A 54,409-nucleotide genomic window follows, 5' to 3' on the forward strand; every position below is an offset into this window, starting at 1 on the left:
TCCGTCCATCGGCTGCGAACCCTGTACCCGCGCCATCCGCCCGGGCGAAGACCTGCGCGCGGGGCGCTGGTGGTGGGAGTCGTCGGATTCCAAGGAATGCGGCCTGCACGCAGGCAACCGGGTCATCGGCATCGTCGCGGCTCCCCGCGACTGACGCCGCCACCCATCAGAAATCCGTTTTAGGGGAATATTCATGTCCGCAGTGATCCAACGCAGCCACCTGGACTGGCTGGAATCGGAAGCCATCTTCATCCTGCGCGAGGTGGCCGCCGAAAGCGAGAAGCCCGTGCTGCTGTTTTCGGGCGGCAAGGACTCGGTGGTGCTGTTGCGCCTGGCCGAAAAGGCCTTCCGCCCGGGACGCTTTCCGTTCCCGCTGATGCACATCGACACCGGCCACAACTTCGACGAGGTCATTGCCTTTCGCGACGCCCGCGCCGCCGAGCTGGGCGAGACCCTGATCGTGCGCAGCGTGGAAGACTCGATCAAGCGCGGCAGCGTGGTGCTGCGGCGCGAGACCGATTCGCGCAACGCGGCGCAGGCCGTGACGCTGCTGGAGGCGATCGAGGAATTCGGCTTCGACGCCTGCATCGGCGGCGCCCGCCGCGACGAGGAAAAGGCGCGCGCCAAGGAACGCATCTTCTCGTTCCGCGACGAGTTCGGCCAGTGGGACCCCAAGGCCCAGCGCCCCGAACTGTGGAACCTGTTCAACACCAAGGTGCACCGCGGCGAGAACATGCGGGTGTTTCCGATCTCCAACTGGACCGAGCTGGACGTCTGGCAGTACATCCAGCGCGAACGGCTGGCGCTGCCGTCGATCTACTTCAGCCACCAGCGCGAGGTGGTGCGGCGCAAGGGCCTGTTGGTGCCGGTGACGCGCCTGACGCCGCCGCAGGACGGCGATACGGTCGAGCGCCTGTCGGTGCGTTTCCGCACGGTGGGCGACATTTCCTGCACCTGCCCGGTGGCCTCGGAGGCCGCCGATACCGCCGCCATCATCGCCGAGACCGCGGTGACCGACATCACCGAGCGCGGCGCCACGCGCATGGATGACCAGACTTCCGAGGCCTCGATGGAGCGCCGCAAGAAGGAAGGCTATTTCTGATTGCATGAGCGGCCGGCGCCAGCCCGGCCCACAGGGGACGCATATGAACGCAGTAAACGATTCTTTTCTTTCCGGCGCCGACACGGGCGTGCTGCGCCTGATCACCGCGGGTTCGGTCGACGACGGCAAATCGACGCTGATCGGCCGCCTGCTGTATGACAGCAAGGGCGTGTTCGCCGACCAGCTCGACGCCATCTCGCGCGCCAAGTACAAGCGCGTGGCCGAGGGCGCCATCGATTTCTCGCTGCTGACCGACGGCCTGGAAGCCGAGCGTGAGCAGGGCATCACGATCGACGTGGCCTACCGCTATTTCTCGACGCCGGCGCGCAAGTTCATCATCGCCGACGCGCCCGGCCACGAGCAGTACACCCGCAACATGGTCACCGGCGCGTCCACCGCCGACGTGGCGGTGATCCTGATCGACGCCACGCGCGCGGCCGACGGCAAGCTGCTGCCGCAGACCAAGCGCCACAGCACCATCGCCCGCCTGCTCGGCATCCGCCACATCGTGGTGGCGGTCAACAAGATGGACCTGGTGGACTGGGACCCCGCCGTGTTCGAGCGCATCCGCGACGCCTACGCCGACCTGGCGGGCAAGCTCGGCATCGCGCACTTCGACGCGCTGCCGTTGTCGGCGCTGAACGGTGACAACGTGGTGACGCTGTCGGACAAGACGCCCTGGTACACGGGCCAGCCGCTGCTGACGCTGCTGGAATCGCTCGATCTGGCGGCCGATGGCCGCGCCGGGCCGCTGCGCTTTCCGGTGCAATGGGTGTCGCGCCACGACGGCAGCCTCAAGGATGATTTCCGCGGCTACGCGGGCCGCATTGCCAGCGGCGTGCTGCGTCCGGGTGACGAGATCGCGGTGCAGCCTTCGGGCGTGACCGCGCGCGTGCAGGAGGTGCGGCTGTTCGATCGCGCGCTGGATGAAGCGGTGGCGGGCGATTCGGTCACGCTGGTGCTCGACCGCGATGTCGACGTGTCGCGCGGCGACGTGATCGTGCATGCGTCGGCGCCGGCGCAGGTGGCGCGCGAGTTCGAGGCCGAGCTGTGCTGGCTCGACGCGCAGGCGCTCAACCCTGCGCGCAAGTATCTGCTCAAGCATGGCACGCGCCTGACGTCGGCGAAGATCCGCGCGGTGCTCACGCATCGCGACATCCACGAATTGCAGGAAGTGGAGAACACCGAAGGCACGCTGCGCATGAACGACATCGGCCGCGTCACGTTCACCACGCGCGAGTCGTTGGCGATCGATCGATATGCGGATGTGCCCGCCACCGGCGCATTCATCCTGATCGACGAAGCCACGCATCAGACCGCGGCGGCGGGCATGCTGCGGTAAACCGCAAGCCGGGGCGGAAACGCCTCGGCCGAGCTTGTCTCTGCGGTGTTGTTTTTATTCCAAACCTAATGCTGGCGCGGGTTTCCGGGCGATATCGCAAGATGAAATCGAATTCTCCGGACGCCGTCTTCGTCTTGCGGTAAAGTGGGGCTGTCTTACGGAAAGGCTTTTGGTGCTTGTCAAAACCACTGTGTTTTTGTACAGTAGTTTTCATGGCACGCACCGATCATTCTTTTCCCGCCGGTTCTGGGTCCCCGGCTGCCGCCCCCGCCGCCTTGCGCGGTCGGGGTGCGGTTACTAATGTTCGGCATCGCTTCCAGAAAGATGACCGCGTGCAGGTCGACGATGGCTGGTCCGCTTCGGGCCTCCCGGCAGATTTCGTCGATGCTGTCCCCAATAATTCTCCCGATGGCGCGTCCGACACGCTCGGCCTGGTAGACCAGGCCGATGCCGCCGCCGTTACGCCCGCGGCCGCCGTCATCCCCATCCTGCCCGACGACCGCCGGGCACCCGCCGCGCCCAAGACCACCGTCACGGCCGAAGAGGCCCGCAAGATCCTGTCGCGCAACGATTCGCCGGACATCCCCTTCGACGTCGCCGTCAATCCCTACCGTGGCTGCGAGCATGGCTGCGTCTATTGCTATGCCCGCCCGACCCATTCTTACCTGGGCTACTCTCCCGGCCTCGATTTCGAGACGCGGCTGGTGGCCAAGGCCAACGCGGTAGAGGCGCTGCGGGCGGAAATCAGCCGCCCGGGTTACAAGCCGTCGCCCATCAACATCGGGTCGGCCACCGACGCCTACCAGCCCATCGAGCGCGACTGGCGCCTGACGCGCGGCATGCTCGAGCTGATGCTCGAAACCCGCCACCCGGTCACCATCGTCACCAAGAACGCCCTGGTGGCGCGCGACCTCGACCTCCTGGCGGCGTTGGCCGAACAGAACCTGGTGGTCGTCTACATGAGCATCACCACGCTCGACGCCGGCATGGCCCGCACGCTGGAGCCGCGCGCCGCGGCCCCCTGGCGCCGCCTGGAGGCCGTGCGCAACCTCACCGCCGCCGGGGTGCCGGTCGGCGTGCTGGTGGCGCCCGTGATCCCGTTCATCAACGATGACGCCATGGAACACATCCTGCAGGAATCGAAGGCGGCGGGCGCGCACTACGCCAGCTACACCGTCATCCGCCTGCCCTGGGAAGTCAAAACCCTGTTCGAGGACTGGCTCAACGCCCATTACCCCGACCGTGCCCAGCGCGTGCTGCACCGCATCGAAGACCTGCGCAACGGCCGCCGCAACGATCCCAACTTCGGTTCGCGCATGCGCGGCACCGGCATCTGGGCCGACCTGCTGCGCCAGCGCTTTGCCGTGGCCACCCGCAAGCTGGGCCTGAACCGCCATCGCCTGGCGCTCGACTGCGACCGCTTCCAGCCGCCTGCGCCGGTTGGCGCATCCGCCGCCTTGTTCGGCCCGGGCGCCAATATGGCTGATATCCCCGTTTTTCCATCCCCGGCTGGCGCGAAAGCGTCTTCAGGGGTCCCTTTTGCCAGTGCCGCGCCGGCGGCCGGCGCCTACGGGTGCGGTGCGCGCCAGTTGCGCGCCATGGTCGCCGGCCAGCTGTCGTTGTTCGACTGACCCGCGGCTTGCCCGGGTTGCCGCCGTGGCGTCGTGCCGCGGTTCTTGATCGCGTTAAAGGAGTTCCCCATGAACACCGCTCAACTTTCCGTCCTGCCGGATGATCTCGCCGCCGTTTCCCTCACGCCGCTGCGCCGTGCCGCTCAACGCGTCAGGGCCCTTGGCGCCCGTTTTTCGGGGCTGGCCACGCCTTGGTCCGGCGCGGCGACGGGCCGGGCGGCGGCTGGCGCGGCGACGGTGGACCTGGCGTTGCCTGTCGGCGCAGCCCCGACGGCGCCCGTCGAGACCGAGCCACGCAAGCGTGAGCGCGCCCTGCCTGGCAAATGGCCGTTCCCCCCGGCCGCCGAAGCTGGCGCGTCCGTCGTCCGTGGCCCGCGCGAGCGCAGCCTGGGCAATGCCACGGTCGAGCCGGTGTCGGATCAGGTCAGCGTGAAAAGCATGGTGCTGGACGTGGTGCTGGTGTTGGCCTGGGGCGCGATGATTCCCGCCCTCATGTGGCTGGGTGTGGCCGGCGGCTTCTGAAGGACTCGCCGCCGCTCGGGCCGGCACTCGGGCGCAGGGCGGCGCCTTCGCCGCCGGCCCGCCACGGGGCCGACGAAGGCTTTCAGGTCGAGCCAAGCAGTATCACGCCCGCCAGGATCGACAGACAGCCTGCAAGCCTGCCGGGGCCGACCTTTTCCCGCAGCAGGAACATTCCGGCTAGGGTGCCCAGCATCATCGACATTTCGCGGGCGGGCGCCACCAGGCTCAGCGGTGCGCCGTTGCGCAGCGCGTAGAGCACCAAGATGTACCCCAGCGGCGACAGCAAGCCCACCGCCAGGGCCAGGTGCCAATGCCCACGCATCGATTCCCAGGCCTGGGCGCGGCGGTTCAGCATGTGCGGCGTCATCATGGCGGTGCGGGTGACACAGGTGAACCAGTCGAACAGCACCGGGCTGATCAGCAGCACCTTCACGCCATAGGCATCCACCACGGTGTAGGCGGCGATGAACAGGCCGATCACCATGCCCCAGCGCACGCCGACCCAGGCCTGTGGGTTGCGGAAGATCGACAGCCGTCCCTGGGTGGCGATCAGCAACACCCCGATCACCACGCACAGCATGCCGGCAATGCCGGTGCCGGTGGCGGGCTCGCGCAGGAGCAGGAAGGCGCCGGTGGTCGAAAGCAGGGGGCCGGTGCCGCGCGCAATGGGATAGACCACCGATAGATCCGCCACCTGATAACCGCGCTGCAGGCACAGGCTGTAGCCCAGATGCAACAGGCTGGAGGTCAGGATCGCGCCGACTACCGGCCAGGTCCACGTCATGCCGTCATGCAACAGTACCCATACCACCCATGGCGCATACAGCACCGAGGCGCACAGCCCGTAGGCGAAGACGAATGGAGCGCCCACCATGGCCGCGCGCTTGGCGAGCAGATTCCACGTTGCGTGGGCCATCGCCGCCAGGACGACCAATAACAGGGACGAGTACGACATGGGGGGAACAGCGTCTTATGACGTGTTTGTTACATAAACCGCTAGGGTACCGCAAACCCGCGGGCAGGGCGTCATGTTACCTGAGGCGCTGGGCAAATTTTGGTGTAGAATCATTGGTTTGCCAAATCTCATCCTCTGCTTGCGGTACACGGCCAGGCGCGGTTTTTCAGCCCCGGCCCGAACAACATCGAACGGCAAAGCGCTTTAGTCCGCAAAGGCATGATGATCTAGGAGTTCTCAATGAACCTTATCGCTATCCTGGAACAGGAAGAGATTGCCCGCCTGACCGGCGGTCAAGCCAAGCCTGAATTTGCTCCTGGTGACACCGTCATCGTGAGCGTGAACGTCGTTGAAGGCACCCGCAAGCGCGTGCAGGCCTTCGAAGGCGTCGTGATCGCCAAGCGCAACCGCGGCCTGAACTCCGCGTTCACCGTGCGCAAGATTTCGTCGGGTGAAGCCGTGGAACGTACGTTCCAGCTGTACTCGCCGCAAATCGCCGGCATCGAAGTCAAGCGCCGCGGCGACGTGCGCCGCGCCAAGCTGTACTACCTGCGCAACCGCTCGGGCAAGTCGGCGCGTATCAAGGAAAAGCTGGTCAGCAAGCAAGCCTCGGCGGCTTGATCGCTTATCGGCACACGGCCCTACCAGTGTCGGACGCACACGCCATCCAGCGTTTTCGTTCGGCACGGGTTTCCGGGTTAAAAAGGCACCTGCGAGGGTGCCTTTTTCTTTTTGAAAAGCCGAATGTCTGATTCCTCGTCTTCTGCGCGGCCGCGCCGGCCGCTGGCGCGTCCCGGGTTCGACCCGGCGTCGCAACCCTGGGTGGTCGCCAACGATTCCCTGCCGGCGGTGCCGGCCGGCTTGCTGACGCCCGACCTGCTGCGCGGCACGCTCAGCCAGCCGTCCACCTGGACGCTCGAGCTGTCGCGCGACAATGACCTGCGCTATCCCGGCCGCGAAGGCGCCCCGGTGCCCGCGGCCGTGCTGATTCCGCTGGTGACGCGCGACGATGGCGTGCACATCATGCTGACCCAGCGCGCCGCGCACCTGCACGACCATGCCGGCCAGATCAGTTTTCCGGGCGGCCGTATCGAGGCCAGCGATGCGACGCCGGTCGCCGCGGCGCTGCGCGAGGCGCAGGAGGAAACCGGACTGCCGGCCAACCACGTCGAGGTGCTGGGCAGCATGCCCCCGTACCTGACCGCCACTGGATTCTCCATCATCCCGGTCGTGTCTTTGGTTACGCCCGGCTTCCAGCTGGCGCCGGACGCGTTCGAAGTCGCCGAGGTGTTCGAAGTGCCGCTGTCGTTCCTGATGGATCCGGCCAATCACCGTTTGTACGAGGCGCGGCTGGAGGACGGCCGGGTGCGTCACTATTACGGCATGCCGTATGGCCGGCACTTCATCTGGGGCGCCACCGCCGGCATGCTGCGCAACCTTTATCACCTGTTGCGCAACGGCTTCGAGCCGCGTTGAGAGCCGTGCCGGGACCTGCCAACCAGCGGCTTCAATACCGTTGTTGTCCCGCCAGGTTCTCGTCCAGGATGCGCAGGTACAGCGCGTAGCGCGCCGGGTCGATCGCGCCCGCGTCCAGCGCCGCGACCACGCCGCAACCGGGCTCGTGGCGATGGGTGCAGTTGTAGAAACGGCACGACTCGATCGGCTTGGTGAATTCCGGGAAGCCGCGGATGATGTCTTCGCGGCTCAGGTGCTGCAGGCCGAAGGCCTGGAAGCCGGGCGAGTCGATCAGGTCTCCGCCTGGCGCGGGCAGGTGATAGAGGCGGGTGCTGGTGGTGGTGTGCTTGCCCATGTCCAGCGCCGTCGAGTGTTCCCGGGTGGGCGCCGCGGCGTCCGGCACCAGCGCGTTCAGCAGCGTCGACTTGCCCATGCCGCTTTGTCCCAGCAGCAGGTTGGTGCGGCCGGCCAGGCGCGGCGCCAGCAGGGTGTGGACCTTTTCGGGTTCAAGCGCGCTCAGTTCGACGATGTCCACGCCCAGCGCGGCAATCGGCGCCAGGCGGGCGCGGGCGGCGGGTAGCGCGTCGATGATGTCCGTCTTGTTCAGGATGATCAGCGGTTCGATACCGGCGCTCCAGGCGCCTGCCAGCGCGCGGCCGGTGAGGTCGTCGGAGAAGGTCGGCTGCACCGCCACCACGATCAGCAACTGGTCGACGTTCGAGGCGAACTGCTTGGACCGCATTTCATCGGAGCGGTACAGCAGATTGCGGCGCGGCAGGATCGCATCGATGGCGCCTTCGTCCTGGCCCTGGCGCGTGATGCGGACGCGGTCGCCGACGGCGGCGCCGGCCTTCTTGCCGCGCGGGAAGCATTTGCGCAGGCTGCCGTCGGCCAGCTCGACGGTGTAGTGGCGGCCATGCGCCGCGATGATGCGGCCTTCGTTGGCGGCATCACCATGCGCGCCCGTCTTGGGCGCTTCCTGGAAGGCGGCCTTGTTGCGATCGTTCATGCTCATGCCGCGGGCGCCGTCAGGTGGCGGATGCGCACGGCGGCGGGGGGATGGCTGTCGTAGAAGGCGGAGTGCACGGGATCGGGAGTCAGGGTGGCGGCGTTGTCGTCGTAGAGCTTGACCAGGGCCGATACCAGGCGGTCCGGCGAGCTCTGTTCGGCCGCGTAGCGATCGGCCTCGAACTCGTCGCGGCGCGAGTACCAGCTGGCCAGCGGCGTGAAGATGAAGGTGAAGACGGGAATGGCCAGGAAGAACAGCAGCAGGGCCATCGCGTCGTTGCGGCCGCCCAGCTGGGGCAGTACGCCCAGGCCCACGTAGAACCAGGGTTGCTGCGCGACCCAGCCCAGAATGGCGAAAAATACCAGGGCCGCCGCGAAGCTGAAAACGATGCGCTTGATGATGTGGCGCTTGGCGAAGTGGCCCAGTTCGTGCGCCAGCACGGCTTCGATCTCGTCGGCGTTCAGGCGCGCCAGCAGCGTGTCGAAGAACACGATGCGGCGCGAACGGCCGAAACCGGTGAAATAGGCGTTGCCGTGGGCCGAGCGGCGCGAGCCGTCCATCACGAACAGGCCGTTGAGCGCGAAGCCGCAGCGCTGCGCCAGGCGCTGGATGCGGCCGGCCAGTTCCGGATCGGACAACGGCGTGAATTTGTTGAACAGCGGCGCGATGAACATCGGATAAACGATGAGCAGCGCCAGGTTGAATGCGGTCCATAGCGCCCAGGCCCAGACCCACCAATACTGCCCCGCGCTGCCCATCAGCCACAGCACGGCGGCCGCCAGGGGCAGCCCCAGCACCGCCGCCACCAGCAGGCCCTTGGCTGCGTCCGAGATGAACAGTTCGGGCGTCATGCGGTTGAAACCGAAGCGCGCCTCCAGCTTGAACTGCCGCCACAGCGTGAAGGGCAGGCCCAGCAGGCCCAGCAGCAGCGCCACCGTCACCAGCAACAGCATCTGGCGCAGGAAGTCGTTGTCGGTGAGCTGGCCCACCCAGAGGTCGATGACCTGCAGGCCGCCCATCAAGGTCAGGCAGATCAGCAAGATGGCATCATAGGTGCGTTCGAACATGCCCAGCCTGACCCGCGCCACCGTATAGTCGGCCGCGCGCTGGTGGCTGGCCAGGCCGATCCGATGGGAGAATTCCGGCGGCACCTGGTCGCGATGGCGCGCCACGTGGCGGATCTGGCGGCTGGCCAGCCACATGCGCACGGCGATATCGGTCAGCAGGAAGGCAACGAACAGCAGTGTGAACATGGGCGATGCGGCTGGCTCAAGTGGGGATGTGCGAAAATTGCGTATTGGAAAATCGCGTGTTTTATAGGCAAATTATATGGCTGTGAACGAAAATCGCCTGGTTTGGCTGGACATGGAAATGACCGGCCTGGACCCTGAAAAAGAACGCATCATCGAGGTCGCCGTGGTGGTCACCGAGGCCGACCTGACCGTGGTCGCCGAAGGCCCCGTGCTGGTGGTGCACCAGTCCGACAGCCTGCTCGACGCCATGGACAACTGGAACAAATCCACCCACGGCAAGAGTGGCCTGATCGACAAGGTGCGCGCCTCGACGATTTCCGAAGCGCAGGCAGAGGATACGCTGTTGGCGTTTCTCGCGCAGCACGTGCCGGCAGGCAAGTCGCCGCTGTGCGGCAACACCATCAGCCAGGACCGCCGGTTCATGTTTGCTTACATGCCGCGCCTGGAACAGTTCTTTCATTACCGCAACCTGGACGTCAGCACGCTCAAGGAACTGGCGCGCCGCTGGGCGCCGGCCGTGTACAAGGGGTTCGAGAAGAAGAGCCGCCACGAGGCGCTGGCCGACATCTATGAATCGATCGACGAACTGAAGTACTACCGCGAGCACTTCCTTAAGGTGTAGCGGATCGCCGCCGACCGGCGGCGCCATATTCCCGCGAGCCGTCATGCCGTCCTCCCAATCCGTTGCCCGGATCCGGGCCGCTGAACGTCAGGCCCTGGCCGAGGGCCGGCGGCTGATGCCGCTGGCAGGCGCGGCCGCCGCGCGTTTCGTGGCGGCGCGGTTGCCGCCCGGCGCCACGGTGCTGGCGTTGGCCGGTCCCGGCAACAATGGCGGCGATGCCCTTGAGGCGGCCACGCGGCTGCGTGAAATGGGATACGACGTGCGAGTCGTGCTGCCCAAGGGCGCCGGGGGACTGCCGGCCGATGCTGCCCGCGCCTACGCCGGCTGGAGCGCGGCGGGTGGGGTGTCCCTGGACGCGCTCGACTCGCTGGAGGTGCCGGAACTGGTGCTCGACGGCCTGTTCGGCATTGGCCTGAATAGGCCGCTGGATGCCTTCTGGCAGGCGCTGGTGGACGCCGTCAACGACTGGAGGGCGCCGGTGCTGGCGTTGGACGTGCCCAGCGGCATCGACGCCGATACTGGCGCGGCGCTGGGGCGGCCGATCCGTGCGCGTTGGACCTTGTCCTTCATCGCGCGGGCCCGGGGGCTGCTGCAACCGGGGGCCGCGCAGGCCGTGGGGGAATCACATCTGGATACGCTGGGCGTGGCAATAGCGGCGGACGGCGACGCCTGAACGGCCGGTTTCAGGCTGGCCGGCCGCCGAAGCGCGCCGCGATGTCCGCGGCCAGCGGGCGGTATCTTTCATTGTCGCGGCCGGCCAGGGCGTTCAGGTGCGCTTCCGAGGCGTCGAACACCCGCCAGTAGATGCGGCCGCAGATCTCGCGGGCCGCGTGGCCCGGCCAGTTGTCGGGCAGCATCGGGCCGGGCAATTGCGGATCGTGCAGCACGATCCGACGCCAATTGTGCAGCAGCATGACGCGCGCGATGAAGGCGTCCGAAGGCGAGGGCGGGGCTTCCAGCAGTTTTTCCAGCGGGCCGAAATTGCGGCTGAACTGTCGATATTGCTCGGCCACGTCGTCCAGGTTCCAGCACTGCGAGGCCAGGCTGGCTATCGGCAGGCCGCCGGCGCCGGCCAGGTCGCGCGCCGACAGCACCAGCGCCTTGTCCGGAATGCCCAGCTTTTCCAGGATGTCATGGGCCGCGCGGGCCTCGGTGTGCGGATGGGCGAACAGCCCCGGCGCGATCATCCCGAACCCTTCCCAGACCAGCTCGCGGCGCAGCTCCGCGCGCTCGGCCAGCCCGTTGCCGGTGCGAGGCAGCGCCACCAGCGTCCATTCCCCGTTCCATTCCCGCGGCGCGCCGACGTAGATGCGCTGCGAGGCGTGCGCCGTGTGGCGCAGGCCCTGCTCGGAAATCAGGTAGAGGCTGCGCCGGCCGTGGCGTTCGGACTGCAGCCAGTTCTGCGCCACCAGCCGGAACACGCTGGTGCGCAGCAGCCGTTCGTTGATGCCCAGCGGGGCCAGCAACTCGATCAGGTCGCCGAGCCAGATGGCGCCGCCGTGCGGCGCAAGGGCGTCGCCCAGCAGGCTGACGCAGAGCGATTTGGCGCGCGGCGGATCGCTCTTGATGAGGCGTGACAGGTAACGGTCCAGGGGCGACTGAGGGTTTGCCATAAGGGGGGCCGCAAGGGGCCGATATCGGGATCCTGGATATGATACATAAATCCAATGTGATACAGATTTGAGTTTGACAATGGTTTTTTTGTATTAAATAATCCGCCTATGACATGACGGCACTGCGCGGCGTTCGCTTTGCGCTATCGCAAACCGTCTCAAGGAGACAACCATGTACGCTCAACTCGTCGAAACCGGCGTCAAGCAGGTCAAGACCGCGGACCAGCTCGAAGGCCGCGAACAGACGTTCCAGCGCCGCATCGACGAAGGCGTGCGGATCGAGGCCAAGGACTGGATGCCCGAGGCCTACCGCAAGACCCTGGTGCGCCAGATCTCGCAGCACGCGCACTCCGAAATCGTCGGCATGCTGCCGGAAGGCAACTGGATCACCCGCGCTCCGTCGCTCAAGCGCAAGGCCATCCTGCTGGCCAAGGTGCAGGACGAAGCCGGCCACGGCCTCTACCTGTACAGCGCCGCCGAAACCCTGGGCGTATCGCGCGACGACCTGATCGACGACCTGCACGCCGGCCGCGCCAAGTACTCCAGCATCTTCAATTACCCCACGCTCAGCTGGGCCGACATCGGCATGATCGGCTGGCTGGTCGACGGCTCGGCCATCATCAACCAGATCCCGCTGTGCCGTTGCTCCTACGGCCCCTACGCCCGCGCCATGGTGCGCGTCTGTAAGGAGGAGTCCTTCCACCAGCGCCAGGGCTACGACCTGCTGATGCAGATGTGCCTGCACGGCACGCCCGAACAGAAGGCGATGGTGCAGGACTCGCTGAACCGCTGGTGGTGGCCGGCCCTCATGATGTTCGGCCCGTCGGATGCCGACTCTCCCAACAGCGCCCAGTCGATGGCCTGGAAGATCAAGCTCTTCTCCAACGACGAGCTGCGCCAGAAGATGGTCGACCAGACCGTGCCGCAGGCCGAATACCTGGGCCTGACCATTCCCGATCCCGAACTGAAGTGGAACGCCGAGCGCGGCCACTATGACTTCGGCGAGATCGACTGGAGCGAGTTCTACGCCGTGCTCAAGGGCAATGGCCCATGCAACCGCGAACGCCTGGCGGCGCGCGTCAAGGCGCACGAAGACGGCGCCTGGGTGCGCGAGGCGCTGGTCGCCTACGCCGACAAGCAGGCCGAGCGCAAGGCGGCCTGAGCCTTGGCCGGGCGGCGCCCGGCCTTCCAACTCCTTACTCATCCAATACCCGGGGCGCCACGCGCGCCCGGCATCCGAGGATATCCATCATGAGCAAAGACTGGCCTCTGTGGGAAGTGTTCATCCGCAGCCAGCACGGCCTGGCGCACAAGCACGTCGGCAGCCTGCACGCGCCCGACGCCGAAATGGCGATCAACCACGCCCGCGACGTCTACACCCGCCGCAACGAAGGCCTGAGCATCTGGGTGGTGCGGGCTTCCGACATTTCCGCCAGCAGCCCGGGCGACAAGGATCCCTTGTTCGAGCCGGCCAACAGCAAGGTCTACCGGCATCCCACGTTCTTTCCGATGCCTGAAGAAATCAAGCACATGTAAGGCGGCGGGGGAGACATGGACAAGATTTTCTTCGAATACCTGCTGCGCCTGGGCGATACCACGCTGATCCTGTCGCAGCGGCTGGGCGCCTGGACCGGGCACGGCCCGATCCTGGAAGAGGACCTGGCGCTGACCAACACCGCGCTCGACCTGCTGGGCCAGGCCCGCATGTGGCTGACGCTGGCCGGCGAGGTCGAAGGCGCCGGCCGCGACGAGGACGCGTTGGCCTATCTGCGCGATGCCCATCAGTTCCACAATGCGCTGCTGGTCGAACGGCCCAACGGCAACTATGCCGACACCATGGCGCGCCAGTTCCTGTTCGACGTCTGGCACTACTTCCTCTTGCAGCGCCTGGCGCAATCGTCGGACGAGCGCGTGGCCGGCATCGCCGCCAAGTCGCTCAAGGAAGTGACCTACCACGTGCGCCGTTCGTCGGACATGGTGGTGCGCCTGGGCGATGGCACCGAGACCAGCCACGCCAGGATGCAGGCGGCGATCGACGACGCCTGGCGCTTCACCGGCGAACTGTTCACCGACGACGCGATCGACCAGGACATGGCGGCGCGCGGCATCGGCTGTGAGCTGGCCGCGCTGCGCGCGCCCTGGGAACAGCATGTGCGCGAAGTGCTGGAGGAAGCCACGCTGACCGTGCCGGACTCCGCGGCCGCAAACCATCCGGCCCACCGTGGCGGCCGCCAGGGCCGGCACACCGAGGAACTGGGCTACGTGCTGGCGGAAATGCAGTACCTGCCGCGCGCCTATCCGGGAGCCAAGTGGTGAACGCCGTCGCGCCCGTGTCCATCGAGCAGGTCTACGCCTGGCTGCAGGAGGTCCCCGATCCGGAGATCCCCGTGCTGTCGGTGGTGGACCTGGGCGTGGTGCGGGACGTGTCCTGGGACGGCGACGCCTGTGTCGTCGTCATCACGCCGACCTACTCCGGCTGCCCCGCGATGCGGGAGATCACCGAAGACATCCGCCAGGTGCTGGCGCGCCACGGCATCGGCGAGGTGCGCGTCGAGACGCGCCTGTCGCCCGCCTGGACCACCGACTGGATGAGCGAAAAAGGCCGCGCCGCGCTCAAGGACTACGGCATCGCCGCGCCCGCGCAGCAGGCCATCGACATCTCGGGCATCAGCCGGCGCAGTGCCGGGCCCGCCATCGAGTGCCCGCGCTGCGGCTCGCGCGACACGCGCCTGGTCAGCAACTTCGGATCGACCTCGTGCAAGGCGCTGTACCGCTGCGTCAGCTGCCGCGAGCCGTTCGATTACTTCAAGACTCACTGAGAGTGGTTTCGAGAATGAGCCTGAACCAATTCCACCCCCTGAAAGTGGCCTCGGTGGCGCGCAACACGCGCGACGCGGTGGTCGTGACGTTCGACCTGCCCGATACGCTGGTCGACGAGTTCGCTTTCCAGCCCGGCCAATACCTGACGCTGCGCACGCAGCTCAACGGCGAGGAACTGCGCCGCTCCTATTCGATCTGTTCGGCGCCGCGCGACAAGCTGCTGCGCGTGGCGATCAAGAAGGTCGACGAGGGCGTCTTCTCCAGCTGGGCCAACCACGAGCTGCAACCGGGCCAGACGCTGGAAGTGATGGCGCCGGCCGGCAACTTCACCGTCGACTTCTCACCTGAAAACCAGCGCCACTACGTGGCATTCGCGGTGGGCAGCGGCATCACGCCGGTGTTCTCGCTGGTCAAGACCGCGCTGTCGACCGAGCCGAACAGCAAGTTCACGCTGTTCTTCGGCAACCGCGCCTCGTCGGCCGTGCTGTTCCGCGAAGAGATCGAGGACCTGAAGAACCTGTACATGGACCGCTTCTCGCTGGTCTACGTCATGAGCCGCGAAACCCAGGACATCGAGCTGTTCAACGGCCGCCTGGACGGCGACAAGGTCGACCAGCTGATGTCGGCCTGGATGAGTCCCGAGGATATCGACTACGCTTTTGTCTGCGGTCCGCAGACCATGACCGAGAGCGTGGTCGAGCGGCTGCAGGCCCGCGGCATCCCGAAGGCGAACATCAAGTTCGAACTGTTCGGCGCCCCGAAGGGGCCGCGCGCGTTGCGCACGGGGCAGGACGCCCGCCAGGCGCCCGGCAAGGGCCAGTGCGAGGTGACCGTGGTGCAGGACGGCCACAGCCGCAAGTTCGTGATCGACAAGAACAAAGACAGCGTGCTGGATTCGGCGCTGGCGCAGGGCATCGAGCTGCCGTATTCGTGCAAGGGCGGGGTGTGTTCCACCTGCCGCTGCAAGGTGGTCGAGGGCGAAGTGGACATGGACGCCAATTTCGCCCTGGAAGACTACGAAGTGGCCCGAGGCTTTATCCTGAGCTGCCAGAGCTTTCCGGTCAGCGACCGCCTGGTGATCGACTTCGACCAGGAAACCTGACCCGGCGCGCGCCAGTCACACCCCTATTCCATTTGGAGAGACGCAGTGTCCCAGAAATTCTTCGAACGCCACCAGCCCCAGCTGGAACAAGCCCTGGCCGCCGCCGCATTGCGCGGCTACTGGAGCCCGTTTGCCGAGTCGCCCAGCCCCCGCAACTATGGCGAGACCGCCAATGACGACGGCCGCGCCGCCTTCGAGGCCCTGCGCGGCAAGCCGTTCCCGCTGAACCTGCACGACGCCGACGGCACCGTCGGCGGCGAAAAGTCGCCCTACGGCTTCGACCTGGGCATCACCTATCCGCACGTGCCAGCCGCCAAGCTGGTGGCCGCCTCCAAGCGCGCGCTGCAGGACTGGCGCCGCGCCGGCCCGCAGGCCTGGGTGGGCGTGTCGCTGGAAATCCTGGCGCGCCTGAACAAGCTCAGCTTCGAAATGGCCTACGCGGTGCAGCACACCACCGGCCAGGGCTTCATGATGGCCTTCCAGGCCGGCGGCCCGCATGCGCAGGATCGCGGCTTCGAGGCCGTGGCCTACGCCTGGCAGGAAATGTCGCGCATCCCCGGCGTCGCCATCTGGGAAAAGCCGCAGGGCAAGAACGACCCCATCCGCATGGAAAAGCACTTCACCGTGGTGCCGCGCGGCGTGGCGCTGGTGATCGGCTGCTCGACCTTCCCGACCTGGAACGGCTACCCTGGCCTGTTCGCCAGCCTGGCCACCGGCAACACCGTCATCGTCAAGCCGCACCCGGGCGCGATCCTGCCGCTGGCGCTGACCGTCAAGGTGGCGCGCGAAGTGCTGCAGGAAGCCGGCTTCGATCCGGATGTGGTGCTGCTGGCCGCGCACACCGCCGAGGAAGACACCGCGCGCCAGCTGGCGCTGGATCCCGCGGTCAAGATCATCGACTTCACCGGCAGCACCGCCAACGGCGACTGGCTGGAAAACAATGCCCGCCAGGCGCTGGTCTACACCGAGAAGGCCGGCGTCAACCAGGTCATCATCGATTCGGCCGCCGACCTGAAGGGCGTGGCGCGCAACCTGGCGTTCTCGCTGGCGTTGTATTCGGGCCAGATGTGCACGGCGCCGCAGAACATCTACGTGCCGCGCGACGGCATCCAGACGCCCGAAGGCCGCGTCAGCTTCGATGAGGTCGCCGCCGCCCTGGGCGCCGCCGTCGACAAGCTCGGCGCCGACGCCGCCAAGGCCGTCGAGCTGACCGGCGCGATCCAGAACGAAGGCATCGTCGAACGCATCGAGAAGGCCCGCGCGCTGGGCCTGCCGGTGGTGGCCGACAGCAAGGCGCTGACGCACCCGCAGTTCGAGAACGCCCGCGTGCGCACGCCGCTGCTGCTGCGCGCCGAGGCCGGCAACCCCGCCATCAGCCAGGAATGGTTCGGCCCGATCGCCTTCGTGGTCGCCACCGATTCCACCGCCCACAGCATCCAGATCGCGCGCGACAGCGTGATCGAGCACGGCGCGCTGTCGCTGTCGGCCTACACCACCAGCAACGAGGTGGCCGAGCAGGTGCAGGACGCGGCGGAAGAGTCCGGCGTGTCGTTGTCGCTGAACCTGACCGGCGCGGTGTTCGTCAACCAGACCGCCGCCTTCAGCGATTTCCACGGCACCGGCGCCAACCCGGCGGCCAACGCGGCGCTGTCCGACTCGGCCTACGTGTCCAACCGCTTCCGCGTGGTGCAGACCCGCCGCCACATCTGAACGGTGGATCCGGACATGACCTATCAAGACATCCAATTCGAACTGGCCGACGGCATCGCTCGCCTGACGCTGAACCGCCCGGACAAGCTCAACAGCTTCACTGCCAACATGCATGGCGAAGTGGCGGATGCGCTGACCCGCGTCGAAACCGAAGGCGCGCGCGTGCTGGTGCTGACCGGCGCCGGCCGCGGCTTCTGCGCCGGGCAGGACCTGAGCGAGCGCAAGCCCGCGCCCGACGGCACGCCGCCCGACCTGGGCGAGACCGTCGACAAGTTCTACGCGCCGCTGGTGCGGCGCCTGAACGCCTTGCCGATGCCGGTGGTGGTGGGCGTCAATGGCGTGGCGGCCGGCGCCGGCGCCAACCTGGCCTTCGCCGGCGACATCGTCATCGCCAAGGAATCGGCCAACTTCATCCAGTCGTTCTGCAAGCTGGGCCTGATCCCCGACACGGGCGGCACCTTCGTGCTGCCGCGCCTGGTGGGCCGCGCCCGCGCCATGGGGCTGGCCATGCTGGGCGACAAGCTCAGCGCGCGCCAGGCCGAGGCCTGGGGCCTGATCTGGCAATGCGTGGCCGACGACGCGTTCGACACGACCCTGGAAAACCTGGCGCAGCATTTCTCGCGCGCGCCGACCAAGGGCCTGGCCTTCACCAAGCGCGCCTTGCAGGCCAGCCTGGGCAATGACCTGGCGACCCAGCTCGACCTGGAGCGCGACATGATGCGCGAATTGGGCCGCAGCGCCGACTACGCCGAAGGCGTGGCGGCCTTCCTGGGCAAACGCGAACCGCAGTTCAAGGGGCAATGATGAGCAGCACGCACGTTCCGCCCGTCGAGGCGCCGACGGATCCGCAGGAACTGGCGCAGGCCGTGGGCACGGTGATGTACGCCGGCGACGCGGCCTCGCAGGGCCTGGACATGAAGGTCGAGGAAATGGCGCCGGGCTATGCGCGCCTGAGCATGCGGGTGCGCCCCGATATGCTCAACGGCCACAAGACCTGCCATGGCGGCTTCATCTTCGCGCTGGCCGACAGCGCCTTTGCCTTTTCCTGCAATTCCCGCAATGTCAGCACCGTGGCGTCGGGCTGCACCATCGATTACCTGGCCCCCGGCTTCGAGGGCGACCTGCTGACCGCGGTGGCGCAGGAGCGCTCGCTGGCCGGGCGCACCGGGGTGTACGACGTGACCGTCACCAACCAGGACGGCCGCAACGTCGCCCTGTTCCGGGGCCGGTCCTATCGCATCAAGGGGCAGATCGTCGGCACGCCGGCCGAGGCTTGAACGCGTCAACCAATCAGAGACAAGGCCACCGGCCGAGGCGGGCGCGCGGCGCGTCCCCCGGCACGGAGGGTAGAGCATTCCAGGAGAGAGATAACCATGCCCAACACCATGAGCAAGCCGGGGCTGGACCCCATCGAGCATGCCAGCCAGGATGAGCTGCGCGCGTTGCAGCTCGAGCGCCTGAAGTGGTCGCTCAAGCACGCCTACGAGAACGTGCCGCACTACAAGAAGGCGTTCGACGAGATCGGCGTGCATCCGGACGACCTGAAACAGCTGTCCGACATTTCGAAGTTCCCCTTCACCACCAAGAAGGAACTGCGCGAGAACTATCCGTTCGGCATGTTCGCGGTGCCGCGCGAGCGCATTTCGCGCATCCACGCGTCCAGCGGCACGACCGGCAAGCCGACCGTGGTGGGCTACACCCAGCGCGACCTGGACAACTGGGCCAACCTGGTGGCGCGCTCGATCCGCGCGGCCGGCGGCAAGCCCGGCGACACGGTGCACGTGGCCTACGGCTACGGCCTGTTCACGGGCGGCCTGGGCGCGCATTACGGCGCCGAACGCCTGGGTTGCACCGTCATCCCGATGTCGGGCGGGCAGACCGAAAAGCAGGTGCAGCTGATCAACGATTTCCGTCCGGACATCATCATGGTCACGCCCTCCTATTTCTGCAATATTCTGGAGGAGCAGCGCCGCCAGGGGATTGATCCGCGTCAAAGTTCGCTGCGCATCGGCATCTTCGGCGCCGAGCCCTGGACCGGGCAGATGCGCGCCGACATCGAGGCCGAGGCGGGCATCGACGCGGTCGACATCTACGGCCTGTCCGAAGTGATGGGCCCGGGCGTGGCCAGCGAGTGCGTCGAGACCAAGGACGGTCCTGTGGTGTGGGAAGACCACTTCTACGCCGAGATCATCAATCCGGACACGGGCGAGCCCGTGGCGGACGGCGAGCCGGGCGAACTGGTGTTCACCTCGCTGACCAAGGAAGCGATGCCCATCATCCGCTACCGCACCCGCGACCTGACCCGCCTGTTGCCGCCCACCGCGCGCAGCATGCGCCGCATCGGCAAGATCACGGGCCGCAGCGACGACATGCTGATCGTGCGCGGCGTGAACATGTTCCCGACCCAGGTCGAGGAGCTGGTGCTCAAGATCGCGCAACTGGCCCCGCATTACCAGCTGGTGCTGTCGCGCACGGGCAATATGGATGAGCTCGAGATCCTGACGGAAGTCCGCGCCGAGTTCGCGACCCTGTCGGACGCCGAGCGCGCGGCGCTGGGCAAGCAACTGCAGCATGCGGTCAAGACGCACATCGGTGTCAGCGCCCGCATCCAGGTGTCGGACGCCGGCCACGTCGAGCGCACGCTGACCGGCAAGGCCCGCCGTGTGATCGACAAGCGCCCCAAGGGCTGAGCGCGCTGCGCGTCCCCGCCGCCGGCAACGGCGCGGGGCGGCCACACCGCCATGAAAAAAGCAGCCCTCGGGCTGCTTTTTTTTTGCGCCGTCGCTGCCCGCCGGGCGCGCCGTCAGGCCTGGCGCGCCACGGTCCGCACGATATGCCGATACCAGAAGTGCAGCAGGGTGGCTGACAGCGCCAGGCCCGCCATTGCCATCAACCACATGCTGCCCGCGCCTTGAGGCGAGCCCGGCACCAGGATCTCGCGCAGCCCGTCCAGGCCGCCGCGGCCCGGGCCGAAACCGAACCACCAGCCGCCGACCAGGCCGACGCCAGCCAGCGCCACCGTCTGCAGCAGCAGCGGCACCACCGCGACTTTATAGGCCCGCAGCAGGTACGAGTTGATGCACTGCATGGAGTCGAACAGGTGGAACAGCGGCAGCACCGCCAGCAGCGTGGTCGCCACCGCGGCTACCTGGGGATTGTCGGTGTAGGCCGCCAGGATCAGCGGACGGCCGGCCAGCAGCACTACCGCGGTGAGCAGGGCGCCCATCAGTCCCAGCGCCAGGCCGGCCATGCCGGTGCGGTGGGCATGCGCCAGGTTGCCGGCGCCGATCGCCTGCGCCGTCAGCGCGGCGGTGGCCACGCCCAGCGCCATCGGCATCATGTAGCACAATGCCGCCAGGTTCGACATGATCTGGTGGCCGCCGGTCACGAAGGTGCCTTCGCGCGCGACCAGCAAGGCCATGAAGGTGAAGGCCGAGACCTCCACCAGATACGAACCGCCCATGGGGATGCCCAGTCGCAGCAGTTCTTTCAGCGTCTTCCAGTCGGGCCGGCCGACGTGCAGGTGGAACCGACGGTAATAGCGGTCGTGGGTGATGACCCACAGGCCCAGCCCCAGGCTCATCCACGACACCACGGCGGTCGCCAGGCCGGCGCCGGTGGCGCCCATGGCCGGCAGGCCGAGGGAGCCGTAGATGAACAGCCAGTTGAAGAAGGCCTTGAAGCCGATGGCGGTGAGGTTGATCGCCATCACCAGCTTGGGCCGCGACACGGAGGTGCCGAGCGCGTAGATGGTGCGGAACACCAGCGCGGCCGGCAGCGCCAGGATCAGCGCCCGCAGGTACGAAGCGATGCGGTCGCGCACGCCGGGATCGACGTTGCCCGACATCGACAGCCAGAAATCCGGGAACAGCATCAGGATGCCGCCCACCGCCGACAGGCCCAGCGCCAGCCACACGCCCTGGCCCCAACTGCGGCCCACTTCGCGGTTGTTGCCGGCGCCGAAATGCTGCGCCAGGATCGGGATGAGGGCGTGCACCACCCCCATCAGACCCACGAAAACGGTGATGTAGATCGAGGCCGACAGCGCCATCGCCGCCAGGTCGTTGGCGCTGGCGTGGCCGGTCATGGCGGTGTCCAGCACGCCGAACGAGATGCCGGCCCATTGGCTGATCAGGACCGGCCAGGCCTGTTTGGCGATGTTGCGCAGGGTGGCGCCGAAACCGGGCACCGCCGGTTGGGCGGGCGTCATCGGGTGGGGCCGACTCGCAGCAGGCGGAACACTTCTTGGCGGTCGGCGCGGCGGCCGCCCTGCCACAGCACGTCGGCGCTGTCGCTGTAGGCGGCGGTGTTGTCGCGCAGGCTCTGGTTGGTGGTCTGCTGCAGCACCAGCGTGCACTTCGAATCGAACGTGAACGTCAGGTTGTTGAAGATCAGGAACGAGGCGCGCTGGCCGCTGCCCAGGCTCAGTCCGCGCACGCATTCGCCCGGACGGAGGTTCTGTGCCAGGGCCTGCGCCAGCTCGCCCGACACGGTGCGGTAGCTGCGGGCGTAGTCGACCGCGGGCTGCCACAGCAGCACCAGCAGGATCCAGGTGACCGTCAGGCCGCCGGCCGACAGCACGGTGCCGCGCCACAGCGCTTGCGGCTTGACGCGCAGGCGCCAGACCACCAGCGCGATCCAGCCGAGCGTGAAGACCACCGCCAGGGCGAAGGCCACCCAGGAGATGACGGGCTCATACCCGGTGGTCTGGCGGCCGATGTTGCGCGCGATCTGCGCCGGCCAGTGGAAATGCAACGCGATCCAGCCGAGCCACGCGGTGGCGGCGGTCAGCGAAAAGCACATCACTGCGAACCAGTCCAGCGTGTTGACCACGCCGCGACGCAAGGTCGGCAGCGAAAACGCGCCCAGCACCGCGCAAGGCACGGCCAGCAGTACGTATTCCGAATCGCTGGCCTCGTCCAACCCGAACAGCACGAGGGCGGAACAGATCAGCAGCATCAGCGGCAACCAGATATGCGGCGCATAGATCCAGGCGCGCCAGCGCCAGATGGCCAGCAGCGCCAGCGGCCAGGTGGGCCACAAATACCAGGGCAGGTCGCGCAGCGTGCGGCCGAGGTCGTGCCAGGCGGGCACGGCGAAGGACGCCAGGTTCCAGGTCTTCCAGTTGCGGATCCAGTATTCGCTGGCCTGGGTGGCCGGAATCCACCAGGCCAGGATCAGCGCGGCGGCCAACGCGGCCGCCCAGGGCAGCCAGCGCTTGCATTTCCAGAGCGGGCCGCGCGGATAGAAGGCCAGCAGGGCGCCGACCATGATCGGCAGCGCGCCGATCCAGCCGCGCGTGAGAAAGCTGGCGGCCAGCGCAATGCCCAGGGTGGTCGAGCCGGTGACCGGACGATCGACGGTACGCGCCAGCGAATAGAAGGCCAGCGCCTGGCACGCCATGATGGCGGGCACGACCGTGGTTTCATGGGTGCGCTGCAGGATGCCGACCGTGGCCAGCAGCAGCAGCAGCGCGGCGTCGGCCAGCATGCGGCCGTAGTCGCGCGGTTCCGGCTCGCCGCCGAAGGGCAGGGCCAGTGGCTGCGCTTCGGCGCGGCGGCCCAGCAGATAGGTGCCGTACCAGACGCTGGTGGCGGTGATGCCGAACCAGAGCAGATTGGGCAGGCGGCCGGCGGTGATGTCGCCGATGAAGGGGCCGAACAGCCAGATGCAGATGGCGCCAACCCAGGTGATCAGCGGGCCTTCCTCGGCATGCGCCAGGTGCCCCACCTGCGGCAGCAGCCAGGTGATGCCACCCTCGCGGATGGCGGTGATCATGGTCGCCAGGCCGACCGCGTCGTCGGTTTTCCACGGGTCGCGCATGAACAGGCCGGCGACGATGTACGCCAGCGCCAGCCCAAGCAGGATCAGCCTGGGCAGTTTCGCGGTGGCCACGGACGTCAGCCGGGCCGGAGTGGAAATGGAAAGTGGGGACACGGGCGTTAATGTAACCGAGAGATCGGGAAGCGCCAGCCCCTGGTTGATCGACAAGCAGGGCCAGGGGAAAAAAAAGCAGCCCGGAGGCTGCCTTTTTGCTGTGACTCCCGTGGGAGCAACAGGATCAGGAAGCGGACTTGACCGTGCCAGCGGTGCGGGCGAAACGGGCGCGGAATTTTTCCACGCGGCCGGTTTCGACGATACGCGTCTGGGCGCCCGTGTAGAACGGGTGCGATTCGGAGGTCACGTCGCACTTGAAGAGCGGGTACGTCTTGCCATCGAGTTCGATGGTTTCGCGCGTCTGGACGGTCGAGCGGGTGATGAACTTGCTGCCCGTTTGCAGGTCGGCGAAGACGACTTCGCGGTATTCGGGGTGAATGCCTTCTTTCATGGTGCTTTCCTAGGACTCCCCCAGGGAGTCATGTCAAAAGTTAGGGTCGCCAGCACGAACCACTTTCAGGTTCCTGCCACGTATCCGAAAAGTAACTGTGCATTCTAGCATGGGAATCACGGGGCGGGCGAGGCAATCCGGGCGGACCTGCCCGGATGCCCATTCAGGGACGGATAGGCGCCGGATCAGAGGTTCGTGCGCAGTTTCCAGATCTCGGGGAACAGCACCACTTCCAGCATGCGCCGCAGGTAGTCCACGCCCGAGGTGCCGCCGGTGCCGCGCTTGAAGCCGATGACGCGCTCGACCGTGGTGACGTGGCGGAAACGCCACAAGCGGAAGGCATCCTCCAGGTCGGTCAGCTTTTCGCCCAGTTGGTACAGGTCCCAGTAGCGGTCGGTGTCGCGGTAGACGGTCAGCCAGGCCTGTTCGACGCCATCGGAGGCCAGGTAAGGCTGGGTCCAATCGCGTTCCAGGCGGTCGGCGGGGACCGTCACGCCGTGCCGCGCCAGCAGGCGCAGGGATTCGTCATACAGCGAGGGCGCCTCGTAGGCCTGTTGCACCTGCGCCAGCAGGTCGGCGCGATGCGCGTGCGGCTTGAGCATGGCGGCGTTCTTGTTGCCCAGCAGGAACTCGATCTGGCGGTACTGGTAGCTCTGGAAGCCGCTGGAACGGGCCAGATAGGGCCGCAGGGCGGAGTACTCGGGCGGCGTCATGGTCGCGAGCACGTCCCAGGCATGGACGAGCTGTTCCATGATTTTGCTGACCCGGGCCAGCATCTTGAAGGCGGGCTGCGGGCGGTCGGCCGCCAGGTTGGCGATGGCGCCGCGCAGCTCGTGCAGCATCAGCTTCATCCAGAGTTCGCTGGTCTGGTGCTGCACGATGAACAGCATCTCATTGTGCTCGGGCGACAGCGGGTGCTGCGCGCCCAGCAGCTCGTCCAGGTGCAGGTAGTCGCCGTAGGTCATGTCGCGCGCGAAATCCAGCTGCGCTTTTTCCTCGTGGACGATGTCTTCGGGGCGTTGGTTCTGGCTCATGCCTGGCCTCGCTGGCAGGGTGGGGCCGCGCGGCGGGCGGAGGCGGGCAGGCTGCGCCAGCCGGAAAATGGCAGGCGGGCGCAGGCGAGCGCCATGCGCGGGTCGTACGGAATGGTCATGGTCGTGCTTCTTTCGAATGGGGCGGTCGGCGCAGCGGCGGCGCCATCATTGCGCCGCGGCCCGCACGGTCCGCCCGTGGCCGGTGTTTCAGCCCAATTCGCGCAAGACGGCGCGCACCGGGCTGGCGTCAGCCTGGATCAAAGCCAGCGGCAGTGCGATCAGTTCGTAATCGCCCTCCGGCACGTCGTCGAGCACCAGGTTCTCCAGTACTCGAATGTCGTGCCGCAGGATGGTGTGATGGCTGTCCAGGGTCTTGCTGGACGCGGGGTCGATGCTGGGGGTGTCCAGCCCGATCAGCATGACGCCGCGTTCGGCCAGCCATTCGATGGTTTGCGGCGCGTAGGCCGAAAAGTCGTCGGTCCACCATTCCTGCGCGGCATGCTTGGCGGTACGCACCAGGATGCGCGGCGGCAGGTTGTTGGCGGCGTGGAGCAGGTGCTCCGGGGTGATCAGCGGGCCGCAGTCGATCGCGTGGATGACGCGACAGGGGCCCAGGAACGGTTCGAGCGAGACCGCGCCGATGGCGGCGGCGCCGTTCTGGTAGTGCAGCGGCGCGTCGGCGTGCGCGCCCACGTGCGGCGACAGGGTGATTTCGCTGACGTTGACGGGGCAGCCGGGCGCGAGCGACCACTTCCATTCCTGGCGATACGGGGTATCGCCGGGGAACACGGGCGAAGCCGTGGAGACGGGAGGGGAGATATCCCACAGGCGTTTCATGGAGGGCGCGGGTCGCGAAAAACGGAATCGGGAAAGCGGAATTAGGTTAAGCCTAAAGCAATTTCGGGCCGTAGTCTAACGAATTCCCGTGGCGCGCGCAGCCCCTCAGATGCGGCCCAGTTCCGCCATCGAGGTGACCGTGTCGCCGGCGATGATGAGGTGGTCGATCAGGGCGACGTCCACAAGGGCCAGCGCCTGTTTCAGGTGGCGGGTGAAGGCCTGGTCGGCCGCGCTTGGCTCGGCCAGGCCGGAGGGGTGATTGTGGGCCACGATCAGCGCGGCGGCATGGTGCCTCAGGGCCTCGCGCACGACTTCGCGCGGATACACCGAGGCCTGCGACAGCGTGCCGCGCGCCAGTTCGCCGCTGGCGATCAGGCGCAGCCGGCTGTCCAGGTAGAGCGCGATGCAATGTTCGACCCGGCGGTGGGCCAGCGTGACCCGGCAGTATTGCTTTACCCGGGACGGGTGGTCGAGCGTGCTGTCGCGCGCCAGTTCCTCTTCGACCGCGCGTTTGGCCATTTCCAGTATGGCCGCCAGGGCGCAGGCCTTGGCGGTGCCCAGCCCCGGCAACGCCTGCAGTTCCTCGGGGGTGGCGCCCAGCAGCCCGCGCAGGCCATGGAAGCGGTCCAGCAATTGGCACGACAGGTCCAGCACATTCAGGCCCGGCACCCCCGTGCGCAGGGCGATGGCGAGCAGTTCGGCATTTTGTAACGCCGACGCCCCCAGGCGCAGCAGGCGCTCCCTGGGACGGTCGGCTTTTGGCACCCGCGCAGACAATTTCATAAGAGGCTCTAAAATCAGGGTTTACTTACTGTCTGAATACGGTGGCAGATCTTGAGCATCGCCTCTAACGAAGTGAACGTTTTGGTCCGTCCGGACTCCTACCTGACGCTGCACTACCGCATCACCCTGGCCTCGGGGCCGGGCGAGGGGTCGGTATTCACCGACACCTTCGACGGCCGTCCGGCGACGTTGCAATTGGGTAGCGGCCAGTGGGCCCCCGGCCTGGAAACCGCCTTGCTCGGCAAGGCCGAAGGCGACCGGTTCAGTGTCACGCTGGAGCCGGCCGATGCCTATGGCGAGCGCAATCCCGAGCTGATCCAGCGCGTGACGCGCAAGATGCTGGCCGAACATGCGGGCGCGGACGCCACCTTCGAGCCGGGCGACCTGGTCGAATTCGCCGCGCCCAATGGCGGGCGCTATTCGGGCGTTCTGAAGGAAATCAACGAGGAATCGGCGTTGTTCGATTTCAACCACCCGCTTGCGGGCGTCCGTTTGCGAGTCGACGTGGCGCTGCTGGGAGTTCTCTGATGAGCCAGGTTGTCCCCGTCACCGCGGCCGACGCCGAAGTCGTGCTGGCACAGCCGCGCGGCTTCTGTGCCGGCGTCGACCGTGCCATCGACATCGTCGAGCGCGCGCTCGAGTTGCATGGCGCGCCGATCTACGTGCGCCACGAGATCGTCCACAACCGTTACGTGGTCGAGGACCTGCGCGCCAAGGGCGCCATCTTCATCGACGAACTCGACGACGCGCCCACGGGCGCGATCGTGGTGTTCTCCGCCCACGGCGTGTCCAAGGCGGTGCGGGCCGAGGCCGAGGCTCGCGGGCAGCAGGTGTTCGACGCCACTTGTCCGCTGGTGACCAAGGTGCATATCGAGGTGGCCCGCATGCGCGCGGCCGGGCGCGAGATCATCATGATCGGCCACAAGGGCCATCCCGAGGTCGAAGGCACGCTGGGCCAGGCCCAGGGCGGCATGTACCTGGTCGAGACGGTCGAGGACGTGGCCGGCCTGCAGGTGAACGACCCCGAGAACCTGGCCTACGTCACGCAGACGACCCTTTCCGTGGATGACGCGGCGGCGGTATCCAAGGCGCTCAAGGCGCGTTTCCCGAGCATCGTCGAGCCCAAGAAAAGCGATATCTGCTATGCCACCCAGAACCGCCAGGACGCGGTCAAGGTGCTGGCGCCGGAATGCGACCTGGTGCTGGTGGTGGGCAGCCCCAACAGCTCCAACTCCAACCGCCTGCGCGAAGTGGCGGACCGCAAGGGCGTGGCGTCCTACCTGATCGACGGCGCGCATTCCATCGACCCGGCCTGGCTCGAAGGCCGCAAGCGCATCGGCGTGACCGCCGGCGCCTCGGCGCCCGAGATCCTGGTGCAGCAGGTGATCGCGCGGGTCAAGGAACTGGGCGCGGTGTCGGTGCGCACCATGCCGGGCCTGGAAGAGAACGTGGCGTTCCCGTTGCCCAAGGGGCTGTCGCGCAAGGTGGCGCAGACCGAATCGCTGGAATAGGCGCGGCCCCCGCCGCGGGCGCCGCCAAGAACAAGAATCGAGGAGACTTCATGCAGTTGTACAGCTATTTCCGCAGTTCGGCCGCCTATCGCGTGCGCATCGCCCTGAACCTGAAGGGCCTGCCGTACGAATACCTGGCGGTGCACCTGCTGAAGGATGGCGGCCAGCAATTGTCGGCCGACTACCGCAAGGTCAACCCGACTGCGCTGGTGCCGACGCTGGTCGACGGCGACGCGGTCATCGGTCAATCGCTCGCCATCATCGAGTACCTGGAGGAAACGCATCCGCAGGTGCCGCTGCTGCCGGCCGACGCCATCGGCCGGGCGCGCGTGCGCGACCTCGCGCTGGGCATTGCCTGCGATACGCATCCCTTGAACAACCTGCGGGTGTTGAAGTACCTGAAGCACACGTTGGGCGTGGACGAAGCCGCCAAGACGGCCTGGTATCAGCATTGGGTGCGCCAGGGATTGGAAGCCCTGGAAGCGCAACTGGCCGGGTCGTCCGCCACCGGCAAGTTCTGCCATGGCGACACGCCGACCATCGCCGACCTTTGCCTGGTGCCGCAGGTGGCCAACGCGCGCCGCTTCGAATGCGATCTGGCCGCGATGCCCACGGTCGTGCGGATTGACGCCGCCTGCCGCGAGTTGCCGGCGTTCGACGCCGCCGCGCCGGGCAAGCAGCCCGACGCGGAGTAAGGCTGGCGGCCCCGCGCGGGGCCCCGCCAGCCTTAGCCGAGCTGCACCGGCACGAAGATCTTGTCTTCACCGCGCTGCACCAGAAGCGCGACCGTCTTGCCGGCCTTTGACAGCGCGTCCTTGACCTGGCTGATGTTGCGCACAGGCTGGCCGTTGAGCGACAACAATACGTCGCCCGGCTGGATGCCCGCCTTGGCGGCCGGGCCGGCCGATTGCTCGATCAACAGTCCCTGCGTGCCCGCCGCCTCCTGCTCCTGGGGCGACAGCGGCCGCAAGGCCAGGCCGAGCTGGCCCTTCTGCACGTCGCGGCTGTCGCCGGCAGCCTGCGTCCGGTCCTTCGGCATGCCGCCGAGCGTGGCCACGACTTCCTTGGGAGCGCCGTTGCGCCACAGATCCAGCGTGATCTTTTCGCCGGGCTTGGCCAGCGTGATCAGCGAGGCCAGGTCGCCCGACGACACGATCGTCTTGCCGTCGATCCTGCGCACCACGTCACCGGGCTGCAGGCCGGCCTTTTCGGCCGCGCTGCCTTTTTCGACGCTGGAAACCAAGGCGCCGGACGGCGTGTCCAGCCTGAACGAATTGGCCAAGTCCTGGTTGACCTCCTGCACCGTCACGCCCAGGCGTGCGTGCTGCACCTTGCCGTGCTCCAGGATCTGGTCCTTGATCTTGTACGCCACGTCGATCGGGATCGAGAACGACAGCCCCTGGAAGCCGCCGGTGCGGCTGTAGATCTGCGAATTGATACCGACGACTTCGCCGCGGTCATTGAACAGCGGTCCGCCCGAATTGCCGGGGTTGACCGCCACATCGGTCTGGATGAATGGCACCGAAGTGTCGTCCGGCAGCGAACGGCCCTTGGCACTGACGATGCCCGCCGTGGCGGTGTTTTCCAGGCCGTAGGGCGAGCCGATGGCCAGCACCCATTCGCCCACCTGCAGCTTGTTGACGTCGCCGATCTTGACCACCGGCAGGTTCCTGGCGTCGATCTTGATGACGGCCACGTCGGTCTGCGTGTCGGCGCCCAGCACCTTGGCGCGGAATTCGCGGCGGTCGGTCAGCTTGACGGTCACTTCCTTGGCGCCTTGCACCACGTGGGCGTTGGTGAGGATGACGCCGTCGTTGCTGACGATGAAGCCGGATCCTTCGCCGCGCACCGGCACTTCGCGCGAAGGCATGCCGCCGCGCGCGCCGGGAATCTGCCCGAAGAACTGGGCGAAGGGATCGTCGTCGTCGTCGGACACTTTGCGCGTGCCGCTGATGCTGATGTTGACCACGGCGGGGCCGTAGTCGCGCGTGATCTGGGCAAAGTTGGGGGCGACCATCATCGGGGCGCCCGGCGTGGCGGCGCTGGTGGCCGCGATCTCGGCGGCAGTGGCGGACGGCGCGCTGGCCGCCATCGAAACGCCGCCGAACGTGGCGGCGGCGCCCGCGCCGCCAATCGCGCCGGCGGCCAGAAGCGCCAGCACCAGGCGCGAGGGTTTGATCTGCGAAGTCTTCATGTCGGCTCCTGCGTTCATGTGTGGGGACATGGCGCTATCTTCGGGCCTGACACTTAGGTGAATCTTAAGTCGGGGCGGGGCCGCGCGCAAAGGCGACCCTGGCCCGCAGGCCGCTGCCGCCGGGCGCATCTTCAAGGGTGATGGTCGCGCCGTGGCGTTCGGCGATGGCGCGCGCGATCGCCAGTCCCAGGCCGCTGCCGTGCTGGGTGTTGCCTTCGAGCCGGTAGAAGCGGTCGAACACGCGGGTGCGTTCCCCGGGCGGGATGCCCGGACCGTTGTCGTCGATCAGCAGCAGCGCCTGTCCGGCGGGCGCTTCGAGCCGGATGTCGACATGGCCGCCGGGCGGCGTGTATTTGATCGCATTGTCGAGCAGGTTGCGCGCCAGCAGCACCAGGTCGTCGCGCCGTCCGCGCACCCAGGCTTGCGGCTCGCCATGCATTTGCACATCGATGTCCCTGGCGTTGGCGTCGGCCAGGGTTTCGGACAGGGCCAGCCGCAGGACCTCGGCCAGGTCCACCGGTTCGGGCGCGGCGCGTTCGGCGGCGTTTTCGTGGCGCGCCATGGACAGCAACTGCTCCACCAGCCGCGTGGCGCGCTCGATGCCCGCCGCCAGGCGTTCCTCGGCGACGCGGCGGCTGGCGTCGTCGCCGGCGCGTCGCAGCGATTGCAGTTGCAGTTTCAGTGCCGCCAGCGGTGAGCGCAGTTCGTGCGCGGCATCGCCGACGAACTGCTTTTGCAGCGCGAACGCGCCTCGCATCCTCTCCAGCAGCAGGTTCAGTTCCTGCATCAGGGGCCGGATCTCGTCCGGCAGGTCGGGCACGTTGATGGGTGACAGGTCCTCGGGCTGGCGGTCCGCCACCTGGGCCCGCGCGCGCTTGACCGGCCGCAGCGACCAGCTCACCACGCACCAGACGATCAGCATCAGCAGCGGCGCCGCCGCCGCGATCGGCGCCACCGTGCGCCAGGCCAGCGCGCCCGCCATGCGCTTGCGGACGTTCATGTCCTGCGCCACCTGGATCACCTGGAACGGCGTGGCCAGTGAATAGACGCGATAGGTGTTGCCTTCGACCTCGGTGTCGGCGAACCCCAGGACGATCTGGTCGGGCAGGGGGCGGCGCGAACGCGAATTGAACACGCGCACGCCATCCGGCGTCCAGATCTGGATGATCAGGTCGTCGGCCATGGGCGTGGCCGATCCCTGGGCGTGGGCGGGACCCATGCGCAACAGGCCGTCGCCCGTGCCCAGCGACAGCGCGGTGCGCTGCAGCAGCGAGTCAAAGATGTCGTCGGCCTGCTGCAAGGTGCTGCGGTAGCTGATGGCGCCTTGCACCAACGCGCCGACCGCGATCGCCGCGAGCAGGAAGAACAGCAATCGGGCCCGCAGCGAATAGCTAAGCGGAATGCTCATGTTTTGGGAATGACATAGCCGACGCCTCTGACGTTCTGGATCAGGTTCTGCCCCAGTTTCTTGCGCAGGCCATGAATATAAACCTCAACCGCATTGCTGCTGACGCTGTCCTTCCAGCTGTACAGCTTCTCCTCGAGCTGGGCGCGCGAGAAGATCATGCCGGGCCGCGCGATGAGCGGTTCCAGCACCGCCCATTCGCGCGCGGTCAGCGGCACCGGCGTGCCGTCGACCGTGGCGGCGTGGGATTGCGGATCGATGGTGATGCCGTCGTGTTCGAACACCGGCTCGGCGCGGCCCGCGCTGCGGCGGATCAGCGCGCGCATGCGGGCCAGCAGTTCGTCGACGTCATAGGGCTTGACGATGTAGTCGTCGGCGCCGGCATCCAGCCCGGCGATGCGGTCGCTGACGGCGTCGCGCGCCGTGGCGATCAGCACCGGGGTGCGGTCCTTGCGCGCGCGCAGTTCGCGCAACAGCGTCAGTCCATCGCGGCGAGGCAGCCCGAGGTCGAGCAATACGAGGTCGTAGGGATCGGTGCGCAGGGCCAGTTCGGCCGCGTGGCCGTCCTTGACCCAATCGACGGCGTAGTGCTCGGCGCGCAGGCAGTCCAGCACGCTTTCCCCGATCATGGTGTCGTCTTCTACGAGAAGGATGCGCATGATAGTCGTTGCCGTGATGTGTCCAGCGGGTTGGACGCGCGCGGCAAGGCGGGAGTTCCCGCAAGGGAAGTGGCGGGGGACACCGGGCGGTGGATGCGGCCGGAAATGAAAAAAGCAGCCCGGTCGGGCTGCTTTTTGAATTCTGGTGCCGGCAATAGGAGTCGAACCTACGACCTTCGCATTACGAATGCGCTGCTCTACCAACTGAGCTATGCCGGCAAGACCATTTGCTTCGTTTCCGGCAAGCCAGAACTTCAAGCAAAACATCTTTTTCTTCGCAGTTCATGCCCTGTTTATGGGGCCCGATCTGGAAAGACCGAAATCATATCAGAGTTTTTCTGCGATGGGAAACATGCGGCGCCCCTCGCGTGAAAAAACATCGGATTTGCACACTTCGAATTTTTCCTTCATAATCTCGTTTCTTAGCAGTTCCCCGATAGCTCAGTCGGTAGAGCGACGGACTGTTAATCCGCAGGTCGCTGGTTCGAGCCCAGCTCGGGGAGCCAAAGAATTCAGGGCCACTCACGCAAGTGAGTGGCCCTTTTGGTTTTCCGTGTCGCTACGTGGCGATACGTATGCGTGACCTTTCCAGCGGCGGTTCATGCCGTGCTGCTCCATTTCGTGTTGCTCCAGTTGCCTCGCTGCGCGTAATATTTGTTATGTAATAACATTTCCTTTTGTGGGTGGCGTCATGCGGATGAAAGATGAGAAGGCAGGTGGCGGGTCGGAAGCGGGGCCGGCGGCCGGGACGGGCGAGGCGTCGGTCGAGAAGCTGATTCGCGGTCCGGACGGCGGCGGTCGCCGGCGCGATGCGCGTCTGCCCGTGACGGTGTTGTCGGGCTTCCTGGGCGCGGGCAAGACCAGCCTGCTCAATCATGTGCTCAATAACCGCGAGGGGCGGCGGGTGGCGGTCATCGTCAACGACATGTCCGAGGTCAATATCGACGCCAGGCTGGTGCGCGAGGGCGGGGCGGCGCTGTCGCGGGCGGACGAGAAGCTGGTGGAAATGAGCAACGGCTGTATCTGCTGTACGTTGCGCGAAGACTTGTTGATCGAGATCCGCCGGCTGGCCGCCGAGGGGCGCTTCGATTATCTCTTGATCGAGTCGACCGGCATCTCGGAGCCGCTGCCGGTCGCCGAAACGTTCACGTTCCGCGACGAGGATGGCGCCAGCCTGTCCGACCTGGCGCGCCTGGACACCATGGTGACGGTCGTGGACGCATTCAATTTCCTGCGCGACTATGCCAGCCATGACAGCCTGGCCGCGCGCGGCGAGACGCTGGGCGACGAGGACGGGCGCACCGTGGTGGATCTGCTGATCGAGCAGGTGGAATTCTGCGACGTGATGGTGCTGAACAAGACCGATCTGGTCGCGGCGGACGAATTGGCGCGGCTCGAGGCCATATTGCGCAAACTCAATCCGCGGGCCGATATCGTGCGGGGCGAATTCGGCCGGGTGCCCTTGGCGCGCGTGCTGGACACCGGGCGCTTCGATTTCGAGGAAGCGGCGCGGGCGCCCGGCTGGCTGAAGGAATTGCGCGGCGAGCATACGCCCGAGACCCAGGAGTATGGCATCGGCAGCTTCGTGTTCCGCGCCCGGCGTCCGTTCCATCCGCAGCGCCTGTGGGATTGGATGCAGCAAGAATGGCCCGGGGTGGTGCGCTCGAAAGGGTATTTCTGGCTGGTGACGCGTCCCGCCTTCGCGGCTTCGTGGTCGCAGGCCGGGCCGGTCACGCGCCATGGCGCGGCAGGATACTGGTGGGCGGCGTTGCCCCGCGAGCGTTGGCCCGATGATGCGGATTCCCGTGCCCGGATCATTGCCGACTGGGATCCTGTCTATGGAGACCGCTGCCAGGAACTGGTGCTGATCGGCATCGGCATGGACCAGGCGGCTCTGGACGCGCGCTTGCGCGCCTGCCTGATGACGCAGGAAGAAATGGCCCGGCCCGCGGCCGAATTGGCTACGATTCGGGATCCATTCCCCATTTGGGGCGCGGCGCAATAGAGAGGGCGGGCGGGAGTCCGTGGCATGGATGGCGGCGGAAGGCGACAAACGCATCGGCGTGACGGTGATTTCGGGATTTCTGGGCAGTGGCAAGACGACGCTGTTGAACCGGCTGTTGCGCGAACCCGCTTATGCCGACGCGGTAGTGATCGTCAATGAGTACGGCGATATCGGCGTCGATCATCACCTGGTCCGCATGGCGCAGGACAATATCGTCTTGATAGAAGGCGGATGCCTTTGCTGCGTGGTCAGCGGCGCAGTGGCCGATACCTTGCGGGAACTGTTCATGCTGGCGCTGAGCCGCCGCATCAAGCCCTTCCGGCGCGTGCTGATCGAAACCAGCGGCCTGGCGGATCCCGCCCCGATCCTGTTCACGCTCAAGCACGATCGTTTCCTGGCCGAGCGCTATGCCTACCAAGGCGCCATCGTGGTGGTGGACGTGCCGCATGGCGCGGCGCACATGGCCGATCAACCCGAGGCGCTGCGGCAATTGGCGTTGGCCGACACGGTCGTGCTGAGTAAATCCGATCTTGCGGATGCGGCGCAGTTGCGTCGCGTCGAACAGGCCGTCGCGACGATCAATCCGGGGGCGCGTCGTTGCGTGCAGCGCAGCGATGCGCCCCTGGCGAGCGCGCTGCTGGAGGGGCCGGATACGCAGGCGCGTCGTGATGGCGCCGATCTGGCCGGATGGCTGCAAGCGTTCGCCAAGCCGATGGCCGGCCGCCATGCGCAGGTCGCGAGCTTCTCGTTGCCGTTGGTCGCGCCGATCGGGCGGGCGGCTTTCCTGGCGGGCGTATCGCGTGTGCAGGAACGGTTCGGGACGGCCTTGCTGCGGATGAAGGGATTGGTGTGCTTCGACGGCGAAATCCTGCCGTGCGAGGTCCATGGCGTACATGGCGAGCTATATCCGATCCGGCCGTTGCCGCAATGGCCGGATGACGAGCGGCTGTCACGGCTGGTCTATATCGTCCGCGGCGTCGACGTGGCGCAAGTGCGTGCCGAAGTCTGCGCCGCGCTGGGGCAGTTTCCCCTCTGATCCCGCGGCTGGATGGGGCGATCGCTGGCGGCGTGGCCGCCGGCCGGGCTTCGCGCCGGAACGGGGATTCTTGCGGTGTGCCGCTACGGCAAGCCGAGGCTTGCGCCAAGGAGCGGATGGCCGGGAAGATCGACGCTTCAGGTTCCGTGCCGGCAGGTCATGGGTCGTGGCGCGCGCAAGCGCGGCGGCGATTGCCAGGGGGCTTGAAATGGTCTGGTGGTTGCCATTTCAGGTGCTGAAAATGCACGGAAGTACGGTATAACCGCAAAGTCTGGTGCAAGAATCGAGACAATCATGGACCGATTGAAAGCGATGCAGGTATTCGTGGAGGTCGCCGACCGGGGAAGCCTGTCGGCGGCGGCGGTCCATCTGGATATGTCGCGCGCCATGGTGTCGCGCTACCTGGCCGAAATGGAGCAATGGGTGGGCGTGCGCCTGCTGCATCGCACCACCCGGCGCCTGAGCCTGACGCCGGCCGGCGCCGAAACCTTGCCGCGGTGCCGGCAGATGCTTGACATGGTGGGCGACCTGCGCAGCGCCGTGTCCACTCCCGAGGACACGCCGCGGGGGCTGCTGCGCATGACCACCAGCATGTCGTTCGGCTCGCGGCATCTGGCGCGGGTGGTCACCGATTACGTCAAGCTGCATCCGGGTACGTCGGTCGACCTGATGCTGGTCGAGCGGGCGGTCAACCTCGTCGAAGAGCGGGTGGATCTGGCCGTGCGCATCACCAACGACCTGGATCCCAACCTGATTGCCCGCAAGCTGGCCGTGTGCCGTTCGGTCGTCTGCGCGTCGCCCGAATATCTGCAGCGTGAAGGCGAGCCAGCGCGGGTCGAGGACCTGTCCTTGCGCAATTGCCTGACCCACTCCTATTTCGGCAAGAGCCTGTGGCGTTTCGAGCGTGACGGGGTGCCCGTGGACGTGCCTGTCAGCGGCAACATCAGTGCCAATGAGGTGTCGGTGTTGCTGCAGGCGGCCCTGGAGGGCGCGGGCATCGCGATGCTGCCCACTTATTACGCCGCCGAATATGTTGCGCAGGGGCGGCTCAAGGCCATCCTGCCGCAGGCCAGGCCGCAGGAGCTCGGTATTTACGGCGTCTATGCGTCGCGCCGCCAGATGCCCCTGATCCTGCGTTCCATGCTGGACTTCCTGGTCGAAAGGCTGGGGCCGGCGCCATGGGATCAGTCCTAGGAATTGCTGCCGTGGGGGGATTGCCGGGTCGCCTGGGTTGAGGGCAGGGTATATAACGGTATAATTTGATTGCTGCCTCGACAGGCTGAGCGCTGCGCATCAGGGCTTTTGCCAATGTCCGCTAGCATGTAGTCTTAGAAAACATCTAAGAATCGTGGTTCCGATGTGTCGTGGTTCCGGCCGCACGGCTGGACATTGCGGGGTCGGATGCCAGGAGCACCAGGGGAGGCTCGCCGGATTTTCCGGATGACGGTGGCAGGCGTGTGGCGCCAGTGACCGATGCCTGACGATTCAGGTTCTTGATATCGATTGCCGCAATATCGATCGCCGCGAGAAGGCTGCCAGGCGGTGGCGCATCCCGCAGGCTTGTTGGCTCGTTGGCCAGCTTTTTCCAGATTTTGCTTATACGGTTCTTCGTTGACGGATTTACCGCTGACGAATTTGTCCCCGCCCTCGTCGGGGCGTATGCGCAGCCCATCCGGCGCGAACCCGCCCGCGAAACCGCGTAGCGATGGGTACGCGGCTCATGGGGTTGTTATTCGTGGGGCGTCCCGCGATGTGTGGCCGATGATGCGTGGCCGTTGATGTGGCTGTTGATGTGGCCCGCGATGTGGCCCTTGATGTGGCCCTTGATGCGGTGCTTGGCAGTAACTACAGGATTCTCGTGAGAAATACGCAAACCAGCGCTGTCTGTGGCGGTCCGGCCGATGTGGCGGTCCGGGTGGCTGCGCGGGTCGGTGGCTGTGAGGGTGGTTCGCCGGTTCGCCAGGCCCCGGCCCAGGTGGTTCTGGCCGAAGGCGCGCTTGCTCAAGGCGTTTTCACCCGAGCTGTCTTTACCCGGGGCGCCTTCACTCAAAAACGCATTTTTCCTGACGCGTTTGCCTGGAATATCTTTAACGATTCTTCGGCCGCAATTTTCTTCGGCCACAATTCTTCGGCCACAATTCTTCGGCCGCAAATGAAAAAGGCCCGGCGCATTCGCCAGGCCTTGATCAATTTGGTTGCGGGGGCAGGATTTGAACCTACGACCTTCGGGTTATGAGCCCGACGAGCTGCCAGACTGCTCCACCCCGCGTCTGATGTGTGAATCATACATCATTTTGAAATCTTGTGCATTGCACCCAGGCGCGCCGGCGCGCCATTGCCCCGTCCCAGGTGCAAAAGGCGGGCCAGGACCGCCACGGCACGGGCCGCCATGCCCGGCGGATCCAGGCAGATCACCTGGGCCGATGTCACCGCGCTCAATGCCAGCCAGCCCCCTTCCGCCAGGCAATAGGTTTCGCCTGCATTCAACGGCGGCAACGGCGCCAAACGCGCGCCGGGCGGCAAATCGGGCCGGTATGACGGATCGATCGCGATCAGGCGGCCGCTGACGCAGACGACGGCGGCCCCGGCACGCAGGCGTACTTGCCGGCTGGCGCCGGCCGGCAGGTCGAAGCGTAGGGATTGCGGTTCGGGGGCGGAAAAAAGGGCCATGGTCATCTCCAATCTGACCCTCACAGGCTACGCGCGCCCTGCTTTGCGCAACAGCCACACAATCCGGCTTTCTGTACCGATGCAGTCTTCCGATTTTGGCCCTGTTATGGTGTACTTTGCGTGAATCTGTGCCTACCCTCAACCCAACCCAGGGGAGCATGATCGGCGCATGGACCCGCAACCGCTATATCTCCGCCTGGCGAACCACTACCGGCGCGCCATTCAGACCGGGGTCCTGGCCCCCGACCAGCGCATGCCTTCCGTGCGCACCCTGGTGCGCACCCACCACGTCAGCCTGTCGACCGCTTTGCAGGCCTGCCGGCTGCTGGAAGACGACGGCCTGATCGAGGCCCGGCCACGGTCCGGCTATTTCGTCCTCAAGCCACGCCGCAACAGCATTCCGCCGGTCAACGAACCCGACATCCGCCAGGCGCTGGGCGCCGCCCAGTACGTCGGCATCCACGACCGCGTGTCGGACTTCGTCGCCAAATGCGAGGCCCATCCCGTCAGCGCCAATTTCGCGCTGGCCGCGGCGGTGCCGGACGCCTATCCCATGGAAGACCTGAAGCAGGCCATGATCCGCGCGCTGCGGCAGGCGCCGCAGGTGCTGGTCAGCCCGGTGCCGCCGCAGGGCCACCCGGAACTGCGCACCGTGCTGGCGCGACGCGCCCTGGCCAACGGTATCAATGCCACCCCCGACGACGTCATCGTCACGCACGGCTGCATCGAAGCGCTGAACCTGGCGCTGCGCGCGGTGGCGCGCCCGGGCGATACCATCGCCGTCGAATCGCCGACCTACTTCGGGCTGCTGCAGATCCTCGAAAGCCTGGGCATGCGCGCGCTGGAAATTCCCACCAGCCCGCAGCACGGACTGTCGATCGAAGCGCTGGACCTGGCCTTCCAGACCCACGGCAACATCCGCGCGGTGGTGGTGGTGCCCAATTTCCAGAATCCGCTCGGCTGCGTCATGCCGGATGCCGAGAAGGCGCGGCTGGTGGCCTTGTGCGAACGCCAACAAGTGCCGTTGATCGAAGACGACACCTATGGCGCGCTCACCGACGACGACACCCCGCTGCCCGCCGCCAAGTCCTGGGACCCCACCGGCAACGTCATCTACTGCGCGTCGATGCACAAGACGCTGGCGCCCGGCATGCGATTGGGCTGGCTGCTGGGCGGCCGCTGGAAGGCCCGCATCGCGATGCTGAAATTCGCGCAAAGCCGGCCCAACGAGCCGCTGGCGCAGATGGCGGTCGCCGAGTACCTGGGCTCGCGCGCCTACGACCGGCACCTGGCGCGGCTGCGCCGGCTCCTGAAGACGCAGCGCGACCAGACCGCCGAAGTCATCGCCGCGCACTTCCCGCGCGGCACCCGCCTCAGCATGCCTACCGGCGGCATGCTGCTGTGGGTCGAAATGCCGGACGGCCGCTCCGGGCTGGAAGTGTTCGAAGCCGCTCTGCAGCAGGGCATCCGCGTGGCGCCCGGCGCCATGTTTTCCAACAGCGCGCGCTATAACCATTTCCTGCGCATCAGTTGTGGCCAGCGCCACACCCCCGAAATCGCGCGGGCGCTGGTGACCCTGGCGCGAATCGTGGGCGCGCGCCAGCCATGAATCCGCAGTTGCACCAGTTCATCGTCGACTATGGCCTGTGGGCGGTCTTCGGCGGCACCCTGCTCGAAGGGGAAAGCGTGGTGGTGCTGGCGGGTTTCCTGTCGCACCAGCGGCTGCTGCACCTGCCCTACGTGATGCTGTGCGCATTCGCGGGCTCGTTCCTGGCCGACCAGGCGCTGTTCTACCTTGGCAGGCGCTATCGCGAACATCGCTACGTGCGGCGCATCCGTGCGCAACCGGCCTTCGGCAAGGCCCTGGCCGCGGTCGACCGCTATCCGCACGGCTTCATCCTGGCGCTGCGCTTTCTCTACGGCCTGCGCACCGTGGGACCGGTGGCGCTAGGGGTCTCGCAGGTTCCGCCCATGCGCTTTCTCGCGCTCAACGCCCTTGCCGCCGCCATCTGGGCGCTGTGCTTCAGCCTGGTGGGCTATCTGTTCGGGCAGACCATCGAGTCCCTGCTCGGCCGCTTGCACGGCGTGGAAACCAAGCTGGCGGTGGCCGCCGTGATCGGCGCGGCAACCTGGCTGGTGTATTGGTGGTATGCGCGCCGCCGTCGGCGGCGCTAGGGCCCTATGCGCGGCGGCGCCAGGCGGATGCCGTGTCAGAAAACCAGCTTGCCGCTGGCGCGCATCACGTGGCGGCGGCGCGCCTTGCGATACAACGCGCCGATGAAGGGCAATAGGGCCAGCCGCCGCAGGACCGGATGGCGCTGGTCGAAGTCGTGCCAGGCCTTGAAGCCATGGCCCAGGCGCTCCCAGCTCTGGCGCGCCTCGGGAGAAAGTTTGCCGGGGTCGAAGGCCGCCAGCTTTGCCGCTTCCGAACCCCGGGCCGCCAGGCCACGGTTCCGGTGTTCCAATGGATACTGATTCCGCATGGGGCGGCATATTACCCGGCTTGCGTGACCCTTGCCGGCCTGCGTCAGGCACCGTTCGTGGGCGACTCTGGCGCCGCCTTTGATCGCACTTTGCAAGCCGTTGTAAACAAAGGAAAAAGGCATCCTATGCCAGCGCTATCCCAAGGCTTGTCCACAGAAGTTGTGGGTAACTTCGGCGGGCCGTGAGACTGTGCGGCTACTTGAGCGCAGCGACGATCTGGTCGCGCACGCTCTCGAATCCGGCCACGTACTGCGGGTTTTCGGAACGGGCGAGCAGGCTGGAATAGTTTTGCTCCAGCTGGGCCTCGATCGCCTCGCGCAGTCCGGGCGAAGCCTTGGCCAGGTGCAGCATCGTCAACAACGCCGAATTGAGCGCATCGATGCGGCCGCCCTGGTGCGAGATGGTATGCACGATGACCGCGATTTGTTCCTGGGTGTCCATGGGTAAGCCTCCTGGATTGATGTCGGCGCAAATCCTAGCATGGGCGCGCGCGGCCACTGGGCAAGGCGCGCGCTGCGCGCTAGCATGAAGCGTAGCGCGGCGCGGCGACGGCGCGCCAAGGCAACCGGGAGCGTACCCATGAAGACGATCCACGACTACATGCCCCCCGACGCGGCGGCGCTGCGACGGTTGCAGGAACGGTTGGGATACGGCGACGCCCAGATGGCCGAACTGGCCGGCCTGGACGATGCCGTGCCCTGGTCCAGCTATATCGGCGGCCCGCAACCGCGGGCATTGGGACAGCACCGGCTGCTGGCCATGGCCGCCCGCCTGGCCCTGGACGACCCGGCCTGGCAGGCGGTGCTGGCGGCCATGCGCGAGATCGGCGCGCGCTTCGACTATGACATCGCCCGGGCGCCGCTTGCGACGCCGACGCCGGCGCCGCCTCCCGCGCAGGAAAGCAAGTTCGGCATGCAGCTCGTCAGCGACCACGGCGCCTTCCACGAGATGGAGCAATTGCGCGAATTCGCGCACCATGCCCAGGCGTTCGGCGTCACCGACCTGGTGCGCGTGGCGCGCTACGACAGCGGCGCCGACCTCTGTCGTTTCACCCTGGTTCCGGCGCGGGAGCAGGATGCCGCGCGCCGCGACCGGGTCTTCGACGCCGCCTCCCGGACCATCACCCGCTTTGTCTTCGACGGCCGCGTCTACCGCGGCGGCATCCCGCCGGAATCCGACGGCTGACACATGCATTGACTTGCGCCGCGCCGCGCCTGTATGGTCGGGCGCATGAACGAACGCCTAGACGCCATCGACCGGCAGTTGCTCAGCCTGCTGCAGGCCAACGCCCGTGAACCCGCCGCCATCCTGGCGCGCAAGCTGGGGTTGGCGCGCACCACGGTGGTGACGCGCATAGCCCGCCTGGAACGCGAGAACATCGTGGCAGGCTACGGGGTGCGCCTGGGGCGCTTGCTTGAAGAAGCCGCGGTGCGTGCGTATTGCTTCATCAGCGTGCTGCCCAAGACGCCGGCCGCGGTGATCCGCGAACTGGAGAAAATGCCCGAGGTCGAGGAAGTCTCGTCCGTCAGCGGCCCCTACGACTACCTGATTTTCCTGCGCTGCGAAACCCACGAACAACTGGACGCGCTGCTGGACCGCATTGGCCTGATCGATGGCGTCAAGCAGACGCAGACCTCGATCGTCCTGAGCCGCAAGGTCGATCGGCGCAGCGCCGTGGGCGCGCCCTAGCGGCGCGCTGACCGGCCCGCCGGCAGCCGCCACGCGACGTTGGCCTTTCTCCGTATTGTGTATCCCGGGGACAGCGGGAGCGGCATAATGTTGTAATGTGAATTGTCGCCTTTTACGGATTCCCCATGTTCGCACGCCTTGCCCTCGCCTCCGCCTTGCTCGCCCTGCTGACCGCCTGTTCCAGCATGAGCGAAGTGACGCCCACCGGCAAGAACAGCTACAGCGTCACCTACAGTTCCGGCACGCAATTGCTGACCTGGGTCGAAATCAAGAACCAGGCGCTGCAGCGCGCCGACCAGTATTGCCAGTCGATCGGACGCAAGCTGCAAAAGCCAGCCATCACCTCGAACCACGCGACGGGCCTGGGCTCCAAGCGCGCCACCGTCACGTTCGAATGCGGCGAGGTCCCGCCGCCCAAGAGCGCGCCGCAGCAATAAGCCGGGAACGCATCGTGAAGACGCCCCCGCCCGTCGGCATCACCATGGGGGATGCCGCCGGCATCGGCCCCGAAATCGTCGTCAAGGCCTGCGCCCAGGGCTTGAATGCCTCCTGCGTGGTGTATGGGGACGCCGGTGCCTTGCGCCGCGCCGCCAGCGCGCTGGGCGCGCGCCTGGAGATCACCGAGATCGCGCGGGCCGGGCAGGCCAGCGGCGACGCCGGCCGCATCGAGGTGGTGAACTGCAGCCCCGCCCTGCCGCCCGACCTGCCCTATGGCCGGATCAGCGCCGCCGCCGGCCGCGCGGCCTATGACTATGTCTGCGCCGCCATCGACGACGCCCGGGCCGGCCACATCCGCGCCATCGTCACCGCGCCGTTGAACAAGAAATCGATGCACGAGGCCGGCATCGATTATCCCGGCCACACCGAGATCCTGGCCGAACGCTCCGGCACCGATGATTTCGCCATGATGCTGGCCAACGACGAGTTGCGCGTGCTGCTGGTGACCATCCATGTGGCGCTGGCCGACGTCATGGCGCGCATCACTCCCGAGGCCGAACTCACCGCCATGCGCCTGGCCGACCGCGCCTGCCGCCAGATGGGCATCGCGCGCCCGCGGGTCGCGGTCGCCGGGCTGAATCCGCATGCCGGCGAAGGCGGCAAGTTCGGGCGCGAAGACATCGACATCATCGAGCCTGCCATCCGCCGCGCGCGCGACGAGGGCATCGACGCCAGCGGCCCGTGGCCCGGCGACACCATCTTCATGCGGGCGCGCCGCGGCGAGTTCGACATCGTGGTGGCCCAGTACCACGACCAGGGCCTGATCCCGGTCAAGTACCTGGGCCTGGATCATGGCGTCAATGTCACGGTGGGCCTGCCGTTCGTGCGCACCAGCGTCGACCACGGCACCGCCTTCGACATCGCCGGCAAGGGGGTCGCCGACCAGGCCTCGCTGATCGCCGCGTTCGACCTGGCCCTGGCCATGACGCCCTGACCGTCCAAGCCCCCGCGTCTACAATACGCCCCGATTCCGGCGCCCGTCGCGCGCCGCCGCCGCTTTTCCTCCCCTCCCTATCTCCATGTCACGCCTTGCCCGCCTCCTGCCCGACCGCTTCACCCTCTACCTGATCTGCACCGTCATCATCGCCAGCATCGTGCCCGCCCACGGAAAGGGCGTGGTGGTGTTCGGCTGGATCACCAACATCGCGGTCGGCCTGCTGTTCTTCCTGCACGGCGCGCGCCTGTCGCGCGAGGCCATCATCGCCGGCCTGACCCACTGGAAGCTGCATCTCACGATTTTCTCGGCCACGTTCCTCATGTTCCCGCTGCTGGGCCTGGCGCTCAAGCCGGTGCTGGAACCGCTGGTCACCCCCGAGCTCTATCTCGGCATCCTGTTCCTGTGCTGCCTGCCGGCCACCGTGCAGTCGGCCATCGCCTTCACCTCGATGGCGCGCGGCAACGTGCCGGCGGCGGTCTGCAGCGCCTCGGCCTCGAGCCTGCTGGGGATTTTCCTGACGCCGCTGCTGGTGGGCACCGTGGTCGCCAACGCCGGCAGCGCGCCGATCTCGTTCGATGCGGTCGGCAAGATCATGTTGCAGCTGCTGCTACCGTTCGTGCTGGGGCAGTTCGCCCGCCGCTGGATCGGCGCCTGGGTGCACAAGCGCAAGGCGATGCTGAAGTTCGTCGACCAGGGATCGATCCTGCTGGTGGTCTATACCGCGTTCTCCGAAGCCATCAACGAGGGCCTGTGGAGTTCCACGCCGATCCCGGCGCTGCTGGGCCTGGTGGTGTGCTGCGCCGTCATCCTGGCGCTGGCGCTGGGCCTGTCGGCGCTGGCCGGCAAGATGTTCGGCTTCAACCTGCCCGACCGCATCACGCTGCTGTTCTGCGGCTCCAAGAAGAGCCTGGCCAGCGGCATTCCCATGGCCCAGGTGCTGTTCGCCGGCCATGCGGTGGGCGCCATCGTGCTGCCGCTGATGCTGTTCCACCAGATCCAGCTGATGGTCTGCGGCGTGCTGGCCGCGCGCTACGGCAAGCGCCCCGAAACGGACGAGTGAATCGCCACGCCCGCATGAAAAAACCGCGCTCGGGCGCGGTTTTTTTTGGGGCTGGGCGCCGGGCGCTCAGTACATGTCGCGGGGCTGCGCGCCGGAGAAGTTCAGGAAGCGCGTGCTCGAACCCTGGAAGGTCAGGCGCACCGTGCCGATCGGGCCGTTACGCTGCTTGCCGATGATGATCTCGGCGGTGCCCTTGTCCGGCGAATCGGGGTTGTAGACTTCGTCGCGGTAGATGAACAGGATCACGTCCGCGTCCTGTTCGATGGCGCCCGATTCGCGCAGGTCGCTCATCACGGGGCGCTTGTTGGGACGCTGTTCCAGGCTTCGGTTCAGCTGCGACAGCGCGATCAGCGGACAGTTCAGTTCCTTGGCCAGGCCCTTGAGCGAACGGCTGATTTCCGACACCTCGGTGGCGCGGTTCTCGCCCGAACCGTTGCCCGACATCAGTTGCAGGTAGTCGATGATGATCAGGCCGAGCTGGCCGCACTGGCGCGCCAGGCGGCGCGCGCGGGCGCGCACTTCCATCGGGCTGAGCGCGGGCGATTCATCGATGTAGACCTGCGCGTCCTGCATCAATTGCACCGCGTGGGTCACGCGCGGCCAGTCCTCGGCAATCAGCTTGCCGGTCCGCATGCGGTGCTGGTCGAGCAGGCCGACCGAACCCAGCATACGCATGGCCAGCTGCACCGCGCCCATTTCCATCGAGAATACCGCCACCGGCAGGCCCTCTTCGATGGCCACGTGTTCGCCGATGTTCATCGAGAACGAGGTCTTGCCCATGGACGGGCGGCCGGCCACGATGATCAGGTCGCCGCCCTGCATGCCCGAGGTCATCTTGTCGAGATCGGTGAAACCGGTGGGCACGCCGGTCACATCAGAAGTGCTTTCGCGGTGATAGAGCTCGTCGATGCGTTCGACCACCTGCGTGAGCAGCGGCTGGATTTCCTGGAAGCCGGCGGCGCCGCGCGCGCCTTCCTGGGCAATCTGGAACACCTTGGACTCGGCCTCGTCCAGCAGTTGGCGCGCTTCCTTGCCCTGCGGATTCATGGCGGCCGAGGAGATCTCGTCGGCGATCGACACCAGCTTGCGCAGCATGGCGCGCTCGCGCACGATTTCGCCATAGCGGCGGATGTTGGCGGCCGACGGCGTGTTGTGCGCCAGCGCGTTCAGGTAGGCCAGGCCGCCGGCGTCCTCGGCCTTGCCCGCGCTGACCAGCGATTCATGCACCGTGATGACGTCGGCCGGACGCGCCAGGCCGATCAGGCGGGCGATGTGGTGCCAGATCAGCCGGTGGTCGTGGCGGTAGAAGTCCTCTTCGACCAGCACGTCGGCAATACGGTCCCAGGCTGCGTTGTCCAGCAGCAGGCCACCCAGCACCGACTGCTCCGCCTCGATCGAATGGGGAGGAACGCGCAGGTATTCGAGCTGGGAATCGGCAGGTGTGTTCATGGCTTCAATAGTAACGGCTGCAGGATATCCGCGACGCGGAAGAAACCCTGCACATCGCGCGACGGCAACCGGCCCAGGAGCGGGCGCAACGGCGTGGCGATGAAGGAAAGCACCCGGGTCAGGCGGCGCAGGCGCGCCTTGACCTCGGGATCGGGATTGCACTCGAAATAGACTTCCAGCGCCAGTTTACCCAGGGTGCGGCCGACCTCGTCGGGCAACTTGCGCAACGATGCCAGCGACGCCAGCATCTGGAACAGATCATAGGCTTGCGCCAGTGGCCGCGACAGCGTCGAACCGATGTTTTCCTCGAAGTCGATGCGCCACAATTCGCCATCCTGCAAGGTGATGTTGCGGATCTGGGCGCCGCCATGCCACAGCCCACGGGCGTGGAAGGCGGCCAGGTCGGTCGCGGCCGCCCGCGTCAGCCACAGGCGCGAGGTGGTGTCTTCGTTGCGGATCAGGTCGGCCAGGTCGTCGCCGACGAACTCCAGCACCAGCAGCCCCTCTTCCTGCCACCAGACCTCGGGCACGCGGCAGCCGGCCTGCAGCAATTGCTTCAGGCGCCGGGCCTCGTGCTCCAGGCCGTTGCGCAACAGGATGCCGGGCCGCGGGAATTCGCCCAGGAACAGCTTGCACCCCAGCCCAAGGAACAACGCGCGCGCATAGCGCAACACGTAGCTCACGCCGCTCGCCAGTCCCGGGCGCCGGCGCTTGACGATGCAGCGCACCCCATCGATGGTCGCATCGCGCACCGACGGCTCGCGCTCGGCGTCCAGGCTGTCGAGCCAGGCTCGCAATCCGGCGGGGGCGTTGTGGTGGACGGGCGGCTGGGTCAAGAGGTCCTCGAAGGAAACGGCGTGGGAGACAAGCGTGCAGCCCGCAAGACTACACGCAAATGGCGGCGGGTACCGCGACGGAACACAAGCCGCAAAGAAAAAAAGCCGGCGCGCGGGCCGGCTTTTTTTCTACCGCGGGGCGAGGCTTACGACAGTTCGCCTTCGACCAGCACCGTGACGTCGACGGTCACGTCGGCGTGCAGGGCGACCTGGATCGGGAACTCGCCGATGGCCTTGAGCTGGCCGTTGGGCATGCGCACCTGGGCCTTTTCGATGCCTTCGAAACCGGCCTTCTTCAGACCTTCGGCGATGTCGGCGTTGGTGACCGAGCCGAACAGACGGCCGTCGACGCCAGCCTTCTGGACGATCTTCAGTTGGTAGCCGTTGACGCGCTCGCCCAGGGCCTGGGCGGCGGCCAGCTTCTCGGCCTGGATCTTTTCCAGTTCGGCGCGGCGGGCTTCGAATTCCTTCAGGGCGGCGTCGGTTGCGCGACGGGCCTTCTTCTGGGGAATCAGGAAGTTGCGGGCGTAGCCATCACGCACGCGGACGACTTCGCCGAGGTTACCCAGGTTGACGACTTTTTCGAGCAGAATAACTTGCATTTCAGTGCCCCGGATTAGTTGTGGTTGTCGGTGTAAGGCAACAGGGCCAGGAAGCGCGCGCGCTTGATGGCGGTGTCCAGCTGGCGCTGGTAGATTGCCTTGGTGCCGGTCAGGCGAGCCGGGATGATCTTGCCGTTTTCTTGCACGAAGTCGCGCAGGGTGTCCAGATCCTTGTAGTCGATCTCTTCGACGCCAGCGGCGGTGAAGCGGCAGAACTTACGACGCTTGAAGAGCGGGTTCTGCTGCGTGAATTTGCGTTTTTCCTTGCGTTTTCCGAAGAAAGCCATGATATGTGCCTTATGTTTGAGAGGACCGGGTCTGCCTTGATCGGGCCCGACTCCCCGTAACCTATCCGTATTCAGAAGGCGCTCTCGCGCCCGTTGCCCTTCCCGTCAAGCCACCAGCGGATCGCGTCCTGCGCTGCCGCTGATCCTGCGCGCCTGCTGCAGATGCAGCTTGAACTTCACGGAGTCCTTGCGCACCGGGGCCAGAAACCCCTGCACCTGCAATTCGGACCCCAGCGCCGTTCCTTGCAACAGCAACGCCAGATCGCCCAGTGCCACGGCCGAGATCGTCAGTTCGACACGGCGCGGATGGCCGGCTTCGATGACCTCGGATTCGTGCGCCAGCACCATTTCCAGGGCTGGCAGACCGGCGGGAGTGTGGCGCAAAGGCTCGCATTCGAGAACGCGGGCGCTGAGTTCCAGCTTGTTCATCCTGCCAGGCACCAAGGGGACTTCATGGGATGGGCTCTGCCTGAGCCCTGCTTACTCGGCCTGAGCCGCGACAGCTTCCGCCGAAGCCTTGCGGGCTTCTTCGCGCTCGACCGACTTCATCATGATCGAGGGAGCGGTCTGGGCCTTCTTGGTCTTGATGACCAGGTGGCGCAGCACGGCGTCGTTGTAGCGGAACGAGTGTTCCAGCTCATCCAGCGTGGCTTGGCCGCACTCGATGTTCAGGCAGACGTAGTGAGCCTTGACGAGCTTCTGGATCGGGTAGGCCAGTTGACGGCGGCCCCAGTCTTCCAGGCGGTGCACCGAGCCGCCTTGGCCCGTGACCAGCGCTTGGTAACGCTCGACCATGGCGGGCACTTGCTCGCTTTGGTCGGGGTGAACGATAAACACCACTTCGTAGTGACGCATGAGTAAAACTCCTTGAGGATGTCTTGCCTGCCGTCCGCCCGACACCGTCATCAGTCCGCGCGCACATCGTGTTCGCGATCCGTTCCGGCTTTCCAGTGCTTTCTCTATCACTGGTCTTTTTCTTCGAGGCGTATGGCTTGCAAGGGGCAGCCCGCTACCCAAAAAACATGGGCGGTCGAGCAAGAAAGCTCTCGATTATCGCCGATCGGGCTACTGGGCGCAAGCCAGCGGCGCTCAGGAAATCGGGGACGCGTTATCCGGTCCCACGGGATGCGGCGCAGCCGCCACACCGATCGGCTGCGGCCGGCTGACCAGGCTGACCATCACGTAGCTGATGATCATGAGCAGGAACCACGAGCCCAGCTTGGCAATGGATACCAGTTCCCAGCCTTGCGACTGGTTGGGATAGCGCCAGGCGTTGGCAAAGGTGCCGATGTTCTCGGCGAACCAGATGAACAGCGCCACCAGCACGAAGCCCAGCAGCAACGGCATGCGGCGGTAGTCGCGCCAGATGCGGAAATAGACCCAGGTGCGGGCGAACAGCAGCGCCGTCAGGCCGAATAGCGCCAGCCGGAAATCCACGATGAAATGATGGGCGAAGAAATTCACGTAGATCAGTACCGACAGCGCCACGGTCGCGGCCAGCGACGGATGGGCGCGGAAGCGGAAGTCGAACAGGCGCCAGACCCGCGCCAGATAGCTGCCGACCGCGGCATACATGAAGCCGGTGAAGAGCGGCACGCCGCCGATGCGCAGCACGCTCGCCTCGGGGTAGATCCAGGAACCGGCCGCCGTCTTGAACAGTTCCATGCCGGTGCCGACCACATGGAACATCAGGATGACCTTGGCCTCGCTCCAGGTTTCCATGCGCAGGGCCAGCAGCGCCGCCTGGATCGCCAGGGCCGCCAGCGTCAGGAAATCGTAGCGCGCCAGCCAGGCGTCCTTGGGATACCACCAGTGCGTGCCCAGCAGCAGCGCGCACATCAGGCCGCCGAACAGGCAGGCCCAGGCCTGCTTCACGCCGAAGCGGAAGAACTCGTAGAAGGCGACGCCCAAACGACCGCGGCCGGCCAGATGATCGGCCAGCCGCGCTTCCCACCCCTGCAGTCTCGCGATGAGCGGCCAGTCATTGGCCGCCGGATGCCGCACGGAGGACTCAGCCTTCCACCACGGCGTAGGCCGAGTGGTTGTGGATCGATTCGAAGTTCTCGGCCTCGACGCGGTAGCGCGCGATGCCGGGATGCGCGTTCAGGCGGGCCGCCACGTCGCGCACCAGGTCCTCGACGAACTTGGGGTTGTCGTAGGCGCGTTCGGTGACGTACTTCTCGTCGGGGCGCTTGAGCAGGCCCCAGAGCTCACACGAGCCTTCGTCTTCGATCAGGCGGATGACGCCGTCCATGCTGATGTCGGATTCCAGGATGGCCGAGACCGTCACGTGCGAGCGCTGGTTGTGCGCGCCGTATTCGGAGATGGCCTTGGAACACGGGCACAGGCTGGTCACCGGCACCTGCACCACCAGCTCGAACTCAACCTGGTCGCCCTGGGCGCGGGCGATCCACTGCACTTCGTAGTCCAGCAGGCTCTGCACGCCGGAGATCGGCGCCGACTTGTTGATGAAGTACGGGAAAGCCGCGGTGATGTCGCCGCGCTCGGCATGCAGCAGCGGCAGCATGTCGGCCGCCATGGCGCGGAACAGCGTCGGCGTCATGGGAGTGCTGCGGTACTTTTCCAGCAGCGCCACGAAGCGGGACATGTGCGTCCCTTTTTCTTCGGGGGGCAGCGCCACCGTCAGGGTCCAGTTGGCCACGGTGCCCTGGGGCGAACCGTCGGCGTTCTCGATGAGCATGGGGTGGCGCACGCCACGGATGCCCACGCGCTGGATCGGGATGTGCCGCGTGTCCGTCGAGCTCTGGACGTCGGGCATCACGATGGCGGGGTCGATCGGAGAATTCATTTCGGCTTACCTGTCTGGGCGACGAGCGTGGCGTAAACACGCAGACCCAGGAATCTTTAAGAGGGGGCCATTATCGCCCAAAGTGCCGCCAGCGCCAGGGAAAACCCTTTCATTCGTAGGCTGTCGGGGCCGGAACACACTGTTTCGCCACACGGACCAAACCACCGGGCCGGTCCGTGGGTGCGCGCAATCAGGCCAGCAGCGCGGCGTAGCGGGTCCGGATCGATTGCTCGATGCCCGCGGCATCCAGGCCGATCCCGGCCAGCAGCGCCAACTGATCGCCGTGGTCGATGAATTCGTCGGGGAAGCCCAGTTGCAGCACCGGAATCGAGACGCCTTCGGCGGCCAGCACCTCCAGCACCGCGCTGCCAGCGCCGCCCATGATCGCGGCGTCCTCGATCGTCACCAGCGCGTCGTGGCGGCTGGCCAAGTCGAGGATCAGCGCGCGGTCGATCGGCTTGACGAAGCGCATGTCGGCCACGGTGGCATCCAGCTTTTCGGCCACCGCCAGCGCAGGCTGCAGCAGCGTGCCGAAGCCGAGGATGGCGATCTTGCGGCCTTCGCGCCGCACCACGCCGCGGCCCAGCTCGACCGTATCCAGGCCGGCCGTCTCGGCCGCGCCGCAGCCCGCGCCGCGCGGATAGCGCACCGAGGCCGGGCCGGGATACTGATAACAGGTGGACAGCAGCAGGCGGGTTTCGTTTTCGTCCGAGGGCGTGGCCACCACCATGTTTGGCACGCAGCGCAGGAAGGCGGTGTCGTAGTTGCCGGCGTGGGTGGCGCCGTCGGCGCCGACGATGCCGGCGCGGTCGAGCGCGAAGGTGACGTCCAGGTTCTGCAGCGCCACGTCGTGGATCAACTGGTCGTAACCGCGCTGCAGGAAGGTCGAGTAGATCGCCAGCACCGGCTTCTGCGCTTCGCAGGCGACGCCGGCGGCGAACGTCACGGCGTGCTGCTCGGCGATGCCGACGTCGAAGTAGCGTTGCGGGAAGCGCTTCTCGAATTCGACCAGACCGCTGCCTTCGCGCATGGCGGGCGTGACAGCCACCAGGCGCGGATCCTGCTGGCCCATGTCGCAGAGCCAGTCGCTGAACACCTGGGTGAAGGTGCGCTTGCCGGGCGCCTTGGATTGCTGGATGCCGACGGCGGGATCGAACTTGCCCGGGCCGTGGTACAGCACCGGGTCGGCCTCGGCCAGCTTGTAGCCCTGCCCTTTCTTGGTGACCACGTGCAGGAACTGCAGCCCTTGCAGCGCCTTCAGGTTCTGCAGCGTCGGCACCAGCGCATCGAGGTCGTGGCCGTCGATCGGGCCGACGTAGTTGAAGCCGAATTCCTCGAACAGCGTGGCCGGCGTGACCATGCCCTTGGCATGTTCCTCGAAGCGGCGCGCCAGCTCCAGCACCGGCGGCACGTGTTGCAGCACGGCGCGGCCGACGTTCTTGGCGGCGGCGTAGAAGCGTCCGGACATCAGGCGCGCCAGGTAGCGGTTCAGCGCCCCCACCGGCGGCGAGATCGACATGTCGTTGTCGTTCAGGATCACCAGCAGGTTGATGTCGGCGGTGACGCCGGCATTGTTCATGGCCTCGAAGGCCATGCCGGCGGACATCGCGCCGTCGCCGATCACGGCGATGTGCTGGCGCTGCACGCCGGCGTTGCGCGAGGCCACCGCCATGCCCAGCGCGGCCGAGATCGAAGTGGACGAATGCGCGGTGCCGAAGGCGTCGTACTCGGATTCGCTGCGCTTGGGAAAGCCCGAAATGCCGCCCACCTGGCGCAGCTTGGCCATGCCGGCGCGGCGTCCGGTGAGGATCTTGTGCGGGTAGGATTGGTGGCCCACGTCCCAGACGATGCGGTCATGCGGCGTATCGAAGACCTGGTGCAGCGCCAGCGTCAGTTCCACCGTGCCCAGGTTCGACGACAGGTGGCCGCCGGTCTTGGAGACCGACTCCAGCACGAAGCCGCGCAACTCGTCGGCCAGCCGCTTGAGCTCGCGACGATCCAGGCGCTTGAGGTCTGCCGGGGATTGGATGCGGTCCAGTAATTCTGTCGTCATGCTTGTATGGGGTTCGTATGCCCGGCCTGCGGCCAGCCCGGACGGGTCACGGTTCAGCGATCTCGAAGGACGATGAAATCGGCCAGTTCGGCCAGGCGCGAACCGGCATCGCCCAACGGCTCGAGCGCGGCCAGCGCGGCTTCGCGCAGCTCGCCGGCAAAGGCGCGGGCCTCGTCCAGGCCCAGCAGCGAAACGTAGGTCGGCTTGTTTTCGGCAGCGTCCTTGCCCGGCGTCTTGCCCAGGCTGGCGGAATCGGCGGTCACGTCGAGGATGTCATCCACCACCTGGAACGCCAGCCCCATGGCCTGCGCATAGACGTCCAGCGCCTGGCGCGAAGCCGAGCTGGCGCCGGCGACGATGCCGCCCAGCGCCACGCTGCAGGCCAGCATGGCGCCGGTCTTCATGCTGTGCATCAGTTGCAGGTCGTCGCGCGACAGCGAACGGCCGACGCTGAACAGGTCTATGGCCTGGCCGCCGGCCATGCCCTGGCTGCCCGCGGCGCGCGCCAGCGACTGCGTGGCCTGCACGATCAGCGCCGGGGCGATCGGCATGGAGGCCAGCAATTCGAAGGCCAGCGGCTGCAGCGCGTCGCCAGCCAGCATGGCGGTGGCTTCGTCGAACTGCACGTGGGTGGTGGGACGGCCGCGGCGCAGAACGTCGTCGTCCATGCAGGGCAGGTCGTCGTGCACCAGCGAGTAGGCGTGGATCAGTTCCACCGCCGCGGCGGCGCGGTCCAGGGAGGCCTCGACGGCCAGCACGCTGCCGCTGACCGGGCAGGCCTGGCCGGCGGCGTAGACCAGCGCGGCGCGCACCCGCTTGCCGCCGCCGAGCACGGCGTAACGCATGGCTTCGTGCAGGCGGGCGGGCACGGCGTCGGCAGGCGGCAGGAGGTCGTCGAGCACGTCTTCGACATGCCGCACGCGGCCCTGCAGCCACTCCGGGAAAGCGAGTTGTATTTGCTTCATCCGATTCTTATTCGTCATCCAGCGCCGCCGGATCCAGCGGGCGCAGCAGGTCGCCCTCGAGGACCTTGACCTGCTGTTCGGCCTGGGCCAGGCGGTCCTGGCAGACGCGCGTCAACGCCACGCCGCGACGGTACGCGGCCAGCGATTGCTCGAGCGGCAGCGAACCGTCTTCCATGGCCGCGACCAGCGATTCGAGTTCGGCCAGGGCCGTTTCGAAATCCTGGGGCAAGGGACGGTCGTCGGTCTGCGGATCGGCTTGTGCGGGTTTGGCCAAACGGGTCTCCGAGGGCGCTAGGGGTGGATCAATCCGTGAATTGTACGAGATACCAAGGACACATCCCGATGCGCCCGCGGTCTCAGGCGCAAGCCCCCGCCAACCCCGCGATCGCGGCCCGCAGCGCCGGCGCCACATGGGTGCGCAGGCCGGCTTCGGGCAACAAGCCTTCCGGCCCGCCGCAGCTCATGACGAACACCCCCTCGCCCGTTATCGACACGAAGGGCACGGCGACCGCGTTGATGCCGGACTGCCACTCGCCGATCGCGAAGCAGCAGCCGGTGTCGCGCAGTTCGGCGCGGGCGCGCTCGATGGCGGCAGGCGCCGGCGCCGCCGGCCCCAGCCGTTCCAGCACGTCGGCACAGGCGGCCGCCGGCAGGCTGGCGAGATAGGCGCGGCCCATGGCGCTGTCGAGGCTGGCGCGGTAGCCGACCGGCAGCCGCAGGTACAGGGCGGACGAACCGTGGATGGCCTCGACGTAGGTCATGGCATCGCCGTCGAACGCCCCCAGCGCCACCGCGCCGCCAGTCTCGCGCGCCAGATCGGTCATCGAGGCCTTGGCCAACTCGCGCACCTCCAGTCCGGCCAGCAGGCCGAAACCCAGCGCCAGCACGCCGTAGCCGGGCGAGTACTTGCCGGTATCGGGGTGATAGCGCAGGTAGCCCAGTTCGGTGAGGGTGTAGGTAATGCGGCTGATGGTGGGCTTGGGCAGGCCGGTCAGGCGGGCCAGATCCAGGTTGCCCAGCGCCGCCACGCCGGGCCGGAAACAGCGCAGCACCTCCAGCCCGCGCGCCAGCGCGGTGATGAAATCCGGTGATACCGGCCCCTCGCCCACGGCCCCCGCCCGCTTGCGGCGCGCCGGCGCGCT

Annotated in this window: 60 protein-coding genes and 3 tRNA genes (2 of these 63 only partly in view); 32 read left to right on the top strand and 31 right to left on the bottom strand. The window is 66.8% G+C overall.

What is annotated here, in order from left to right; genetic code table 11:
• The 5 genes from DK459_RS20865 to DK459_RS20885 all read left to right on the top strand — a co-directional run.
• Nucleotides 1-154 carry the final stretch of a phosphoadenylyl-sulfate reductase gene (locus DK459_RS20865; protein WP_047992267.1) on the top strand. The gene continues 593 nt to the left of window position 1, outside the view, so the window shows 154 of its 747 coding nt (coding positions 594-747); the start codon falls outside the window, past its left edge; it ends in the stop codon at nt 152-154.
• Between the two features lie 39 nt (nt 155-193).
• The gene (gene cysD, locus DK459_RS20870) at nt 194-1,102 is read left to right on the top strand and encodes a sulfate adenylyltransferase subunit CysD (protein ID WP_006388288.1); all 909 of its coding nucleotides are present in this window, start codon (nt 194-196) and stop codon (nt 1,100-1,102) included.
• Nucleotides 1,103-1,145: 43 nt separating this feature from the next.
• A complete protein-coding gene (locus DK459_RS20875) occupies nt 1,146-2,444 on the top strand; it encodes a sulfate adenylyltransferase subunit 1 (protein WP_006388289.1) in 1,299 nt (432 codons plus the stop codon).
• Between the two features lie 212 nt (nt 2,445-2,656).
• Nucleotides 2,657-4,075, top strand: coding sequence for a PA0069 family radical SAM protein (locus DK459_RS20880; protein ID WP_110135039.1), 1,419 nt, complete (start codon nt 2,657-2,659; stop codon nt 4,073-4,075).
• A 69-nt stretch (nt 4,076-4,144) separates the two neighbouring features.
• Complete coding sequence (locus tag DK459_RS20885; protein ID WP_024068189.1) at nt 4,145-4,597, top strand: hypothetical protein; 453 nt, start codon at nt 4,145-4,147, stop codon at nt 4,595-4,597.
• Nucleotides 4,598-4,679: 82 nt separating this feature from the next.
• Here the strand turns inward: DK459_RS20885 and DK459_RS20890 are convergent, their stop codons facing one another.
• Nucleotides 4,680-5,552 carry a DMT family transporter gene (locus DK459_RS20890; RefSeq protein ID WP_026382787.1) on the bottom strand — a complete coding sequence of 291 codons (873 nt, stop codon included), beginning with the start codon at nt 5,550-5,552 and terminating at the stop codon, nt 4,680-4,682.
• A 240-nt stretch (nt 5,553-5,792) separates the two neighbouring features.
• Between DK459_RS20890 and rplS the strand changes: the two genes are divergently transcribed.
• Both rplS and DK459_RS20900 read left to right on the top strand, forming a co-directional pair.
• Nucleotides 5,793-6,173, top strand: a complete 381-nt coding sequence (rplS, locus tag DK459_RS20895; RefSeq protein ID WP_006218237.1) for a 50S ribosomal protein L19 — start codon at nt 5,793-5,795, stop codon at nt 6,171-6,173.
• 123 nt (nt 6,174-6,296) lie between these two features.
• On the top strand, nt 6,297-7,028 hold the full coding sequence (locus DK459_RS20900) for a CoA pyrophosphatase (protein WP_110135040.1): 732 nt from the start codon (nt 6,297-6,299) through the stop codon (nt 7,026-7,028).
• 31 nt (nt 7,029-7,059) lie between these two features.
• Here the strand turns inward: DK459_RS20900 and rsgA are convergent, their stop codons facing one another.
• Together rsgA and DK459_RS20910 are read right to left on the bottom strand one after the other, a co-directional pair.
• Complete coding sequence (gene rsgA, locus DK459_RS20905) at nt 7,060-8,022, bottom strand: ribosome small subunit-dependent GTPase A (RefSeq protein ID WP_024068190.1); 963 nt, start codon at nt 8,020-8,022, stop codon at nt 7,060-7,062.
• Nucleotides 8,019-9,269 carry a M48 family metallopeptidase gene (locus DK459_RS20910; protein ID WP_006388295.1) on the bottom strand — a complete coding sequence of 417 codons (1,251 nt, stop codon included), beginning with the start codon at nt 9,267-9,269 and terminating at the stop codon, nt 8,019-8,021. The genes rsgA and DK459_RS20910 overlap by 4 nt, the downstream gene beginning before the upstream one ends.
• Before the next feature lie 76 nt (nt 9,270-9,345).
• Here DK459_RS20910 and orn point away from each other — a divergent pair, with 76 nt between their 5' ends.
• Together orn and DK459_RS20920 are read left to right on the top strand one after the other, a co-directional pair.
• Nucleotides 9,346-9,891 (top strand): oligoribonuclease, encoded by a 546-nt coding sequence (gene orn, locus DK459_RS20915; protein WP_026382789.1) that lies wholly within the window; start codon nt 9,346-9,348, stop codon nt 9,889-9,891.
• 43 nt (nt 9,892-9,934) lie between these two features.
• Nucleotides 9,935-10,564: an NAD(P)H-hydrate epimerase gene (locus tag DK459_RS20920; protein ID WP_020924568.1), complete on the top strand. Its 630-nt coding sequence runs from the start codon at nt 9,935-9,937 to the stop codon at nt 10,562-10,564.
• Nucleotides 10,565-10,574: 10 nt separating this feature from the next.
• Here the strand turns inward: DK459_RS20920 and paaX are convergent, their stop codons facing one another.
• Complete coding sequence (gene paaX, locus DK459_RS20925; RefSeq protein ID WP_020924567.1) at nt 10,575-11,504, bottom strand: phenylacetic acid degradation operon negative regulatory protein PaaX; 930 nt, start codon at nt 11,502-11,504, stop codon at nt 10,575-10,577.
• 172 nt (nt 11,505-11,676) lie between these two features.
• On the opposite strand from paaX, the gene paaA reads away from it, so the two are divergent.
• The 9 genes from paaA to paaK all read left to right on the top strand — a co-directional run bounded on the left by paaA (nt 11,677) and on the right by paaK (nt 19,826).
• Complete coding sequence (paaA, locus tag DK459_RS20930; protein WP_024068194.1) at nt 11,677-12,666, top strand: 1,2-phenylacetyl-CoA epoxidase subunit PaaA; 990 nt, start codon at nt 11,677-11,679, stop codon at nt 12,664-12,666.
• An 89-nt stretch (nt 12,667-12,755) separates the two neighbouring features.
• Complete coding sequence (gene paaB, locus DK459_RS20935; protein ID WP_006388300.1) at nt 12,756-13,040, top strand: 1,2-phenylacetyl-CoA epoxidase subunit PaaB; 285 nt, start codon at nt 12,756-12,758, stop codon at nt 13,038-13,040.
• A gap of 15 nt (nt 13,041-13,055) precedes the next feature.
• Nucleotides 13,056-13,820 carry a 1,2-phenylacetyl-CoA epoxidase subunit PaaC gene (paaC, locus tag DK459_RS20940; RefSeq protein ID WP_054480918.1) on the top strand — a complete coding sequence of 255 codons (765 nt, stop codon included), beginning with the start codon at nt 13,056-13,058 and terminating at the stop codon, nt 13,818-13,820.
• Nucleotides 13,814-14,323 (top strand): 1,2-phenylacetyl-CoA epoxidase subunit PaaD, encoded by a 510-nt coding sequence (paaD, locus tag DK459_RS20945; RefSeq protein ID WP_370445613.1) that lies wholly within the window; start codon nt 13,814-13,816, stop codon nt 14,321-14,323. Before paaC ends, paaD begins: the two co-directional genes overlap by 7 nt.
• A gap of 14 nt (nt 14,324-14,337) precedes the next feature.
• Nucleotides 14,338-15,426 (top strand): 1,2-phenylacetyl-CoA epoxidase subunit PaaE, encoded by a 1,089-nt coding sequence (gene paaE, locus DK459_RS20950; RefSeq protein ID WP_024068196.1) that lies wholly within the window; start codon nt 14,338-14,340, stop codon nt 15,424-15,426.
• 45 nt (nt 15,427-15,471) lie between these two features.
• Nucleotides 15,472-17,136 (top strand): phenylacetic acid degradation protein PaaN, encoded by a 1,665-nt coding sequence (paaN, locus tag DK459_RS20955; protein WP_006388304.1) that lies wholly within the window; start codon nt 15,472-15,474, stop codon nt 17,134-17,136.
• 15 nt (nt 17,137-17,151) lie between these two features.
• The gene (gene paaG, locus DK459_RS20960) at nt 17,152-17,940 is read left to right on the top strand and encodes a 2-(1,2-epoxy-1,2-dihydrophenyl)acetyl-CoA isomerase PaaG (protein WP_006388305.1); all 789 of its coding nucleotides are present in this window, start codon (nt 17,152-17,154) and stop codon (nt 17,938-17,940) included.
• The gene (paaI, locus tag DK459_RS20965) at nt 17,940-18,413 is read left to right on the top strand and encodes a hydroxyphenylacetyl-CoA thioesterase PaaI (RefSeq protein WP_026382792.1); all 474 of its coding nucleotides are present in this window, start codon (nt 17,940-17,942) and stop codon (nt 18,411-18,413) included. Before paaG ends, paaI begins: the two co-directional genes overlap by 1 nt.
• A gap of 96 nt (nt 18,414-18,509) precedes the next feature.
• Entirely contained in the window at nt 18,510-19,826 is a 1,317-nt protein-coding gene (paaK, locus tag DK459_RS20970; RefSeq protein WP_006388307.1) for a phenylacetate--CoA ligase PaaK, read from the top strand.
• A 113-nt stretch (nt 19,827-19,939) separates the two neighbouring features.
• On the opposite strand, the gene DK459_RS20975 is transcribed toward paaK, so the two are convergent.
• From DK459_RS20975 to radC, 6 genes are all read right to left on the bottom strand, one after another.
• Nucleotides 19,940-21,346 carry an MATE family efflux transporter gene (locus DK459_RS20975; protein ID WP_110135041.1) on the bottom strand — a complete coding sequence of 469 codons (1,407 nt, stop codon included), beginning with the start codon at nt 21,344-21,346 and terminating at the stop codon, nt 19,940-19,942.
• The gene (locus tag DK459_RS20980; protein ID WP_006388309.1) at nt 21,343-23,073 is read right to left on the bottom strand and encodes a glycosyltransferase family 39 protein; all 1,731 of its coding nucleotides are present in this window, start codon (nt 23,071-23,073) and stop codon (nt 21,343-21,345) included. The genes DK459_RS20975 and DK459_RS20980 overlap by 4 nt, the downstream gene beginning before the upstream one ends.
• A 124-nt stretch (nt 23,074-23,197) precedes the next feature.
• A complete protein-coding gene (locus tag DK459_RS20985) occupies nt 23,198-23,464 on the bottom strand; it encodes a type B 50S ribosomal protein L31 (RefSeq protein WP_006388310.1) in 267 nt (88 codons plus the stop codon).
• Between the two features lie 185 nt (nt 23,465-23,649).
• Nucleotides 23,650-24,498 (bottom strand): tryptophan 2,3-dioxygenase, encoded by an 849-nt coding sequence (kynA, locus tag DK459_RS20990; protein WP_006388311.1) that lies wholly within the window; start codon nt 24,496-24,498, stop codon nt 23,650-23,652.
• A gap of 207 nt (nt 24,499-24,705) precedes the next feature.
• The gene (kynB, locus tag DK459_RS20995; RefSeq protein WP_006388312.1) at nt 24,706-25,335 is read right to left on the bottom strand and encodes an arylformamidase; all 630 of its coding nucleotides are present in this window, start codon (nt 25,333-25,335) and stop codon (nt 24,706-24,708) included.
• 105 nt (nt 25,336-25,440) lie between these two features.
• Nucleotides 25,441-26,118 carry a DNA repair protein RadC gene (gene radC, locus DK459_RS21000; protein WP_006388313.1) on the bottom strand — a complete coding sequence of 226 codons (678 nt, stop codon included), beginning with the start codon at nt 26,116-26,118 and terminating at the stop codon, nt 25,441-25,443.
• 51 nt (nt 26,119-26,169) lie between these two features.
• Between radC and DK459_RS21005 the strand changes: the two genes are divergently transcribed.
• From DK459_RS21005 to maiA, 3 genes are read left to right on the top strand one after another with little or no spacing between them, the layout of a single operon-like run.
• Nucleotides 26,170-26,646, top strand: a complete 477-nt coding sequence (locus tag DK459_RS21005; RefSeq protein ID WP_006388314.1) for a peptidylprolyl isomerase — start codon at nt 26,170-26,172, stop codon at nt 26,644-26,646.
• A complete protein-coding gene (gene ispH / locus DK459_RS21010) occupies nt 26,646-27,629 on the top strand; it encodes a 4-hydroxy-3-methylbut-2-enyl diphosphate reductase (protein ID WP_006388315.1) in 984 nt (327 codons plus the stop codon). Before DK459_RS21005 ends, ispH begins: the two co-directional genes overlap by 1 nt.
• Before the next feature lie 50 nt (nt 27,630-27,679).
• Nucleotides 27,680-28,324: a maleylacetoacetate isomerase gene (gene maiA, locus DK459_RS21015; RefSeq protein ID WP_006388316.1), complete on the top strand. Its 645-nt coding sequence runs from the start codon at nt 27,680-27,682 to the stop codon at nt 28,322-28,324.
• 32 nt (nt 28,325-28,356) lie between these two features.
• Here maiA and DK459_RS21020 read toward each other — a convergent pair whose 3' ends face one another.
• The 4 genes from DK459_RS21020 to DK459_RS21035 form a co-directional block, all read right to left on the bottom strand.
• Nucleotides 28,357-29,823, bottom strand: a complete 1,467-nt coding sequence (locus DK459_RS21020; RefSeq protein WP_070541102.1) for a DegQ family serine endoprotease — start codon at nt 29,821-29,823, stop codon at nt 28,357-28,359.
• 64 nt (nt 29,824-29,887) lie between these two features.
• Entirely contained in the window at nt 29,888-31,231 is a 1,344-nt protein-coding gene (locus tag DK459_RS21025; RefSeq protein WP_024068205.1) for an ATP-binding protein, read from the bottom strand.
• On the bottom strand, nt 31,228-31,887 hold the full coding sequence (locus DK459_RS21030) for a response regulator (protein ID WP_006388320.1): 660 nt from the start codon (nt 31,885-31,887) through the stop codon (nt 31,228-31,230). The genes DK459_RS21025 and DK459_RS21030 overlap by 4 nt, the downstream gene beginning before the upstream one ends.
• Before the next feature lie 143 nt (nt 31,888-32,030).
• Nucleotides 32,031-32,106, bottom strand: a tRNA-Thr gene (locus DK459_RS21035).
• A gap of 211 nt (nt 32,107-32,317) precedes the next feature.
• On the opposite strand from DK459_RS21035, the gene DK459_RS21040 reads away from it, so the two are divergent.
• From DK459_RS21040 to DK459_RS21055, 4 genes are all read left to right on the top strand, one after another.
• A tRNA-Asn gene (locus tag DK459_RS21040) sits at nt 32,318-32,393 on the top strand.
• Between the two features lie 191 nt (nt 32,394-32,584).
• A complete protein-coding gene (gene zigA / locus DK459_RS21045; RefSeq protein WP_233256844.1) occupies nt 32,585-33,892 on the top strand; it encodes a zinc metallochaperone GTPase ZigA in 1,308 nt (435 codons plus the stop codon).
• A 28-nt stretch (nt 33,893-33,920) separates the two neighbouring features.
• Nucleotides 33,921-34,928 (top strand): GTP-binding protein, encoded by a 1,008-nt coding sequence (locus tag DK459_RS21050; RefSeq protein ID WP_020924552.1) that lies wholly within the window; start codon nt 33,921-33,923, stop codon nt 34,926-34,928.
• A 294-nt stretch (nt 34,929-35,222) separates the two neighbouring features.
• On the top strand, nt 35,223-36,122 hold the full coding sequence (locus tag DK459_RS21055) for a LysR family transcriptional regulator (protein WP_006388323.1): 900 nt from the start codon (nt 35,223-35,225) through the stop codon (nt 36,120-36,122).
• Between the two features lie 535 nt (nt 36,123-36,657).
• On the opposite strand, the gene DK459_RS30505 is transcribed toward DK459_RS21055, so the two are convergent.
• The 3 genes from DK459_RS30505 to DK459_RS21065 form a co-directional block, all read right to left on the bottom strand.
• A complete protein-coding gene (locus tag DK459_RS30505) occupies nt 36,658-37,050 on the bottom strand; it encodes a hypothetical protein (protein WP_146221915.1) in 393 nt (130 codons plus the stop codon).
• A 70-nt stretch (nt 37,051-37,120) separates the two neighbouring features.
• Nucleotides 37,121-37,197: transfer RNA gene (locus DK459_RS21060), tRNA-Met, on the bottom strand.
• Nucleotides 37,198-37,217: 20 nt separating this feature from the next.
• Nucleotides 37,218-37,598, bottom strand: coding sequence for a hypothetical protein (locus DK459_RS21065; RefSeq protein WP_054448343.1), 381 nt, complete (start codon nt 37,596-37,598; stop codon nt 37,218-37,220).
• Between the two features lie 169 nt (nt 37,599-37,767).
• Between DK459_RS21065 and DK459_RS21070 the strand changes: the two genes are divergently transcribed.
• Together DK459_RS21070 and DK459_RS21075 are read left to right on the top strand one after the other, a co-directional pair.
• Nucleotides 37,768-39,207, top strand: coding sequence for a PLP-dependent aminotransferase family protein (locus tag DK459_RS21070; protein ID WP_006388381.1), 1,440 nt, complete (start codon nt 37,768-37,770; stop codon nt 39,205-39,207).
• On the top strand, nt 39,204-39,773 hold the full coding sequence (locus DK459_RS21075; protein ID WP_006388380.1) for a DedA family protein: 570 nt from the start codon (nt 39,204-39,206) through the stop codon (nt 39,771-39,773). The genes DK459_RS21070 and DK459_RS21075 overlap by 4 nt, the downstream gene beginning before the upstream one ends.
• A gap of 35 nt (nt 39,774-39,808) precedes the next feature.
• Here DK459_RS21075 and DK459_RS21080 read toward each other — a convergent pair whose 3' ends face one another.
• Together DK459_RS21080 and DK459_RS21085 are read right to left on the bottom strand one after the other, a co-directional pair.
• Nucleotides 39,809-40,063 carry a hypothetical protein gene (locus tag DK459_RS21080; protein ID WP_020924519.1) on the bottom strand — a complete coding sequence of 85 codons (255 nt, stop codon included), beginning with the start codon at nt 40,061-40,063 and terminating at the stop codon, nt 39,809-39,811.
• 214 nt (nt 40,064-40,277) lie between these two features.
• Nucleotides 40,278-40,523, bottom strand: coding sequence for a hypothetical protein (locus DK459_RS21085; protein ID WP_006388378.1), 246 nt, complete (start codon nt 40,521-40,523; stop codon nt 40,278-40,280).
• Between the two features lie 138 nt (nt 40,524-40,661).
• On the opposite strand from DK459_RS21085, the gene DK459_RS21090 reads away from it, so the two are divergent.
• The 5 genes from DK459_RS21090 (at nt 40,662) to DK459_RS21110 (ending at nt 44,266) form a co-directional block, all read left to right on the top strand.
• The gene (locus tag DK459_RS21090) at nt 40,662-41,267 is read left to right on the top strand and encodes a hypothetical protein (RefSeq protein ID WP_006388377.1); all 606 of its coding nucleotides are present in this window, start codon (nt 40,662-40,664) and stop codon (nt 41,265-41,267) included.
• 45 nt (nt 41,268-41,312) lie between these two features.
• On the top strand, nt 41,313-41,771 hold the full coding sequence (locus tag DK459_RS21095; protein WP_053499621.1) for an Lrp/AsnC family transcriptional regulator: 459 nt from the start codon (nt 41,313-41,315) through the stop codon (nt 41,769-41,771).
• A gap of 125 nt (nt 41,772-41,896) precedes the next feature.
• Complete coding sequence (locus DK459_RS21100) at nt 41,897-42,208, top strand: hypothetical protein (protein WP_006388375.1); 312 nt, start codon at nt 41,897-41,899, stop codon at nt 42,206-42,208.
• Nucleotides 42,209-42,222: 14 nt separating this feature from the next.
• Nucleotides 42,223-43,203 (top strand): 4-hydroxythreonine-4-phosphate dehydrogenase PdxA, encoded by a 981-nt coding sequence (gene pdxA / locus DK459_RS21105; RefSeq protein ID WP_024068227.1) that lies wholly within the window; start codon nt 42,223-42,225, stop codon nt 43,201-43,203.
• 85 nt (nt 43,204-43,288) lie between these two features.
• Complete coding sequence (locus DK459_RS21110; protein WP_006388373.1) at nt 43,289-44,266, top strand: bile acid:sodium symporter family protein; 978 nt, start codon at nt 43,289-43,291, stop codon at nt 44,264-44,266.
• 66 nt (nt 44,267-44,332) lie between these two features.
• Here DK459_RS21110 and DK459_RS21115 read toward each other — a convergent pair whose 3' ends face one another.
• From DK459_RS21115 to DK459_RS21170, 12 genes are all read right to left on the bottom strand, one after another.
• On the bottom strand, nt 44,333-45,715 hold the full coding sequence (locus DK459_RS21115) for a replicative DNA helicase (protein ID WP_006388372.1): 1,383 nt from the start codon (nt 45,713-45,715) through the stop codon (nt 44,333-44,335).
• Nucleotides 45,712-46,551 (bottom strand): RIO1 family regulatory kinase/ATPase, encoded by an 840-nt coding sequence (locus DK459_RS21120; protein WP_006388371.1) that lies wholly within the window; start codon nt 46,549-46,551, stop codon nt 45,712-45,714. The genes DK459_RS21115 and DK459_RS21120 overlap by 4 nt, the downstream gene beginning before the upstream one ends.
• 146 nt (nt 46,552-46,697) lie before the next feature.
• The gene (rplI, locus tag DK459_RS21125) at nt 46,698-47,153 is read right to left on the bottom strand and encodes a 50S ribosomal protein L9 (RefSeq protein ID WP_006388370.1); all 456 of its coding nucleotides are present in this window, start codon (nt 47,151-47,153) and stop codon (nt 46,698-46,700) included.
• A gap of 14 nt (nt 47,154-47,167) precedes the next feature.
• Nucleotides 47,168-47,440, bottom strand: a complete 273-nt coding sequence (rpsR, locus tag DK459_RS21130) for a 30S ribosomal protein S18 (protein ID WP_006218308.1) — start codon at nt 47,438-47,440, stop codon at nt 47,168-47,170.
• 105 nt (nt 47,441-47,545) lie between these two features.
• Nucleotides 47,546-47,869, bottom strand: coding sequence for a primosomal replication protein N (priB, locus tag DK459_RS21135; RefSeq protein WP_006388369.1), 324 nt, complete (start codon nt 47,867-47,869; stop codon nt 47,546-47,548).
• A gap of 51 nt (nt 47,870-47,920) precedes the next feature.
• The gene (gene rpsF / locus DK459_RS21140; protein WP_020924524.1) at nt 47,921-48,295 is read right to left on the bottom strand and encodes a 30S ribosomal protein S6; all 375 of its coding nucleotides are present in this window, start codon (nt 48,293-48,295) and stop codon (nt 47,921-47,923) included.
• A 234-nt stretch (nt 48,296-48,529) separates the two neighbouring features.
• On the bottom strand, nt 48,530-49,444 hold the full coding sequence (locus tag DK459_RS21145) for a DUF817 domain-containing protein (RefSeq protein ID WP_054448341.1): 915 nt from the start codon (nt 49,442-49,444) through the stop codon (nt 48,530-48,532).
• A gap of 7 nt (nt 49,445-49,451) precedes the next feature.
• Complete coding sequence (gene folE2 / locus DK459_RS21150; protein ID WP_006388366.1) at nt 49,452-50,249, bottom strand: GTP cyclohydrolase FolE2; 798 nt, start codon at nt 50,247-50,249, stop codon at nt 49,452-49,454.
• 190 nt (nt 50,250-50,439) lie between these two features.
• Nucleotides 50,440-52,302 (bottom strand): 1-deoxy-D-xylulose-5-phosphate synthase, encoded by a 1,863-nt coding sequence (gene dxs, locus DK459_RS21155; RefSeq protein WP_006388365.1) that lies wholly within the window; start codon nt 52,300-52,302, stop codon nt 50,440-50,442.
• Between the two features lie 53 nt (nt 52,303-52,355).
• Nucleotides 52,356-53,267, bottom strand: a complete 912-nt coding sequence (locus tag DK459_RS21160) for a polyprenyl synthetase family protein (RefSeq protein ID WP_006388364.1) — start codon at nt 53,265-53,267, stop codon at nt 52,356-52,358.
• Between the two features lie 7 nt (nt 53,268-53,274).
• Nucleotides 53,275-53,541: an exodeoxyribonuclease VII small subunit gene (locus DK459_RS21165; RefSeq protein ID WP_006388363.1), complete on the bottom strand. Its 267-nt coding sequence runs from the start codon at nt 53,539-53,541 to the stop codon at nt 53,275-53,277.
• Nucleotides 53,542-53,623: 82 nt separating this feature from the next.
• On the bottom strand, nt 53,624-54,409 hold the 3' portion of the coding sequence (locus DK459_RS21170) for an IclR family transcriptional regulator (RefSeq protein WP_006388362.1). The gene runs 69 nt beyond the window's last position; 786 of the gene's 855 nt are visible here — the last part of the coding sequence; its start codon lies beyond the right edge, outside the window; the stop codon is at nt 53,624-53,626.

The organism is Achromobacter sp. RW408, from assembly GCF_003184165.1.
Taxonomy (GTDB): domain Bacteria; phylum Pseudomonadota; class Gammaproteobacteria; order Burkholderiales; family Burkholderiaceae_B; genus Achromobacter; species Achromobacter xylosoxidans.

Excerpts from the sequence above, each read along its gene's own strand:
- DK459_RS21115 (WP_006388372.1), bottom strand. The coding sequence starts at position 45,715 with ATGAACACACCTGCCGATTCCCAGCTCGAATACCTGCGCGTTCCTCCC.
- DK459_RS21025 (WP_024068205.1), bottom strand. The coding sequence starts at position 31,231 with ATGAGCATTCCGCTTAGCTATTCGCTGCGGGCCCGATTGCTGTTCTTC.
- DK459_RS21095 (WP_053499621.1), top strand. The coding sequence starts at position 41,313 with ATGAACGAACGCCTAGACGCCATCGACCGGCAGTTGCTCAGCCTGCTG.
- DK459_RS21085 (WP_006388378.1), bottom strand. The coding sequence starts at position 40,523 with ATGGACACCCAGGAACAAATCGCGGTCATCGTGCATACCATCTCGCAC.
- rpsF (WP_020924524.1), bottom strand. The coding sequence starts at position 48,295 with ATGCGTCACTACGAAGTGGTGTTTATCGTTCACCCCGACCAAAGCGAG.
- paaA (WP_024068194.1), top strand. The coding sequence starts at position 11,677 with ATGTACGCTCAACTCGTCGAAACCGGCGTCAAGCAGGTCAAGACCGCG.
- kynA (WP_006388311.1), bottom strand. The coding sequence starts at position 24,498 with ATGAGCCAGAACCAACGCCCCGAAGACATCGTCCACGAGGAAAAAGCG.
- zigA (WP_233256844.1), top strand. The coding sequence starts at position 32,585 with ATGAAAGATGAGAAGGCAGGTGGCGGGTCGGAAGCGGGGCCGGCGGCC.
- paaI (WP_026382792.1), top strand. The coding sequence starts at position 17,940 with ATGAGCAGCACGCACGTTCCGCCCGTCGAGGCGCCGACGGATCCGCAG.
- radC (WP_006388313.1), bottom strand. The coding sequence starts at position 26,118 with ATGAAATTGTCTGCGCGGGTGCCAAAAGCCGACCGTCCCAGGGAGCGC.
- DK459_RS21075 (WP_006388380.1), top strand. The coding sequence starts at position 39,204 with ATGAATCCGCAGTTGCACCAGTTCATCGTCGACTATGGCCTGTGGGCG.
- paaK (WP_006388307.1), top strand. The coding sequence starts at position 18,510 with ATGCCCAACACCATGAGCAAGCCGGGGCTGGACCCCATCGAGCATGCC.
- ispH (WP_006388315.1), top strand. The coding sequence starts at position 26,646 with ATGAGCCAGGTTGTCCCCGTCACCGCGGCCGACGCCGAAGTCGTGCTG.
- DK459_RS21065 (WP_054448343.1), bottom strand. The coding sequence starts at position 37,598 with ATGGCCCTTTTTTCCGCCCCCGAACCGCAATCCCTACGCTTCGACCTG.
- DK459_RS21055 (WP_006388323.1), top strand. The coding sequence starts at position 35,223 with ATGGACCGATTGAAAGCGATGCAGGTATTCGTGGAGGTCGCCGACCGG.
- paaC (WP_054480918.1), top strand. The coding sequence starts at position 13,056 with ATGGACAAGATTTTCTTCGAATACCTGCTGCGCCTGGGCGATACCACG.
- DK459_RS20910 (WP_006388295.1), bottom strand. The coding sequence starts at position 9,269 with ATGTTCACACTGCTGTTCGTTGCCTTCCTGCTGACCGATATCGCCGTG.
- DK459_RS20875 (WP_006388289.1), top strand. The coding sequence starts at position 1,146 with ATGAACGCAGTAAACGATTCTTTTCTTTCCGGCGCCGACACGGGCGTG.
- DK459_RS21100 (WP_006388375.1), top strand. The coding sequence starts at position 41,897 with ATGTTCGCACGCCTTGCCCTCGCCTCCGCCTTGCTCGCCCTGCTGACC.
- DK459_RS20900 (WP_110135040.1), top strand. The coding sequence starts at position 6,297 with ATGTCTGATTCCTCGTCTTCTGCGCGGCCGCGCCGGCCGCTGGCGCGT.
- DK459_RS21030 (WP_006388320.1), bottom strand. The coding sequence starts at position 31,887 with ATGCGCATCCTTCTCGTAGAAGACGACACCATGATCGGGGAAAGCGTG.
- DK459_RS20985 (WP_006388310.1), bottom strand. The coding sequence starts at position 23,464 with ATGAAAGAAGGCATTCACCCCGAATACCGCGAAGTCGTCTTCGCCGAC.
- paaE (WP_024068196.1), top strand. The coding sequence starts at position 14,338 with ATGAGCCTGAACCAATTCCACCCCCTGAAAGTGGCCTCGGTGGCGCGC.
- kynB (WP_006388312.1), bottom strand. The coding sequence starts at position 25,335 with ATGAAACGCCTGTGGGATATCTCCCCTCCCGTCTCCACGGCTTCGCCC.
- paaG (WP_006388305.1), top strand. The coding sequence starts at position 17,152 with ATGACCTATCAAGACATCCAATTCGAACTGGCCGACGGCATCGCTCGC.
- DK459_RS21050 (WP_020924552.1), top strand. The coding sequence starts at position 33,921 with ATGGCGGCGGAAGGCGACAAACGCATCGGCGTGACGGTGATTTCGGGA.
- DK459_RS21110 (WP_006388373.1), top strand. The coding sequence starts at position 43,289 with ATGTCACGCCTTGCCCGCCTCCTGCCCGACCGCTTCACCCTCTACCTG.
- dxs (WP_006388365.1), bottom strand. The coding sequence starts at position 52,302 with ATGACGACAGAATTACTGGACCGCATCCAATCCCCGGCAGACCTCAAG.
- DK459_RS20885 (WP_024068189.1), top strand. The coding sequence starts at position 4,145 with ATGAACACCGCTCAACTTTCCGTCCTGCCGGATGATCTCGCCGCCGTT.
- DK459_RS20920 (WP_020924568.1), top strand. The coding sequence starts at position 9,935 with ATGCCGTCCTCCCAATCCGTTGCCCGGATCCGGGCCGCTGAACGTCAG.
- rplI (WP_006388370.1), bottom strand. The coding sequence starts at position 47,153 with ATGCAAGTTATTCTGCTCGAAAAAGTCGTCAACCTGGGTAACCTCGGC.
- DK459_RS21070 (WP_006388381.1), top strand. The coding sequence starts at position 37,768 with ATGGACCCGCAACCGCTATATCTCCGCCTGGCGAACCACTACCGGCGC.
- DK459_RS21020 (WP_070541102.1), bottom strand. The coding sequence starts at position 29,823 with ATGAAGACTTCGCAGATCAAACCCTCGCGCCTGGTGCTGGCGCTTCTG.
- DK459_RS20975 (WP_110135041.1), bottom strand. The coding sequence starts at position 21,346 with ATGACGCCCGCCCAACCGGCGGTGCCCGGTTTCGGCGCCACCCTGCGC.
- rsgA (WP_024068190.1), bottom strand. The coding sequence starts at position 8,022 with ATGAGCATGAACGATCGCAACAAGGCCGCCTTCCAGGAAGCGCCCAAG.
- paaX (WP_020924567.1), bottom strand. The coding sequence starts at position 11,504 with ATGGCAAACCCTCAGTCGCCCCTGGACCGTTACCTGTCACGCCTCATC.
- maiA (WP_006388316.1), top strand. The coding sequence starts at position 27,680 with ATGCAGTTGTACAGCTATTTCCGCAGTTCGGCCGCCTATCGCGTGCGC.
- DK459_RS20890 (WP_026382787.1), bottom strand. The coding sequence starts at position 5,552 with ATGTCGTACTCGTCCCTGTTATTGGTCGTCCTGGCGGCGATGGCCCAC.
- paaB (WP_006388300.1), top strand. The coding sequence starts at position 12,756 with ATGAGCAAAGACTGGCCTCTGTGGGAAGTGTTCATCCGCAGCCAGCAC.
- priB (WP_006388369.1), bottom strand. The coding sequence starts at position 47,869 with ATGAACAAGCTGGAACTCAGCGCCCGCGTTCTCGAATGCGAGCCTTTG.
- folE2 (WP_006388366.1), bottom strand. The coding sequence starts at position 50,249 with ATGAATTCTCCGATCGACCCCGCCATCGTGATGCCCGACGTCCAGAGC.
- orn (WP_026382789.1), top strand. The coding sequence starts at position 9,346 with ATGGCTGTGAACGAAAATCGCCTGGTTTGGCTGGACATGGAAATGACC.
- rplS (WP_006218237.1), top strand. The coding sequence starts at position 5,793 with ATGAACCTTATCGCTATCCTGGAACAGGAAGAGATTGCCCGCCTGACC.
- rpsR (WP_006218308.1), bottom strand. The coding sequence starts at position 47,440 with ATGGCTTTCTTCGGAAAACGCAAGGAAAAACGCAAATTCACGCAGCAG.
- DK459_RS20880 (WP_110135039.1), top strand. The coding sequence starts at position 2,657 with ATGGCACGCACCGATCATTCTTTTCCCGCCGGTTCTGGGTCCCCGGCT.
- cysD (WP_006388288.1), top strand. The coding sequence starts at position 194 with ATGTCCGCAGTGATCCAACGCAGCCACCTGGACTGGCTGGAATCGGAA.
- DK459_RS21160 (WP_006388364.1), bottom strand. The coding sequence starts at position 53,267 with ATGAAGCAAATACAACTCGCTTTCCCGGAGTGGCTGCAGGGCCGCGTG.
- DK459_RS21090 (WP_006388377.1), top strand. The coding sequence starts at position 40,662 with ATGAAGACGATCCACGACTACATGCCCCCCGACGCGGCGGCGCTGCGA.